This is a genomic window from Embleya sp. AB8, from assembly GCF_049739465.1.
Classification (GTDB): domain Bacteria; phylum Actinomycetota; class Actinomycetes; order Streptomycetales; family Streptomycetaceae; genus Embleya.
The window spans coordinates 57,672-114,112 of the sequence record NZ_JBMHHY010000007.1 but is presented as its reverse complement, the minus strand read 5'-3'; the positions used below and the strand labels follow the sequence as shown (position 1 = coordinate 114,112).

Annotated in this window: 50 protein-coding genes and 2 pseudogenes (2 of these 52 cut by a window edge); 20 read left to right on the top strand and 32 right to left on the bottom strand. The window is 72.4% G+C overall.

Translation table 11 applies throughout. The features are described 5' to 3' along the window. Window positions 1–169, top strand: partial view of a TetR/AcrR family transcriptional regulator gene (locus ABIA38_RS12020; RefSeq protein ID WP_424638531.1) — the final stretch only. It extends 512 nt beyond the left edge of the window; 169 of the gene's 681 nt are visible here — the last part of the coding sequence; its start codon lies beyond the left edge, outside the window; it ends in the stop codon at window positions 167–169. 21 nt (window positions 170–190) lie between these two features. Here ABIA38_RS12020 and ABIA38_RS12015 read toward each other — a convergent pair whose 3' ends face one another. The 4 genes from ABIA38_RS12015 to ABIA38_RS12000 form a co-directional block, all read right to left on the bottom strand. Then, window positions 191–610, bottom strand: coding sequence for a nuclear transport factor 2 family protein (locus ABIA38_RS12015; protein WP_424638530.1), 420 nt, complete (start codon window positions 608–610; stop codon window positions 191–193). A 5-nt stretch (window positions 611–615) separates the two neighbouring features. Beyond that, window positions 616–1,422 (bottom strand): MBL fold metallo-hydrolase, encoded by an 807-nt coding sequence (locus ABIA38_RS12010; protein ID WP_424638529.1) that lies wholly within the window; start codon window positions 1,420–1,422, stop codon window positions 616–618. Window positions 1,423–1,474: 52 nt separating this feature from the next. Further along, a complete protein-coding gene (locus ABIA38_RS12005) occupies window positions 1,475–2,101 on the bottom strand; it encodes a DsbA family protein (RefSeq protein WP_424638528.1) in 627 nt (208 codons plus the stop codon). 128 nt (window positions 2,102–2,229) lie between these two features. Further along, on the bottom strand, window positions 2,230–2,733 hold the full coding sequence (locus ABIA38_RS12000) for a MarR family winged helix-turn-helix transcriptional regulator (protein ID WP_424638527.1): 504 nt from the start codon (window positions 2,731–2,733) through the stop codon (window positions 2,230–2,232). A 136-nt stretch (window positions 2,734–2,869) separates the two neighbouring features. Between ABIA38_RS12000 and ABIA38_RS11995 the strand changes: the two genes are divergently transcribed. The 3 genes from ABIA38_RS11995 (at window position 2,870) to ABIA38_RS11985 (ending at window position 7,270) form a co-directional block, all read left to right on the top strand. Further along, window positions 2,870–3,493, top strand: coding sequence for an RNA polymerase sigma factor (locus ABIA38_RS11995; RefSeq protein WP_424638526.1), 624 nt, complete (start codon window positions 2,870–2,872; stop codon window positions 3,491–3,493). Beyond that, on the top strand, window positions 3,490–4,512 hold the full coding sequence (locus tag ABIA38_RS11990; RefSeq protein ID WP_424638525.1) for a hypothetical protein: 1,023 nt from the start codon (window positions 3,490–3,492) through the stop codon (window positions 4,510–4,512). Before ABIA38_RS11995 ends, ABIA38_RS11990 begins: the two co-directional genes overlap by 4 nt. Before the next feature lie 226 nt (window positions 4,513–4,738). Then, a complete protein-coding gene (locus ABIA38_RS11985; protein ID WP_424638524.1) occupies window positions 4,739–7,270 on the top strand; it encodes an ABC transporter permease in 2,532 nt (843 codons plus the stop codon). Between the two features lie 189 nt (window positions 7,271–7,459). Here the strand turns inward: ABIA38_RS11985 and ABIA38_RS11980 are convergent, their stop codons facing one another. From ABIA38_RS11980 to ABIA38_RS11965, 4 genes are all read right to left on the bottom strand, one after another. Then, window positions 7,460–8,158: a response regulator gene (locus ABIA38_RS11980; protein ID WP_424638523.1), complete on the bottom strand. Its 699-nt coding sequence runs from the start codon at window positions 8,156–8,158 to the stop codon at window positions 7,460–7,462. Continuing rightward, window positions 8,155–9,393: a sensor histidine kinase gene (locus ABIA38_RS11975; protein WP_424638522.1), complete on the bottom strand. Its 1,239-nt coding sequence runs from the start codon at window positions 9,391–9,393 to the stop codon at window positions 8,155–8,157. Before ABIA38_RS11975 ends, ABIA38_RS11980 begins: the two co-directional genes overlap by 4 nt. Window positions 9,394–10,058: 665 nt before the next feature. Then, the gene (locus ABIA38_RS11970) at window positions 10,059–12,773 is read right to left on the bottom strand and encodes a Helicase associated domain protein (RefSeq protein WP_424638521.1); all 2,715 of its coding nucleotides are present in this window, start codon (window positions 12,771–12,773) and stop codon (window positions 10,059–10,061) included. Between the two features lie 290 nt (window positions 12,774–13,063). Then, on the bottom strand, window positions 13,064–14,002 hold the full coding sequence (locus ABIA38_RS11965) for a hypothetical protein (RefSeq protein WP_424638520.1): 939 nt from the start codon (window positions 14,000–14,002) through the stop codon (window positions 13,064–13,066). A 507-nt stretch (window positions 14,003–14,509) separates the two neighbouring features. Between ABIA38_RS11965 and ABIA38_RS11960 the strand changes: the two genes are divergently transcribed. The 4 genes from ABIA38_RS11960 (at window position 14,510) to ABIA38_RS11945 (ending at window position 24,299) form a co-directional block, all read left to right on the top strand. Further along, the gene (locus tag ABIA38_RS11960; protein WP_424638519.1) at window positions 14,510–15,871 is read left to right on the top strand and encodes a hypothetical protein; all 1,362 of its coding nucleotides are present in this window, start codon (window positions 14,510–14,512) and stop codon (window positions 15,869–15,871) included. An 82-nt stretch (window positions 15,872–15,953) separates the two neighbouring features. Continuing rightward, on the top strand, window positions 15,954–17,216 hold the full coding sequence (locus ABIA38_RS11955) for an AAA family ATPase (RefSeq protein WP_424638518.1): 1,263 nt from the start codon (window positions 15,954–15,956) through the stop codon (window positions 17,214–17,216). Beyond that, entirely contained in the window at window positions 17,213–18,505 is a 1,293-nt protein-coding gene (locus ABIA38_RS11950; RefSeq protein ID WP_424638517.1) for a DUF2201 family putative metallopeptidase, read from the top strand. Before ABIA38_RS11955 ends, ABIA38_RS11950 begins: the two co-directional genes overlap by 4 nt. Window positions 18,506–18,743: 238 nt before the next feature. Beyond that, on the top strand, window positions 18,744–24,299 hold the full coding sequence (locus ABIA38_RS11945) for a carboxyl transferase domain-containing protein (protein WP_424638516.1): 5,556 nt from the start codon (window positions 18,744–18,746) through the stop codon (window positions 24,297–24,299). 244 nt (window positions 24,300–24,543) lie between these two features. On the opposite strand, the gene ABIA38_RS11940 is transcribed toward ABIA38_RS11945, so the two are convergent. Together ABIA38_RS11940 and ABIA38_RS11935 are read right to left on the bottom strand one after the other, a co-directional pair. Continuing rightward, on the bottom strand, window positions 24,544–24,954 hold the full coding sequence (locus ABIA38_RS11940) for a VOC family protein (RefSeq protein ID WP_424638515.1): 411 nt from the start codon (window positions 24,952–24,954) through the stop codon (window positions 24,544–24,546). Window positions 24,955–25,032: 78 nt separating this feature from the next. Further along, entirely contained in the window at window positions 25,033–25,428 is a 396-nt protein-coding gene (locus ABIA38_RS11935) for a helix-turn-helix transcriptional regulator (protein WP_424638514.1), read from the bottom strand. 133 nt (window positions 25,429–25,561) lie between these two features. Between ABIA38_RS11935 and ABIA38_RS11930 the strand changes: the two genes are divergently transcribed. From ABIA38_RS11930 to ABIA38_RS11920, 3 genes are all read left to right on the top strand, one after another. Continuing rightward, complete coding sequence (locus ABIA38_RS11930; protein ID WP_424638513.1) at window positions 25,562–26,377, top strand: tetratricopeptide repeat protein; 816 nt, start codon at window positions 25,562–25,564, stop codon at window positions 26,375–26,377. Between the two features lie 270 nt (window positions 26,378–26,647). Beyond that, complete coding sequence (locus ABIA38_RS11925; protein WP_424638512.1) at window positions 26,648–27,535, top strand: ABC transporter ATP-binding protein; 888 nt, start codon at window positions 26,648–26,650, stop codon at window positions 27,533–27,535. Continuing rightward, window positions 27,535–30,078, top strand: coding sequence for an ABC transporter permease (locus ABIA38_RS11920; protein WP_424638511.1), 2,544 nt, complete (start codon window positions 27,535–27,537; stop codon window positions 30,076–30,078). The genes ABIA38_RS11925 and ABIA38_RS11920 overlap by 1 nt, the downstream gene beginning before the upstream one ends. 62 nt (window positions 30,079–30,140) lie before the next feature. Here the strand turns inward: ABIA38_RS11920 and ABIA38_RS11915 are convergent, their stop codons facing one another. After that, a complete protein-coding gene (locus ABIA38_RS11915) occupies window positions 30,141–30,533 on the bottom strand; it encodes a hypothetical protein (protein ID WP_424638510.1) in 393 nt (130 codons plus the stop codon). A gap of 261 nt (window positions 30,534–30,794) precedes the next feature. Between ABIA38_RS11915 and ABIA38_RS11910 the strand changes: the two genes are divergently transcribed. Next, window positions 30,795–31,640 carry an SAM-dependent methyltransferase gene (locus ABIA38_RS11910; RefSeq protein WP_424638509.1) on the top strand — a complete coding sequence of 282 codons (846 nt, stop codon included), beginning with the start codon at window positions 30,795–30,797 and terminating at the stop codon, window positions 31,638–31,640. A 116-nt stretch (window positions 31,641–31,756) separates the two neighbouring features. Here ABIA38_RS11910 and ABIA38_RS11905 read toward each other — a convergent pair whose 3' ends face one another. From ABIA38_RS11905 to ABIA38_RS11895, 3 genes and pseudogenes are all read right to left on the bottom strand, one after another. Continuing rightward, on the bottom strand, window positions 31,757–31,924 hold the full coding sequence (locus ABIA38_RS11905) for a hypothetical protein (RefSeq protein ID WP_424638735.1): 168 nt from the start codon (window positions 31,922–31,924) through the stop codon (window positions 31,757–31,759). Continuing rightward, window positions 31,909–31,986, bottom strand: a pseudogene (locus ABIA38_RS11900) (dihydrofolate reductase family protein); the annotation flags it as partial. The gene ABIA38_RS11905 and the pseudogene ABIA38_RS11900, both read right to left, overlap by 16 nt. A gap of 154 nt (window positions 31,987–32,140) precedes the next feature. After that, window positions 32,141–33,238 (bottom strand): C45 family autoproteolytic acyltransferase/hydolase, encoded by a 1,098-nt coding sequence (locus tag ABIA38_RS11895; RefSeq protein WP_424638508.1) that lies wholly within the window; start codon window positions 33,236–33,238, stop codon window positions 32,141–32,143. 17 nt (window positions 33,239–33,255) lie between these two features. Here ABIA38_RS11895 and ABIA38_RS11890 point away from each other — a divergent pair, with 17 nt between their 5' ends. Beyond that, window positions 33,256–33,663 carry a hypothetical protein gene (locus tag ABIA38_RS11890; protein ID WP_424638507.1) on the top strand — a complete coding sequence of 136 codons (408 nt, stop codon included), beginning with the start codon at window positions 33,256–33,258 and terminating at the stop codon, window positions 33,661–33,663. Between the two features lie 97 nt (window positions 33,664–33,760). Here ABIA38_RS11890 and ABIA38_RS11885 read toward each other — a convergent pair whose 3' ends face one another. The 13 genes and pseudogenes from ABIA38_RS11885 to ABIA38_RS11825 form a co-directional block, all read right to left on the bottom strand. Continuing rightward, window positions 33,761–33,931, bottom strand: a complete 171-nt coding sequence (locus ABIA38_RS11885; protein WP_424638506.1) for a hypothetical protein — start codon at window positions 33,929–33,931, stop codon at window positions 33,761–33,763. A 36-nt stretch (window positions 33,932–33,967) separates the two neighbouring features. Beyond that, window positions 33,968–34,081: pseudogene (locus ABIA38_RS11880) on the bottom strand (lipase family protein); the annotation flags it as partial. Between the two features lie 88 nt (window positions 34,082–34,169). Continuing rightward, window positions 34,170–34,910 carry a hypothetical protein gene (locus ABIA38_RS11875; RefSeq protein ID WP_424638505.1) on the bottom strand — a complete coding sequence of 247 codons (741 nt, stop codon included), beginning with the start codon at window positions 34,908–34,910 and terminating at the stop codon, window positions 34,170–34,172. Between the two features lie 774 nt (window positions 34,911–35,684). After that, window positions 35,685–36,134, bottom strand: coding sequence for a GNAT family N-acetyltransferase (locus ABIA38_RS11870; RefSeq protein ID WP_424638504.1), 450 nt, complete (start codon window positions 36,132–36,134; stop codon window positions 35,685–35,687). Window positions 36,135–36,206: 72 nt separating this feature from the next. Further along, on the bottom strand, window positions 36,207–37,781 hold the full coding sequence (locus ABIA38_RS11865) for an acyl-CoA synthetase (protein ID WP_424638503.1): 1,575 nt from the start codon (window positions 37,779–37,781) through the stop codon (window positions 36,207–36,209). Between the two features lie 49 nt (window positions 37,782–37,830). Continuing rightward, a complete protein-coding gene (gene hcaB / locus ABIA38_RS11860; RefSeq protein WP_424638502.1) occupies window positions 37,831–38,670 on the bottom strand; it encodes a 3-(cis-5,6-dihydroxycyclohexa-1,3-dien-1-yl)propanoate dehydrogenase in 840 nt (279 codons plus the stop codon). 3 nt (window positions 38,671–38,673) lie between these two features. Further along, complete coding sequence (locus ABIA38_RS11855; RefSeq protein ID WP_424638501.1) at window positions 38,674–39,519, bottom strand: alpha/beta fold hydrolase; 846 nt, start codon at window positions 39,517–39,519, stop codon at window positions 38,674–38,676. Window positions 39,520–39,533: 14 nt separating this feature from the next. Further along, entirely contained in the window at window positions 39,534–40,067 is a 534-nt protein-coding gene (locus ABIA38_RS11850; protein WP_424638500.1) for a 3-phenylpropionate/cinnamic acid dioxygenase subunit beta, read from the bottom strand. 74 nt (window positions 40,068–40,141) lie between these two features. Beyond that, a complete protein-coding gene (locus ABIA38_RS11845; protein WP_424638499.1) occupies window positions 40,142–41,344 on the bottom strand; it encodes an NAD(P)/FAD-dependent oxidoreductase in 1,203 nt (400 codons plus the stop codon). Beyond that, on the bottom strand, window positions 41,341–41,691 hold the full coding sequence (locus ABIA38_RS11840) for a bifunctional 3-phenylpropionate/cinnamic acid dioxygenase ferredoxin subunit (protein WP_424638498.1): 351 nt from the start codon (window positions 41,689–41,691) through the stop codon (window positions 41,341–41,343). The genes ABIA38_RS11845 and ABIA38_RS11840 overlap by 4 nt, the downstream gene beginning before the upstream one ends. Next, window positions 41,688–42,977, bottom strand: coding sequence for an aromatic ring-hydroxylating dioxygenase subunit alpha (locus ABIA38_RS11835; RefSeq protein ID WP_424638497.1), 1,290 nt, complete (start codon window positions 42,975–42,977; stop codon window positions 41,688–41,690). The genes ABIA38_RS11840 and ABIA38_RS11835 overlap by 4 nt, the downstream gene beginning before the upstream one ends. After that, a complete protein-coding gene (locus ABIA38_RS11830; protein ID WP_424638496.1) occupies window positions 42,974–43,879 on the bottom strand; it encodes a VOC family protein in 906 nt (301 codons plus the stop codon). The genes ABIA38_RS11835 and ABIA38_RS11830 overlap by 4 nt, the downstream gene beginning before the upstream one ends. Window positions 43,880–43,910: 31 nt before the next feature. Then, a complete protein-coding gene (locus ABIA38_RS11825; RefSeq protein WP_424638495.1) occupies window positions 43,911–44,723 on the bottom strand; it encodes a 2-keto-4-pentenoate hydratase in 813 nt (270 codons plus the stop codon). 146 nt (window positions 44,724–44,869) lie between these two features. On the opposite strand from ABIA38_RS11825, the gene ABIA38_RS11820 reads away from it, so the two are divergent. Both ABIA38_RS11820 and ABIA38_RS11815 read left to right on the top strand, forming a co-directional pair. Next, window positions 44,870–45,841, top strand: a complete 972-nt coding sequence (locus tag ABIA38_RS11820; RefSeq protein WP_424638494.1) for a zinc-binding dehydrogenase — start codon at window positions 44,870–44,872, stop codon at window positions 45,839–45,841. Window positions 45,842–46,055: 214 nt separating this feature from the next. Further along, window positions 46,056–46,859: an IclR family transcriptional regulator gene (locus ABIA38_RS11815; protein WP_424638493.1), complete on the top strand. Its 804-nt coding sequence runs from the start codon at window positions 46,056–46,058 to the stop codon at window positions 46,857–46,859. 117 nt (window positions 46,860–46,976) lie between these two features. On the opposite strand, the gene dmpG is transcribed toward ABIA38_RS11815, so the two are convergent. From dmpG to ABIA38_RS11795, 4 genes are all read right to left on the bottom strand, one after another. Continuing rightward, complete coding sequence (dmpG, locus tag ABIA38_RS11810; protein ID WP_424638492.1) at window positions 46,977–48,056, bottom strand: 4-hydroxy-2-oxovalerate aldolase; 1,080 nt, start codon at window positions 48,054–48,056, stop codon at window positions 46,977–46,979. Further along, window positions 48,053–48,949 (bottom strand): acetaldehyde dehydrogenase (acetylating), encoded by an 897-nt coding sequence (locus ABIA38_RS11805; protein ID WP_424638491.1) that lies wholly within the window; start codon window positions 48,947–48,949, stop codon window positions 48,053–48,055. The genes dmpG and ABIA38_RS11805 overlap by 4 nt, the downstream gene beginning before the upstream one ends. A gap of 88 nt (window positions 48,950–49,037) precedes the next feature. Further along, window positions 49,038–49,598, bottom strand: coding sequence for a helix-turn-helix domain-containing protein (locus tag ABIA38_RS11800; RefSeq protein ID WP_424638490.1), 561 nt, complete (start codon window positions 49,596–49,598; stop codon window positions 49,038–49,040). A 60-nt stretch (window positions 49,599–49,658) separates the two neighbouring features. Next, the gene (locus tag ABIA38_RS11795; protein ID WP_424638489.1) at window positions 49,659–50,597 is read right to left on the bottom strand and encodes a helix-turn-helix domain-containing protein; all 939 of its coding nucleotides are present in this window, start codon (window positions 50,595–50,597) and stop codon (window positions 49,659–49,661) included. 172 nt (window positions 50,598–50,769) lie between these two features. On the opposite strand from ABIA38_RS11795, the gene ABIA38_RS11790 reads away from it, so the two are divergent. Continuing rightward, window positions 50,770–52,182 (top strand): amidase, encoded by a 1,413-nt coding sequence (locus tag ABIA38_RS11790; protein ID WP_424638488.1) that lies wholly within the window; start codon window positions 50,770–50,772, stop codon window positions 52,180–52,182. A gap of 114 nt (window positions 52,183–52,296) precedes the next feature. Here the strand turns inward: ABIA38_RS11790 and ABIA38_RS11785 are convergent, their stop codons facing one another. After that, window positions 52,297–53,241 (bottom strand): carbohydrate-binding protein, encoded by a 945-nt coding sequence (locus ABIA38_RS11785; RefSeq protein ID WP_424638487.1) that lies wholly within the window; start codon window positions 53,239–53,241, stop codon window positions 52,297–52,299. A 445-nt stretch (window positions 53,242–53,686) separates the two neighbouring features. Here ABIA38_RS11785 and ABIA38_RS11780 point away from each other — a divergent pair, with 445 nt between their 5' ends. The 4 genes from ABIA38_RS11780 to ABIA38_RS11765 form a co-directional block, all read left to right on the top strand. Beyond that, window positions 53,687–54,025, top strand: a complete 339-nt coding sequence (locus ABIA38_RS11780) for a helix-turn-helix domain-containing protein (RefSeq protein WP_424638486.1) — start codon at window positions 53,687–53,689, stop codon at window positions 54,023–54,025. Between the two features lie 239 nt (window positions 54,026–54,264). Beyond that, window positions 54,265–55,386: a hypothetical protein gene (locus tag ABIA38_RS11775; protein ID WP_424638485.1), complete on the top strand. Its 1,122-nt coding sequence runs from the start codon at window positions 54,265–54,267 to the stop codon at window positions 55,384–55,386. Between the two features lie 3 nt (window positions 55,387–55,389). Further along, a complete protein-coding gene (locus ABIA38_RS11770; protein WP_424638484.1) occupies window positions 55,390–56,226 on the top strand; it encodes an ACP S-malonyltransferase in 837 nt (278 codons plus the stop codon). Then, window positions 56,223–56,441 carry the beginning of an SDR family NAD(P)-dependent oxidoreductase gene (locus ABIA38_RS11765; protein WP_424638483.1) on the top strand. The gene runs 3,540 nt beyond the window's last position, so the window shows 219 of its 3,759 coding nt (coding positions 1–219); its start codon is at window positions 56,223–56,225; the stop codon falls past the right edge of the window. The genes ABIA38_RS11770 and ABIA38_RS11765 overlap by 4 nt, the downstream gene beginning before the upstream one ends.

Here is a 56,441-nt window from a genome sequence, read left to right as displayed (position 1 = left end):
GCAGTGGCAAGTCACCTTCGGGCCCTATCTGCTGCGGATCTTCGCCACCGGCCGATTTCCCGCGCTGGCCAGGGTCGTACACGACGGCCCCCACCTGGACGCCGACCAGACCTTCCGGACCGGCCTCGATTTCCTCCTCGACGGCATCGAGGCCCGCATCTCGAACTGACGCGCGGCCGACGGGGAGCGGTCAGGGGGTCATCGCGTCCCGGACCCCGGCCGTGTCGACGAACTGCTCGAAGCGCACGATGCGGCCCGCCCGGACGGTGAAGTGGTGGGCCACCCGGACGTCGAGCGGTTTGTCGGTGGCCTTGTTGCGGGCCGTGTAGCGGGCGAGGACGACGACGTTCTCCCCCTCGGTGACGTAGGTGTCGTCGTGGGCGGTCCAGTCGTGCCAGTCCGCGCCCAGCCGTTCCATCACCGCCGAGGTGACGCCGTGCGGGGTGCGGTACGTGCCGGCGAGCGGGAAGCCGGCCATCTCGGTCCACTCGACGTCGTCGGCGAGCGTGGCCCGCAGCGCTTCGAGATCGCCGGCCGCCGAGGCGAGGTATTGCCGGCGCACCACGTCGGCGGGTGCCGTGGAGGCGGTGAGATCGGTCTCGTGGGTCATCCGGATCAGCCCCAGGTCATTTCGCCCATGGCCACCTTCGCGCCCAGCTGTGCGGCGATCAGCATGCCCGAGTCGGGGTAGCGGGCGATCAGCGCGTCGGTGAGCGCGGCGCCGTCGGCCGCCTTGGCCAACTCGGCCTCGAACGCGGTCAGATAGTCGCGGGTGTAGCCGATCGGGCTCGCGTCGGTGGCGGTGTCCGGGAGTCGGTGACCGGGTACGACCAGGGCCGGCGCGAGGGCGGCCATCTCGTCCAACGCCCGGATCCAGGCGGCGCGGGCCTCGGGTGTGGCGGTGTCGGCGACCCACACGTGTTCCTGCTGGAAGGTGAGCACGCCGCCGACCACGGCCCGGTGCTCGGCCTGCCACAGGTAGTGCCGGTCGGGGAGTTCGGCGCCGGCGGCCTTCGGTTCGAAGCGGAAGCCCTCGAAGGTGAGGTCCCCGGTCAGCGGCTTCAGGTCGACCAGTCGGGTCGGCCGGTTCACGCCGACGGCCTCCCACGCGGCGAGCTTGCCCGGGTAGGCGGCCCGGATGTGGTCGATGACGAGCGGGGTGGCGAGGAGCTCGGCGTCGGGGAAGGCGTCCGCGACGACCTCGGCACCCCAGTAGTAGTCCGGGTCGGCGTGGCTGACGAACACCGTGGTGAGCCGCTTGCCGGAGTCGAGGATCTCGGCGACCAGTCGATGGCCGTCGGCGCGGGTGAAGCCGGTGTCGATCAGGAACGCGTCGCGCTCACCGGTGACGAGGGTGGCGGTCTTGTTCTTCGTGCCGACGGGGAAGTCCAGGTCGATGACCTTGAAGTCGAGCGTGCTCATGATGATCGATTCCTCGAGGTGGGTCGGGGGAGGGGGATGGGGGTCGGGTGGGTCAGGAGCCGGCGCCGGCGCCGAAACGCTTGAGCAGCGTGTCGATCGGGTCGGGCTCGGCGTGGCCGACGGCCAGTACCGCGAGGCGTGCGCCGTCCTGGACGAGCAGCGTCGGGTAGGCCGTCACGCCCAGCTCGGCCGCGCGCCGGAAGTCGGCCTCGGCCGCGTGCCGGGCGGCGGGTGCGTCGAACGCGGCGCGGACCGCCGCCGGGTCGAGGCCGGCCGCCGCGGCGATCCGGGCGAACGTATCGGCGGCCGACAGGCTCAGGCCGTCCCGGTAGAACGCGGTCTGCACGTCCATGGCGAGCTGCACCGCCCGCTCCGGCGCCGCCTGGCGCAGTACCGCCACGCCCCGGGCGGCGTCCAGCGAGTCCATCACGAACGACCCGTCGGCGATCAGTCGCTCGTACGCGGCCCCGAAGGTGACCCCGGTCCGCTCGCCGATTTGGGCGTTGGCGCCCTGGATGTAGCCGAACTCGCGCACCGGCACGGCCCGCGGGCCGGTGAACAGGCCACCGGACACCACCTCGACGGGCAGCTCGGGATGGCGAGCGGTGATCTCGGCCAGGGTGGGCGCGAAGCCGTAGGACCAGCCGCAGTAGGCGTCGAAGACGTAGATCAGTTTCACGGGAGGAGCCTTTGTCGAAGGGGCCGCCTGCGGGATCACCCGAGGCGGAGATGTGTCTGTCTCAACAGTATCTGCTCAGTCAGGCATTCCCGTCTCGGCGAAAATCTTCTGCCGCCCCCGCCGGCTCCCTACCGCAGCCGCGGCAGCGCGTCCCGCGCCGAGTGGGACAGGATGCGCAGGCACTCCATGAACTGCTCGCGCGCCTCCTCGGGCAGCGGCGCCAGGAAGTAGCGCCGGATGTTCTCCACGTGCAGCCGACTGGCCCGCACCACGACGTCTCGACCATGCGCGGTGAGCCGGACCAGCTTGCCCCGGCGATCCGCCGGGTCGTCGCCGCGCAGCACCAGGCCCGCCGCCTCCATGCGATCCACCAGTCGGGTCATCCCGCCGGTGGTCAGTACCCGCTCCTGGGCGATCGCCCGCATCGACATGCCCGGACCACCCGCCCGGCCCACGATCAGCAACACCTCGTACATCAGATGGCTGATCCCGAACTCCGCCTCGATCGCCCCGCCGAGCAGATACTCCAGGCGCCCCGCCGCCCCCTGCAATCGCCCGAACGCGAGCACCAGCTCGTCGTTCGCGGCGTCCTGCGCCGACGCGATCCTCGTACCCTCGTCGTCGTCCGTCATCTGCGCCCTTCCTCGTGCGATCCGATCCCCGCAAGATCATCTCCCCTCCCGGCCGGTCGGCTTGCGACCCGAGACGGTCGAGGCGGAACGTACCCGACGGGAACCCGGGCCCCGGCTGTGCACATGTAAAGGCGTGATGATTCCCACCGAGACCGACCGCGAGTTGTGGGACAGGGCCTGTCGGGGCGAACGAGCCGCCTTCGGTGACCTGTTCGATCGACACGCGCGCGCGGTCCACAATTACCTCTTCCGGCGCACCGCGTCGTGGGCGGACGCCGAGGATCTCACCTCGGCCGTGTTCCTGCACGCGTGGCGGATCCGTACCGAGGTCGTGCTCCATCAGGACAGCGCGCTGCCGTGGTTGCTCGGCGTGGCGCGCAACCTGGCCGCGAACAGCGGGCGGGCCGTGCAGCGCTACCAGGCGTTGCGGGCACGATTGCCCGCGCCCGTACCCAGTCCCGATCACGCGGAGGAGGTCGCCGCGCGACTGGACGACGAACGTACGATGGCGCTCCTGCTGCGCGCCGTCGCCGAACTCCCGGAGCGCGACCGCGAAGTGCTCGAACTGTGCGGGTGGAGCGGCCTCGACCACCAGGCCGCCGCAGCCGTATTGGGCGTGGCGGTCGGCACCGTCAAGTCCCGTCTGCATCGGGCCCGGGCTCGGTTGCGCAGGTTGGTGCCGGTGGGCCCGCCCGGCGAAGAGCGCAGCCACGAGGTGCCGGCCGGGCGTCGTTCCCCGATTGCCAAGGAGGCGTCGTGACCACCCCGAACCGCCCGCCCGCCGACCGCGACCTGCGTGAACACGCCACCCGCCGGGCCGAGTTGCTTGCCCTGCTGGACGAGGCCGATGGTCTGGACATCGGCGACGAGCGGCCCGTGCTGCCTCGACGCGGGGTCTTCGCGCGCTACCGGCTCCCGCTGCTCGCCGCCGCTTCGGTGGCCGCGCTGGTGACCGGGATCGCGGTGGCGCTGCCCGACGGCGACGCACGATCGGGGCATACGCCGCCGGCGGGGCCGACGAACCCGCCGCCGCCGGCGACCGGTTCGCCGGCCCCGATGGTGAAGCCGCTCGTCTTGCCCGCGACCATGGTGCCGGTGCCGGCGGGGCGGGACATGCCCGAGGCGCTCGCGCGGGAGTTCGTGTATCGCTGCGTGCTGACCGTGCCCAACTCGGAGGGCCGGGCGCAGACCGCGTTGGCCGCGACGTTTCGGCCGTACTTCGCCGTGCGGACACCCAGGGCGGGCCGACCCGACAGTTACTTCGCGATCGCCGTCGACGATCGGGCTCGCTACGTGAAGTGCGGCGGCGACGCGGGGCCCGACTCGATCCCCTCGCCCGAGTCCGGACCGACGGAGGACACCGCCTGGACCTCCGGTCCGGTCGAGTACCTGGGAGGGGGGTCCGAGTCGTCGCAGGGTCGCTGGACCCTGGAGCACTGGGGCCGTTACACGGGTGCCGTCACGCGGATCACGATGGACTTCGGTCGTGGCGAACGGGACGTGGTGATGGCCGGCGGGTTCTGGTACGGCACGTCGTCGAACAGCAGGGCGGGCGAGTCCGAACCGTCCGACGACGCCCGGATCCGCGGCTACGACACGTCGGGCGCGCTGGTTTGGGACTCCGCCAAGGACAGCCGCCGCAAGGGTCGGAGCGGCTGCCTGCGCACCCCCGACGGCGGCATCATCGGCTATGTCGCGCCGAACCCGAACGGCCCACCGGATACCGCGAGTTGCACACCGGCCGTGCCCTGGACGGCGGGTGAGCCGAGCCGACCCTGAGAGTGGGCGGGCGCTCCTCCTCCCGACGGCGGACGGGAGGCGGGGCGGCTCCGCCGGGAGACCCGGGTGCGGGTGCCTCGACCCCTTCGGGCGACCCGCTCCGGGGCTCGGGGATCTCGGGAGCGAGGCCGATTCGCAGGGCGTGTTCCGCGCCGAGGATGAGTGCACGGCGCCGATCCGGCGTCGGGATTCCCCTCTCCTCCTCGGATTCCCGGAGCGCCCACCCATGTTCCGAACCACCGTGCGCAACCTGTTCGCGCACAAGGCGCGGCTGCTGATGACGATGCTCGCGATCGTGCTCGGCGTCGCGTTCGTCTCCGGCACGCTGATCTTCACCGACACGATCCAAAACGGCCTGGACGGCGCGGTGTCCCAGAGCCACGCGCAGGTGTCGGTATCGCTGCGGACCACGAAGGCGGCGACCGAGAACAACCAGGTACCGCAACTCGATGACGAACTCGCGGCCCGATTGCGGATGTTGCCCGGCGTGCGAGATGTCGCGGGCGCGGTCAGCGGGTACGCCGGCGTGGTCGACCGACACGGCGACCTGATCCGGCCGCATCATCCCGGCGTCGGCGCGAACCAGTTCGCCGGGGACGGCGCCGGTTGCGCCACCGGTACGGACTCGCACTGCGCGTACGTCTCCGGTGGCCCGCCCGGCGTCGGCCAGGTCGCGCTCGACCGGGCGACCGCCGACGACGGGGGCTATCGGGTGGGCGATTCGGTCCGCCTGGTGGTGGGCGGCGAGGTGGTCACCGAGCGGCTGTCCGGCGTGTTCACCTCGCACGACGAGCACAAACTCGTGGGCGGCTCGAGCTTTGCGCTGTTCGACACGGCGAGCGCGCAACACTGGTTCACCCGCCCCGGACGCTTCGACCACCTCGTGGTGCGCGCCGCGCCGGGCGTCGGGGATGAGCAACTGCGCGCCGCCATCGCCGCGTTGGCGCCGCCCGGCACCGAGGCGGTGACTCGCGCGAAACTGGTCGACGAGGACCGGGCGGCGAACGCCAAGCTGGTCGACGGCTTCCGGACCGGCCTGCTGGCGTTCGCCGGAATCGCGCTGTTCGTCGGCGCGTTCGTGATCGCCAACACCTTCACCATGCTGGTCGCCCAGCGCACCCGCGAACTCGCCCTGCTGCGCGCGATCGGCGCCTCCCGACGTCAGGTCACCCGTTCCGTGCTGATCGAATCCGCCCTGGTGGGCCTGTTGTCCGCGCTGGTCGGCTTCGCGGTCGGGCCGGCGATCGCCGCGCTGTTGCGCTCGTTGTTCCTGGCCGACGCGCCGCACAGCGCGCTCGTGGTCGGGCCCAAGGCGGTACTCGCCTCGCTCGGGGTGGGCGTCGTGGTCACCGTGCTCGCCGCCTGGCTACCCGCCCGTCGGGCCGCGAAGGTGCCACCGGTGGCCGCGCTGGGCCTGGCCGCACTGCCGACGCCGGCGGGCCGTACGGTCCGTCGGGCCGCGTTGGGCGCCGCCGTGGTCGTCGTGGGCATCGCCCTGAGCGCATTCGGCGCGGCCCGGGGCAGCGGCGGGCGGGCGGCCGTCGGATTCGGTGCGTTGTTGCTGCTGACCGGTCTGATCGTGGTCACCCCCGCGCTGGCCAAGCCGGTACTCGGCCCGACCGTACGCCCGTTGCGCCGGCTGTTCGGGATCACCGGCCGGCTTGCCGTCGGCAACGCGGTACGCGACCCCAGGCGCACCGCCGCCACCGCGTCCGCGCTGATGATCGGCCTCACCCTGGTCACCACGCTCAGCGTGTTCGGCGCGTCGGTCCAGCGGGCGCTGACCGAACACACCCTCGGCGGCCTGCGCGCCGATCATGCGGTGAGCATGGTCGAACACTCGCAAAAGCTCGGCCCGAAGGTCGCGGAGACGGTGGCCAAGGTGCCCGGTGTGGCGGCGTCCAGCCCGATCCGCGCTACCCGCTTGGCGGTTGGCGACGGCTCGGCGATGGAGGCGAGTGCGGTCGACCCGGCGACGGTCGACCGGTTGATCGACCTCGGCTACATCGCCGGATCCGCGGCCGGGCTGGGCGACGGCATCCTGCTCTCGGAGGACCGGGCCGGTGGGCTGCGGGCAGGTGACCGGGTGGTGGTACGTATGCCCGACGGTGCGCGGGTGACCCTGCCGGTGGGCGGGATCTTCACCAACACCCGCCAGGTGAGCGGCTATCTGATCGCGCTGGCAACCCTTGCGCCGCACGTCGGGGTGGCCCGGGACGACACCGTGCTGATCGCGGCGGCGCCCGGCCAGGAAGCGGCGATCGGTGCGCGGATCAAGGCCGCGCTGGGCGACGATCCGTCGATCGCGGTGCAGACCCGGCGCGACATCGAGCAGATGTACGGCGCGACCATCGACCTGGCGCTCAATCTGGTGTACGGGCTGCTCGCGATGGCGGTGGTGATCGCGGTGCTGGGCATCGTCAACACGCTGGCGATGTCGGTGTTCGAGCGCACCCGGGAGATCGGCATGTTGCGCTCGATCGGGCTGCGCCGGGGGCAGGTGGGCCGGATGGTGGCGCTCGAATCGTTGCTGATCTCGTTGCTTGGCGCGGCGCTCGGCATCGTGCTCGGGACCGGCATCGCGTGGGCGGCCGGGCGCACGATCAGTCCGGATCTGCACGAGTACACGACGATCGTGCCGTGGGCACGACTCGGCTTGTTCCTGGTGATCGCGGGCTGCGCGGGCATCGTGGCCGGCTTCTGGCCGGCGCGGCGGGCGGCGCGAATGAACATCCTGGCGGCGATCCACGCGGAGTGAGGTGCGGTTGGCGGGGTGGGGGTGGGGGGTGAGGGGTGCTGCGGGGGAGGTCGGGGATGGGTGGCCCAGGCGGCTGGTTCGGCTTGGGCTGCGTGGGTCTACCCGCTTCGGCCCGGCCGGGTTCGCCCACCCCATCCGGCTGGCGTATCGGTGCGTCGGCGGTCGAGGTCGGAGTGGCGCCGCGTGTTGTCAAGCTCGGTCGTCCGGCCGGGCCGGGAAGCCGCGCGGGCGGACCAGGCCCGCGTCGTAGGCGGCGATCACTGCCTGGAGGCGGTCGCGCAGGCCGAGTTTGGCGAGGATGCCCTGGACGTGCGACTTGACGGTGGTCTCGCGCAACACCAGGGCCGCGGCGATTTCGGCGTTGGACCGACCCTGCGCGAGACTGAGCAGCACGTCGAGTTCGCGCGCGGTCAGCAGACTGCGCAACGCGCGACCCTCGTCGTCCGGCGGCGCGGCGGCCGGCCCGACCCGCTCCAGCAACCTGCGGGTCACCGCCGGCGCGAGCATCGCGTCCCCCGCCGCGACCACCCGGATGCCGTCGAGCAACCGGTCCGCGGGCGAATCCTTGAGCAGATAGCCCGAGGCCCCGGCCCGCAACGCGCCGACCACGTACTCGTCGAGGTCGAACGTGGTCAGCACCAACACCCGAGGAGCACGCTCGTCGGCACCCGTGCCGACGATCGCCCGGGTCGCGGCGACCCCGTCCAGGCGCGGCATCCGCACGTCCATCAGGACCACATCCGGCCGCAGCCGCCGGGCCGCCTCCACCGCCTCGATGCCGTCGGCCGCCTCGCCCACCACCTCGAGGTCGGGTTCGAGGCCGACGATCGCCCGAAAGCCGGTACGGACCAGGGTCTGGTCGTCGGCGATGAGTACTCGAACCGTCACGATTCCCGCCTCTCCGGGGCGGTTCCGGTCACCGGGAAGGTCGCCACGACCCGGAATCCGCCGTCCGCTCCGGGACCGGCACGCAGCGTCCCGCCGTACACGGCGACCCGTTCCCGCATCCCGATCATCCCACGCGCGCCCGGCCGTTCCGGGCCCCGCGCACCGGCGGACCCGGAATTGCCGCCGTCATCGCGGACATGCACCCGCAACCGCCCGCCCTCGCGGGTGAGTTCGACGCATGCGTGGACCGCGCCCGAGTGCTTGAGCACGTTGGTCAGCGACTCCTGCACGATCCGGTAGACGGCCAGCCCCAACCCATCGGGCAGGTCCCGCAGTTCGTCCCCCGACCAGACCAGGCGCACCGTGACGCCCGCGTCCCGGATCCGGGCGATCAACTCGGGCAACGCGGCCGGGCCCGGTTGCGGGCGCAGCGGGTCCGGCTGCTGCCGCGTGAACTCCGCTGAGGCTCCCGGCCTTTCGAGCGGTTCCTCCGGGCGCAACACGTCCACGAGCCGACGCATCTCGTCGAGCGCCTGGTGGCTGGTGACGTTGATCGCGGTCAGGAAGTCCCCGACGCCGTCCCGCCCGGCGGCCAGGGTACGACTCGCCGCCTCCGACTGGACCGCGATCACGCTGATCGCATGGCCCACCACGTCGTGCAACTCGCGGGCGATCCGCAGGCGTTCCTCGGCCACCGCCCGCCGGGCCCGTTCGCCCTCCTCGCGTTCCAGGCGCGCGGCCCGCTCGACCAGTTCGGCGACATACGCACGTCGGGTGTGGAACGCGTACGCGGACACCCACACCACCGTGATCGCCAATCCGGCGGACAGGCACGGGAGTGGTTGCGCGGGCCGCCCGTACAGTCCGCCACACGCCATCGCGGCCACCGCCGAGCCGGCGGCCACCGCGAGCCCGGCCACCGCGCTGCGCCGATCCGATCGACCGCCGATCGACCAGGTCACCACCAGCACGGCGGTACCACCGGCGGACGGCACCACGCCGGCCGCCGCCACGGCGACCATGAGCAGCGAACTCGCCACCGTCGCGGCGAGCGGCACGAACCGGCGCCAGAGCAGCGGCGCGGCCTGGAGGAGCAGCCCCACACACCCCGCCCAGATCGGCAGGTCGGCGTCGTGCGGCGCGGGATGCCCGGCGACCCACGCCGCGAGTCCGGGGGTCGCCGCCGCGATCGTGATCAGAACATCGCGCCGGGTGGGCCGTGGACAGGCAGTCATGAGGCGGCAGGCTAGGCCGTCCGGCACCGCCACCGCGCCCGGCACAGGAACGAGATCGTCAACCGATCCGCCGAAGCCTCCTCCTCCCGGAGGATGCCAACCGAAGCAACACCACCTCCGAGGGGTCCGGCTCCCACCCGGCTCCGACCCGACTCGCCCGTGACTCCCACCCGACTCGCCCGTGACTCGCCGCGGCGAGCCGAGCGGGCAGCCGGCGCGTCGGCCGGCCCGGTCGGCCGAGTGGTTCGCCTCCGTTCGCGGGAGGTTGCTCGGGCGACGCCGACTTCGGCGGAGCCGGTACGCGGCGACTCGGGGCGAGCGTGTTCCGGGGGCGGCCGGGGCATGGATTCGCTTGGTCGGCGGAGTGGTCGGCTGCCGTTTGGCGGAGCCCGTCCGGGGCGAGGCCGACTCCGAACGGGTCGGGTTCCAGGCGGCTCGGGCAGAGCGCGCTCCGGGGCGCGGCCGGCGCGTGGGTCGGTCCGATCGGCCACGTGGTTCGCCTCAACGCGGGGGAGCCCGCCCCGGGGGCAGGCGACTCCGAGCGGGTCCGGTGCGGCTCTGGGCGAGTGCGTCCCGGGGTGGCCGGTGCCTCGATCCGGTTGCTCGGCGAGCCGGGTCGGCCGAGGTGGCCGAGCCGAGCACACGCCGACCCCCGGCGGGTCGGCTCACCCCCAGCGCATCCCGAGGGCGGTCAGTGCGGCGATTCGTTCGGCGGGCCAAGTGGCCTGTCGTTGTCGCGCGTTCGTGAGGGCCACGCCGAGTTTGATCCGGTGTTCCGTGTCGCCGAGGTGGACCGGCTCGACGTGTTTGCGGGGCACGGTCAGGTGTCCCTCACGGGCGTGAAACGCCGTTGCCGCGGCGAGCGTCAGGGCCCATCGGTCCACCACCCGCCCGGTCGCCGGCCGGTGCGCCGGCTCCTCGGCGGCCACCGGCACGCCCACCGCCACCAGCGCCGCCCGCTGCGCCGGCGTCAGGTCCGCCCCGCCGCGTTGTTGCCGGGCCAGCCAGGCCCCGACGTCCTCCCCGCCGACGGTGTGGCCGGGGACCAACTCGGCGAGGGTGCCGCCGCCTTCGAGGTGCAGGCGGACCACCGCGAGCATCCGCTGCCATTCCAGTGACCAGCGCCGTGCCGGATCCGCGCGCCCGGCGGGATTCCAGTCCGGGTCGATCTCGGCGAGTTGTGCCCACCGTCGGGCCCAGCGCTCCGGGTTCTTGCGAGTGGCCGGTGGGCGACGGCAGTTGGCGAGAAATTGGCCGACCGGATAGTTGTTGACGGCGGCGTTCTTCGGCGCGGCCAGGTGCCCGTGTACCGCGTGATAGGCACGGCTCATCGCGAGCCCGTCCCGGAACGCGGAGTCGTCGGTGTTCCACACCATCCCCAACGCCTCGAGCAGCTTGATCCGGCGTAGCGTGATCGCGCCGATCGCCCAGGCCCGCCGCTGCTCGCCGATCCATTGGCCGACGGGGTGACTCGTACCGCTCTCCGGGTCGTAGTCGATCGCCTCCAGCGGCACCCGCAGGTCGCCGTGTGCCGCGTGCCAGCGACGCGCGGCGAGGTAACCGCGCCGCCAGTCCCGGCGTTCGGGGTCGATCACTCGAAGGTTGACGAACTCGGCGAGCAGCGCCGGGTCGCGTTCGGTCATGAATCGGACCAGGAAACGCTCCTCGGCATCCCCGTCCCCATCCCCGGCGTCCCCGGTCGGCCCGGTTTCGGCCTCCCGGTCCTCGGCCGCCACCCGGATCGGCGCGCCCGAGCCGCCGCTGGGCGCGGGCATCGCGAGCAGGTCCAGGACCCGGCTGTCGTGCGCGGCCAGCGCGTGCAGGACGCGGACCAGGAAGTGGTACGAGTCGGAGACGAGCATGTCGTCCGGTTGTTCCCCGGCGGCCAGGAACACCGGCACGATGATGGTCGCGGTCCGTCCCTCGTGCGGTTCCTGGCGCAACACCCGGCCGATCGCCTGGACGATCTCGATCACGCTGAGCTTGGGGTCCATGAACGCCACGGCGTCGGCGCGCAGATCGACCCCTTCGGCAAGCACCCGGACATTCGAGAGCACTGCTCGCTCCGACCGCACACCTGCCGGGTCCTGCCCGGGCAGGTCGAAGAGCCCGGCCGGCGTGCGGTCGGTGTGCGCGGCGAAGTCGCCCAGCACCCGGCGTCGATGCTCGGCGCCGTGTTCCCCGCACAGCCAATCGGCCCACACCGCCGCCGGATACCGGTCCGGGTTCTGCTCGTGCAGCCGCGCCGCGGCGGCGGGCAGGGTCTCCGCGCAGGCTTCGGCCTCGACGGTGCGCGCGTGGTAGGCGATCACCGTACGCAAACCCTGATCCGCCGCGACATGCAACACTGCGGCCTGTAGCGCGGCCAGCCGCGCGGCGCGATATTCCTCGATCTCGTCCAGGGCCCGCCGACCCGGCCCCCGGTTGAGGTCGCCACCGATCACGGCGGCCAGGTTCTGCACTCGCGGATCGGCCACGTCCACCACCACGATCCGGGGCCGCGCGAGCAGTCCCAGCCGACAACCGGCGGCCAGTTCCAGGCGATGCACCGTGCTGCCGAAGATGCGCTCGTCGTCCATCGACGCCACGGCGCGCGCGGGCAGCGCGGAATGCACCGGCCGGCCACCGAGCACCCGCACCGGCCGGGCAGCGCCTTGCTCGTCCTTTGCCCACTCGTCCGGAGTCGGCGCGTGATCCGAACCCGGCTCCTCCCACACCTCGTCCTCGGCCAGCACGGACGGTTGTTCGGCCTCGCCCGCGCCACTGCCCTCGCCGTATGCACTGTTCCCCGGCGGCTCCCACACGCGCGGCGTCGCGGTGAGGTACAGCCGCCCCAGCGCCGGGAGTTGCTCGTCGTCGTGGACCGCGGCCCAGCGCTTGCCCAGCCATCCGCTGGTGCGATGCCCCTCGTCCACGCAGACCAGCCGCCACGGCGCCAGACGCAGCCCGTACGCACCCCGGTGGGCGGCCAGGACGGTGTCCAACGACTGGTAGGTGGCGTACACGGTGAGGGGCCCGTCCCGGTCGGCCCACAGCGCCAGTCGCGGCGCGCTGGTGGTGGCCCGGACGCCCGCCTCGGCCAGCGCCCGGTCCCCGGCCAGCGAGCACACCGCCAACTGCGCACCCCCCACGCGCCCGGCCCGCTGCCAGGCCCGGACGGTCTGCACGAGCAGATCCAGGGTCGGCACGAGCACCAACACCCGATCCTGCCCGGCCAACGTCGCGGCGACCCCGGCGGCCACCCACGTCTTCCCGGTGCCACACGCCATCACGGCGGTGGCCCGGCGACCGCCGTAGGGCGTCTGCCCGACGGCCCGCGGATCGGGGTTCTCCAACTCGCGGACGATGGCGGCGAGGGCGTCGCGCTGATGGGGCCGCAACGCCGGTGCGCTGTTGCGGGCGGGGCGACGCCGGAGAGGCGGCGAGGGGTTTCGCATCGATCTTCTCTCCGGTCGCGGGGGCTTGCGGGGGCGGCGGCTTCGGGTGCGGGGCGGGGTCTACCGAGAATGGTAGGCGCGAGCCGCGATGGCGAGCGTTGCCGCCGCCGCGGCGGACCCCGGTTGGGCTGCCCGCCCCGTACCTGTCGCGCGGCCGAACGCCGCGATTCCCGCCCGGCCGTCTCGGCGACCGGGCGGGAACCGGCGGATCGACGCGCCGTCGGGTGTCCCGGTCAGCGCTTCCGCTTGAACTCGTACACCGTCGCGTGTGCGGCGCAGTTGCGCGGCGGGATCATCTCGACGCGGAGCACGCCGGTGTTCCGGTCGTAGTCGTTGCCCTCGGTCTCGAAGTCGGCCGATGCGCCGGGGCAGGCGCTGAGTTGGGGCAGGCTGCCGAGGGAGGTCACGTGGCCGGTCACCGTCTTTCCGTTCAGCTCCTTCTTGAGGTCGACCTGGAGGAGCGGCTTGGTGGCCGGGAACAACTTTCCGTCGGAGTCGTCCGACGCGCACAGCAGGCGCTTGGCGTCGAGGAACGTACAGCCCTGGATGTCCTTGATCGGGTGGTCCAGTTCGATGGTCGCGGCCAGCGCGAGGTCACCGCCGGTGCGCGGGGTGGCGGGGTTGAGCAGCGGGGTGGGGAAGACCAGCAGGCGGTTCATCGTGTCCCACTCGCCGGAGACCATCCACCGGCCGTTGGGGGTCACCGCGGCGAAGGAGTTGTTCATCGCCTCGCCCGGGGCCAGGGGGTGTACGTACTCGTAGGCGGCACCGGTGGGCGTGGTCACCCGGAACATCTTCGCCGTCGCGTCGCCGCCGCCCTGGTAGGCGTCGAACAGGTAGCCGCGCGAGGAGTCCGGGTCGCCGATGTGCGACCAACCGCGCTCGCGAACGGGGGCGGGGATCGAGGTGTTGCCCGCGTAGTAGGTGTACGGCTTGGCGCCACGAGGGTGGACCGAGGCCAGGCCCTGGGCCTGCGACTGGGCGTCGATCTCGTACTTCCCGATCGGCTGCCACCCGGAGATCGTGGCCGGGAACGCCGGGTCCGGACGGCGCTCGCTCTCCGCCGCGTGTGCCGTGCCGGCCAGGCCGAGCGTCGCACACAGCGCGACGCCGGTCGCGCCGACCGTCACGCCGCGCAATATCGTTCGCAGACCCTTGACCATCAGCTTCATGACCACCGAACTCCTCTGTCGTGCCGAGGCCGTACCGAGTTTGTCCGGCCGCCAAGACCATGGCGCAACACGATGGCCGACAGACGCCGTCCGCCTGAACGATCATGGATCACTGCCCGACGTTCCGGGGCGGGTCATCCCGGGGATTTGGGATTTTGGGTGCGTCGGTCCGGGCTCCCGGGCTGTTCCTGACGTGCCGTCAGGGCCGCGGCGCGGGCCGCGCCCCACCGGCGGGCACCCGTGATCCCACGTCGGCCGCCGAGCCCGGCCGGCACCGGGACCCGGCGGCCGGCCCGCGTTGCGCCGGCCCGACTCCGGTGCCCGGTCGGGTGGTTGGGTGGTTGCTTCGGCGGGGCCGGGGCCGGCCGCGGGTCGAACCGCACTGCGCCGGCCCGGTGACGGAAATTCCTGGCCGGGTGGGCAGCGGGCCGCTATGCTCACGGCGATGACTACTCTTTCTGCTGGCACGTACAGAATGGGGGTCCCATCCGCGCAAGGTGAGTGCTGATGCTCACTGTGCTTGCGAATGGGGATTCCCGCTTTTCCTTTTGGCCGCGCGTGCGCGAGTTCGCCGTGCCGCCATCCATGATCGAGCTTGCCACCGCCCGCCGTTGTGTCGGGGACTGGGCCGGGGCGTGCGCCGCCGCGCGGGTCGATGTCGACTTCGAGCTGCGGGTCGTGGCGCGCAACCATGGCCACGACATCGCCGCCCGGATTCGGGATGATCTGCGGCATTTGGCTCCCGATCTGCTGCGTTGGCACATGCCGAGGATCGCGCCCGACGGGCTGTTGCGTCCGGGGCTGACCATCGCTTTGGTGCGGTACGACGACGCCCTGTGTCTCGTGGCTCGGACGCCGCCCGCGTGGGCGGATGCCGGGCAGCGGATCAGTCTCGCGCTCTGGGACGATTCCCGCGGCGAGGCCGGCCCGCGGCGTCGGTGGTATCCGCGTCTTCGTCCGCATCGGCGATTTCGCCTCGACCTGCACCGACATCTGTGGGACGTACGCCGGGTCGGTGAGTTGTCGGTCCGGTCCGGGGCCGACCACGAGCCCCGGCCGGGGGAGCACCTCGCGGTCGATCGGTGGGCGGCCGAGGCGGGGATCCTGCTCCGGGCCGAGGGCCGGTCCGCCGGCCGCGTCGGCGTGCGGCTCGATGGGCGGCATCGGCTCGGGTTGGCCGTGGTCGCGGACAACGACGGCCCCGGGCCGCCCACTTGGCGGATCGCGGCCACCTCCGCCGACCGCTCCATCGCCGGCCTGCCGATCCTGCCCGACGCGGCCACCTGGGTCCTCCCCGACCTGGAACTGCTGCGCACCGGCGCGATCCGGGCCGACCGGCTGCACCCATTGGTCGCCCGGGAGTTGGTGCCCGACCACACACCGGCCGGTACGTACCGCGCCGACCGACCCCACCTCGTGGACTGCCGGGGCGCCCGGCACCGGATCGGCGTGGTCGACGGCGTACTCGTGCCGCTGGACCACGACCCGGTCGAGATCCGCCGCGAGGAACTGCTGGCCGAGCTGACCGGCACCCCGCTGCCCTGTCTCCAGGCGATCGACACGGCGCACCGCCGACCCGACTGGCTGACCGGCGTCCGCGAACGCCTCGACCACGGCGACACGGCCGGCGCACTGGCCGTCGTCGAGCGCCTGCTCGGCCCCGACGCGCTGCTGCGCGACGGCCCGCTGCGCGACGAACTGGAAGCCGCCGCACGACGTCGGATCACCTACGGCCTCTTCCGCGCGGGCCTGGTCGGCACCGGACCCGGGTCCAGACCCGTCCCGGACCTCGACCGGATCCGCCCGAATCGACGCCGCCCCACGCCCCGCGACGGCCGCGCCCGTCCGCACCACGCGTCCTACCGCTGACCCGGGACCCGCCGACCCGGGGACTTCATGACCCGGGCGGCCGGCGATCCGCGCCCTCCCACGAGCCCAAAGGTGACCAAATATGCCGACATATGCTCCGCACGCCCTGCCCGAAGCCGTCGACACCCCGCAACTCGACGTGGCCGGCGAGCTGTTGGCCCTGCTGCGCGACGCCGACACCGAACCGCGCCCCGACCTGCAACTGGAGGCGCTGACCCTGGCCGTCGCCGCCGACCTGCCGGTCCTGCTGTGGGGCGAGCCGGGGATCGGCAAGACCGCCGCGCTGACCCGCCTCGCCGAAGCCCTGGACCTGCCGCTGACCACGGTGATCGCCAGCGTGCACGAGCCGTCCGACTTCTCCGGACTGCCCATCGTCGGCGACGATCCGGCCGGGAACGGCGTCCCGATGGCCCCGCCGGACTGGGCGGTGCGCCTGGTCCGGGCGGGCCGAGGGCTGCTGTTCCTGGACGAGTTGTCCACCGCGCCGCCCGCGGTCCAGGCCGCGCTGCTGCGCCTGGTCCTCGAACGCCGGATCGGCGCCCTGCAACTGCCGCCCGGCGTACGGATCGTGGCCGCCGCCAACCCGCGCGCCTCGGCCGCCGACGGCTGGGAGCTGAGCCCGCCGATGGCCAACCGCTTCGTACATCTCCAGTGGGTGCACGACCACGACGTGGTGATCCGCGGCCTGGGCGGGATCTGGCCCCGGGCCACCATGCCCCGCCTGGACCCGGCCCGGTTGCCGGAGGCGGTCGCCGTGGCCCGCCGCGCGGTGTGCGAACTGCTCACCGCGCGCCCCACGCTGGTGCACCGCCTGCCCACCAACGAGGCCGGCCGCGGCGGCCCGTGGCCATCGCCGCGCAGTTGGGAGATGACCCTGGCCCTGGTCGCCTTCGCGACCGCGGCCGGCTCCTCCCGGGAGGTGGTGTCCATGCTGGTCCGGGGCACCGTGGGCGACGGCCCGGGCCTTGAACTGCTGGCCGGTCTGGACCGGATGGACCTGCCCGACCCCGAGGACCTGCTCGCCGACCCGGCCGGCGCCGAACTGCCCGAGCGCGGCGATCTGCGCCAGGCCGTCCTCGACGGCGTCGTGGCCGCCGTCCGCAAACATCCGGACAAGGCACGCTGGGACGCGGCCTGGGCGCTGCTGGTTCGGGCGCTGGAGACCGGCGCGCCGGACCTGGTGGTGGTGCCCGCGAGCACCCTGGCCGCGCTGCGCCGCCAGGACTGGGACGTACCGGCCTCGATCGAACGGCTCGCCGGCGTGGTGTCCCTGTCCCGCCGGGCCGACGACGCGGCGGCCCGGGTCGCGGTCGCCGCGAAGGTCGCCGCGAGGGTGGGCCGATGACCCCGCGACCGGCGCTGAAGGAGGCCGCGCCCGAAGCCGCCCGCGAAGGCGCGCACCGGGCCGCGGGCGGGCTCGACCTCGACAAGCTCTACACCGCCCGCCTGCACGCCGCCCGGGCCCGCCCCTACCTGGCCACCGCCCTGTTCGCACTGCACTGCGTCGAGTCACGGACCGTACCGACGATGGCCGTCGACCGCCACTGGCGCTGCTACGTCTCGCCCGCGTTCGTCGACCACACCCCCGTCGAGGAACTCGCCGGCGTGTGGGTACACGAGGTGTCCCACCTGCTGCGCGACCACCACGGCCGAAGCGATCGAGTCGCTCGCGAACGCGGCCTGACCGGCCCGGGGGAGCGGTTGCGGATGAACATCGCCGCCGACCTGGAAATCAACGACGACATCTACGGCGACGGCCTGGCCCGACCCGAAGGAGCGGTCGCCCCCGCGTCGTTGGGGCTGCCCGAGGGCGAGCTGATGGAGGACTACCTGCGTCAGTTCCGGCTCGGGCCGCTCACCCAGGGCCTGGTCTGGCTGGACTGCGGCAGCGGCGCCGACGGTCTGGACCGGGAATGGGAGCTGGGACCGGACGGCGCGTACGGGCTCAGCGCGCAGGAGCGCGACGCGGTGCGCTTCCGGGTCGCGCAGGGCATCGCCGGGCGGCCGGGGGACGCCCCGCAGGGGTGGCGGCGCTGGGCCGAGGAGGCGTTCCATCCGCCGCAGCCGTGGCGGGAGTTGCTGGGCGCGGCGGTCCGCGCGGCGACCTCGGGCTCCGGCGCGGGCCAGGACTACTCGTACGGCCGGCCGGCCCGGCGCTCGGCCGGCGTGCCCGGCGCGGTGCTGCCCAGTCTGCGCCGCCGGCCGCCTCGGGTCGCGGTGGTGATCGACACGTCCGGCTCGGTCAGCGACACCGAACTGGGCAGCGCACTCCTGGAGGTGGCCGCGATCTCCCGTACCGTGGGCGGTCGACGCGACCTGGTCAGCGTGATCGCGTGCGACGCGGCGGCGCCGACCGTACACCCCCTGTGCCGCGCCGAGGACATCCCGCTGGTGGGCGGCGGCGGCACGGATCTGCGTACCGGCTTCGCCACCGCGCTGCGCACGCGGCCCCGCCCGGACGTGGTCGTGGTGCTCACCGACGGGCAGACGCCGTGGCCCGCCGCGCGGCCCCCGTGCCGGACGGTGGTCGGGCTCTTCCTGCGGCCGCGACCCCACGCGTCCTCGGTCGAGGACGATCCCGACTACGAGCCGGACGTGCCACCCGACTGGGCCCGGGTGGTGGTGATCGAATAGACCGGCGGCGCCCGCCGAGCCGCTCGCGCCCGCCGGGCCGGCTCGCACCGGCGTCTCGTTCGACAGGACACGGTTGTGTGTTTTGTCGCAGACCTTGCGCGAACCTGTCACCCGACCGTGGGCCCCGGGTCGCTTTTTGTGGGGTTCCCACAACACAACGGCCCCGCCATGCGTGGTGGGGCACATGGTGCATCCGCCGGCGATCGAGCAGGCTATAGATAGGTGGAGGCGGCGCTCCGTGATCCGGACGTCGCCTTCTGCGCGTGTGTGTACTTGGGAGGCTCAAGCGGTGTTCAGTCGTGTCGCGATCGTCAACCGTGGAGAGGCCGCGATGCGGCTCATCCACGCCGTCCGGGATCTTTCGGCGGAAACCGGGAGGCGGGTCGAGACGGTCGCCCTCTACACCGACTCCGACCGCGACGCGACCTTCGTCCGCGAAGCGGACATCGCCTACTCCCTCGGCCCGGCCTCGGCGCGCCCCTACCTCGACCACGCGGTCCTGGAGCGGGCCCTGGTGGAGACCGGAGCGGACGCCGCGTGGGTGGGCTGGGGCTTCGTCGCCGAGGACCCGGCGTTCGCCGAACTGTGCGAGCGGATCGGGGTCACCTTCGTCGGCCCCAGCGCCGAGGCGATGCGCAAGCTCGGCGACAAGATCGGCGCGAAGCTGATCGCCGAGGAGGTCGGCGTCCCGGTCGCGCCGTGGAGCCGCGGCGAGGTGGCCACCCTGGAGGACGCGCTGCGGGCCGGCCGCGAGATCGGCTACCCGCTGATGCTCAAGGCCACCGCCGGCGGCGGCGGGCGCGGCATCCGGATGGTCGCCTCCGACGCCGACCTGACCGACGCCTACCTGCGTACCAGCCAGGAGGCGCTGCGCGCGTTCGGCTCCGGGGTGGTCTTCCTGGAGCGCCTGGTCACCGGCGCCCGGCACGTCGAGGTCCAGGTCATCGCCGACGGCCAGGGCACCGCGTGGGCGCTCGGCGTGCGCGACTGCTCGGTACAGCGGCGCAACCAGAAGATCATCGAGGAGTCCGCCTCCCCGATCCTGACCCCCGCGCAGACCGCGGAACTGAAGGCGTCGGCCGAGCGACTGGCGCTGGCCGTCGGCTACCGAGGCGCCGCCACCGTCGAGTTCCTCTACCACCCCGGCGAGCAACTGTTCGCGTTCCTGGAGGTCAACACCCGACTCCAGGTCGAACACCCGATCACCGAACTGACCACCGGCACCGACCTGGTCCGCCTGCAACTGCACGTGGCCGGCGGCGGGAAGCTGGAGGGCGACCAGCCGGCCGAGGCCGGCCACGCCATCGAGGCCCGACTCAACGCCGAGGACCCCGACCGCGACTTCGCCCCCGCGCCCGGCCGGATCGCCCGCCTGGTGCTGCCCACCGGCCCCGGCATCCGGGTCGACACCGGCGTCGGCGAAGGCGACACCATCCCGGCCGACTTCGACTCGATGATCGCCAAGATCATCGCCTACGGCCGCGACCGCGACCAGGCGCTCGGCCGACTGCGCCGGGCGATGGCCGAGACCACGGTGATCATCGAGGGCGGCGCGACCAACAAGAGCTTCGTCCTGGACCTGCTCGACCAGCCCGAGGTGATCGACGCGAGCGCCGACACCGGCTGGATCGACCGGGTCCGCGCCGAGGGCCGCCTGGTCACCCACCGGCACTCGGCGATCGCGCTCGCCGCCGCCGCGATCGAGGCCTACCAGGACGAGGAGGAGGTCAGCCGGCAGCGACTGCTCTCCACCGCGCGCGGCGGGCGTCCGCAGGTGCAGCACGAGAGCGGCCGCCCGCTCGACCTGGAACTGCGCGGCGTCGCCTACCGGGTCAGCGTCGCCCGGGTGGGCCACAAACGTTTCCGGGTCGGCGTCTTCGACGCCGCCGGCGTGCACTCGGCCGACGTCGAGGTCGAACGGTTCGACACGCACAGCGGCCGGATCGTGGTCAACGGACACCGCTTCCGCCTGGTGTCGGCCACCCACGGGCCGATCCACCTGGTCGAGGTCGACGGCGTCACCCACCGGATCAGCCGCGACGAGGGCGGCGTGGTGCGCTCACCCGCACCCGCCCTGGTCGTCGCGACGCCGCTGTCCGTCGGGGACGAGGTGGCCGCCGGCGCGCCGATCCTGGTGCTCGAGAGCATGAAGATGGAGACGGTGCTGCGCGCGCCGTTCCGGGCCCGGGTGCGCGAATGCCCGGTCGCGGTGGGCAGCCAGGTGGAGACCGGCGCACCGCTGATGCGCCTGGAGCCGCTCGCCGACGAGGGCACCGAGGAGGAGACCGCCGGCGCCGCCGAGAGCATCGAGATCGACCTGCCCGTGGAAGCCGCCGACGTATCCGCCGCCGAGCGGGTCGAACGCGGCCTGCGCGACCTGCGCAGCCTGCTGCTCGGCTTCGACGTCGACCCGCAGGACCACAAGCGGGTGCTCTCCGGCTACCTGGCCGCCCGCGCCGAACTCGGCGGCCTGCCGCTGCCGGGCGAGGTGGAACTGCTCACCGTCTTCGCCGACCTGTCCGAGCTGAGCCGCAACAAGCCCGGGGACGACGTCGAGGTCGAACAGGGCAGCCCGGTACACAGCCCGCGCGAATACTTCCACAGCTACCTGCAGAGCCTGGACGTCGAACGCGCCGGTGTCACCGAGGCGTTCCAGACCAAGCTCAAGCGTATGCTCGGCCACTACGGGATCACCGACCTGGACCGCACCCCGGAGCTGGAAGCCGCGGTCTTCCGGATCTTCCTGGCCCAGCAGCGGATGTCCACCGACGTGGCGATCGTCTCCGAACTGCTGCTGCAATGGCTGGCCGGCGCAGCGCCGCTCGAGCCGCTCGCCGAGCATGCCGGGCTCACCCTGGAACACCTGATCGAGGCCACCCAGGTGCGCTTCCCCGCAGTGTCCGACCTGGCCCGCGGCGTGGTCTTCCGCTGGTTCGCCCAGCCGCTGCTGCGCCGCAACCGGGCCAAGGTCTACGCCGCGGTGCGCGCCGATCTGCGGCACCTGGACGAATACCCCGACGCGCCGGACCGCGCGGAGCGGATCCAGGCCATGGTGGCCAGCCCGGAGCCGCTGATCCGGCTGATCGGCCAGCGGATCGGCCGACCCGGCCAACGCTCCGCGCCGCTCCTGGAGGTGCTCACCCGCCGCTACTACGGCAACCGCGGCCTGTCCGAGGTCACCGAAGTCGAGCGCGCCGGCTGCCGGTTCGTCACCGCCGAGCACACCGGCCCGGAGCGCGCGACGCGCGTGGTCACCACGGCGGTGGACGTCGCCGCGCTGTCGGACGCGATCGGCGCGGTCGGCACGTTCGCCGCCGATGTGGCCGAACGCGGCCTGGTCGCCGACCTGTACGTCACCTGGCAGGACCAGCCGGACGTGGACACGATGGCCGAGCGGATCGGCGCACTCCTGGCCGAACACGAACTGCCGGTCGGCGTACGCCGGATCACCGCCACCGTCACCGGCATCAGCGGCGCGGTGATGCACCACCACTTCACCTTCCGGCCCGAAGGCGGCGCCGGCGCCGCCGGGTCCGGCTTCGTCGAGGACCGGCTGATCCGCGGCCTGCACCCGCAGATCGCGCAGCGCCTGCAACTCCAGCGGCTGCGCGAGTTCGACCTCACCCGGCTGCCGTCCGCCGACGAGGAGGTCTACCTGTTCAAGGCGGTGGCCAAGAGCAACCCGGCCGACGAGCGGCTGATCGCGATGGGCCAGGTCCGCGACCTGACCCCGCTGCGCGAGGCGGACGGTCGACTGATCGCGCTGCCCGCGGTCGAGGACGCGGTCACCGCCGGCCTGGACGCGATCCGCAACATCCAGGCGCAACGCCCGCAGAACAAGCGGTTCGACACCAACCGGATCATGATGTACGTCTGGCCGTCGACCGAACTGTCCGCCGACGAACTCAACGCGCTGGTCCAGCGCATCCTGCCGACCACCGCCGGAGCGGGCCTCGAGGAGGTCCAGTTCGTCGCCCGGCGGCGCACCTCCGCCGGCGAACTGGCCGAGGTCGAGGTGCGGATCACCCTCGACCCGGGCAACGGCGCGACCCTGCACGTCGGCGAGCCGTCGACGGAGCCGCTGCAACCGCTGGACGACTACCGCCAGAAGGTGCTGCGTGCGGCCCGCCGCGGCAACACCTACCCGTACGAACTGACCGGCCTGCTCGCCGGACCCGACGGCGGCTTCGTCGAACACGACCTGGACGAGCACGGCGCGCTCGTACCGGTGGATCGACCCAGGGGCAAGAACACCGCGGCGATCGTGGCCGGTGTGGTCCGCACGCCGACCGAACGGCACCCCGAGGGCGTCACCCGCGTCGTGCTGCTCGGCGACCCGACCAAGGCGCTGGGCGCGGTCTCGGAGCCGGAGTGCGCGCGGATCATCGCCGGGCTGGACCTGGCCGAGCGGATGGGGGTCCCGCTGGAGTGGTTCGCGCTGTCCGCCGGCGCCCGGATCTCGATGTCCTCCGGCACCGAGAACATGGACTGGGTGGCCGCCGCGCTCAAGCGGATCGTCACGTTCACCCAGGACGGCGGCGAGATCAACATCGTGGTCGCGGGGATCACCGTCGGCGCCCAGCCGTACTGGAACGCCGAGGCGACGATGTTGATGCACACCAAGGGCATCCTGGTGATGACGCCGGACTCGGCGATGGTGCTCACCGGCAAGCAGTCCCTGGACTTCTCCGGCGGTGTCTCGGCGGAGGACAACTTCGGCATCGGCGGCTACGACCGGGTGATGGGCCCCAACGGCCAGGCGCAGTACTGGGCGCCCAACCTGCCGGCCGCGCGGGACGTGCTGATGGCGCACTACGACCACACGTACGTGGTGCCGGGTGAGTCGGCGCCGCGTCGGGCGGACACCGAGGACCCGTTCGACCGCGACGTCTCGGACTTCCCGCACTCGGTCGCCGACAGCGACTTCGCCACCGTCGGCGAGATCTTCTCCGCGACGCACAACCCGGACCGCAAGAAGCCGTTCGACATCCGGACCGTGATGCGGGCACTGTCCGACCAGGACCACCCGGTGCTGGAGCGGTGGGCGGGGATGGCCGACGCGGACACCTCGGTGGTGCAGGACGTACACATCGGCGGCCGGCCGGTGTGCCTGATCGGGATCGAATCGCGGTCGGTGCCCCGGCGCGGCTTCCCGCCCACGGACGGCCCGGACACCTACACCGCCGGCACGCTGTTCCCGCGCTCGTCGAAGAAGACCGCGCGCGCGATCAACGCGGCGTCCGGCAACCGGCCGCTGGTGGTGCTGGCGAACCTGTCCGGCTTCGACGGCTCGCCCGAATCGATGCGCAAGCTGCAACTCGAATACGGCGCGGAGATCGGCCGGGCGATCGTCAACTTCACCGGCCCGATCGTGTTCTGCGTGATCTCGCGCTACCACGGCGGCGCGTTCGTGGTCTTCTCCAAGGCGCTCAACCCGCAGATGACGGTATTGGCCCTGGACGGCTCGTTCGCGTCGGTGCTCGGCGGCGCGCCGGCGGCGGCCGTGGTCTTCTCCGGCGAGGTCAACAACCGCACCGCGACCGACCCGCGCGTGACCGACCTCCAGGCCCGGGTCTCGGGGTCCGAAGGCGCGGAACGGGCGGCGCTGAACGCCCGCCTGGCCGAGGTCCGGTCGGCGGTCCGGGTGGAGAAACTGGGCGAGGTGGCGGCCGAGTTCGACCGCACCCACAGCATCCGCCGCGCGGTCGAGGTGGGCTCGGTGGACGCGATCATCAGCGCGGCGGAACTGCGCCCGAGGATCATCGAGGCCATCGAACAGGGCCTGCACCACTGACCCTCGGCGGACCACCGACACCCCCGCACCGCGCGTCGCCGCGCACGGTGCGGGGGTGTCGCGGTTGCGGGCCGCGGTCGTCGGCATCGCCTGGCCCGCCCGCCGAGCGGCCCGGCTCGATGTGCTGACGGCGCTGCGCACGGACTAGGCGTCGCCCGGCCGGGTAGCCGCAATCGAGACACCGCAGGGCCCCGACCGCGCCGTTCACGCGGTCGGGGCCCTGCGGTTCGGTACGGCTCTCCGGTCAGGCCTTGGCGGCCTGCGAGATGCGGACCATGTTGCCCGACGGGTCCCGGAACGCGCAGTCGCGCGGACCCCACGGCTGTTCGATGGGCTCCTGGAGCACCTCGGCGCCGGAGGCCCGGACCCGCTCGAAGGTCGTGTCCAGATCGTCGGTGCTGAAGACGATCATCGGCAGGACACCCTTGGTCAGCAGCTCCTGGAGGGCGTCCCCGTCGGCCTGGGGCCGGCCCGCGTGCGGCTCGGAGAGGACGATCTCGAGTCCCGGCTGGGCCGCGCTGCCCAGGGTGACCCAGCGGAACCCGTCCGAGGCGACGTCGTTGCGCACCTCCAGGCCGAGCGCGTCGCGATAGAACCCGAGCGACTCGTCCGGGTCGTTGACGGTGACGTGGCAATACTGCAGTGAAATGCTCATGCGGCCAACGCTAGGTGGAGCCCACGCGGTCCGCTTCTTCAATCCTGATCGATGATCCTGATCGATCCCGATCGGCGGCTACCTGGTCGGTCGGGTCCGCACCATGGCCACACACCCGGGCATCGCGGACACGGCGTGATGGCCCAGGGCCCGGTACGCGCTCGGCGTCATGCCCACCAACTCGGTGAACCGCGAGCTGAACGACCCGAGCGAGGTACACCCGACCGCCATGCACGCGTCCGTCACACTCATGCCCCCACGCAACAGGGCCATCGCCCGTTCGACGCGCCGCGTCATCAGGTAGCTGTACGGCGTCTCCCCGTAGGTCGCCCGAAACTCCCGGGAGAAATGCCCCGGCGACATCAGCGCGCGGCGGGCCATCGTCGGCACGTCCAGTGGCCGTGCGTATTCCCGATCGACCAGATCCCGCGCCCGACGAAGGTGGGCAAGGTTGGCAAGGCGCTGCTGATCCATGCAAAAAGGGTATCGCCGGGCTCCGACAGTGCGCTGCGGTGCTCGGGCCCGGCCGCCCGTACCCGTCCTCGGGCGGGCCCGGCCGACAGCCTCGGCGATCGAGACGGTCTTGCGACAGGCGGGGAGTGGGGCCATGCAGCACCCGGAGTGCGGCGACGAGCGATTGGCCGCCGAGGGGGAGGTGGCGGTGGCCCGGCCGGCCCTGCACGACGGCGATCTCCCGCACGCGGCGCGGCATTCGGCCGATGCCATGCTGGGCAATCCGCAACTGCCGGAGCTGCACGAGGCGTTGGCCGAGTTGTCGGCGAAGGCGGGCGGACCGGCGGCGGCACGTCGGCTCTTCCCGCTCGAGGGTGAGGTCTACCTGGGCGCCCTGGTCTGCCGGGCCCACGTGGAGGCGGCGGCCGGTGACCGGGACGCCGCCGTCGCACTGATCGCCACCGCGACCCGGTTCGAGCCCACCATGCCGTGGGCCGAGGCGGCCAGGTTGACCGGACCGGAGGTGGTGGAGCGACTCGGCCCGGACGGGATGGCCTACGCGGTGTCCCGGCTCGCCGGCTTCCTGCCCGACCCGCTGCCCGAGGAGGAGCAGCCCCCGTTCCGGCCGTTCGAGCAGTTGGTACGGGCCGTGACCGCCCGTCATCCGGACCACGCGCTGCTCTCGGCGATGGCCTCCGGGCTGATCCGGCGCTTCGGCGACACCGGCGAGGCGGTCCGGCTCGCCGAACACGCGCACCGGATCGACCCCGGCTACCTGCCCTCGGCGATGCTGGGCAACGCGCTGCGCGCCGACGGCCGGCCGGACGCGGGCCGGGCCGTGTGGGAGGCCCAACTGGCCCGCGAATTCGACGGGTTCCTCGCGGTGGACGTGGCCGAGTTGTACGCCGCGACCGATCGCCCGGCCGAACGAGCCCGGCCGACCTCGACCCTCGTGCTCCCGGCGCAGTGACCGCCCGCCGGGCTCTGCCGGCCCCGGACCCGCCCCCAGTACCCCAGTACGGCCCCCGCCCGGAATTCTCGTCCCGCCGTACGACGGTCCGCCCCGAACGCCCTGCGAGAGTTGAGGAAGTGGGAGTGGGGGCAATCGGCCGGGCCGATCGGTGCCCCGACTCCACGTCGACCCCGCCGCACCGGCGCGGTCGCACCTACCGGCCACCAGCGGATCGCAAGGCCTCGTGGCTGTCGATTTTCGCGCAGGTCGGATCCATTGGGAGGCACCATGTTCGGGCGAGGCAAACGCGGCAAACGACGGGCGAGCGCGGTGAACGCGGCACCCGTCGCGACCCCGCGCCCGAGCGAATGGGACCGGTCGTCCGGACCCGGCCGATTCCCCCACCAAGCGGCCCCCGAAGCCCCCACCCCCGCCGTCCGACTCGACGGCGTCACCAAGGCATACGGCCGCGGCCCGGAAGCCGTACACGCCCTGGCCGGCATCGACCTCGACATCCCCAAGGGCACCTTCACCGCCGTGATGGGCCCCTCCGGATCCGGCAAGAGCACCTTCCTGCACTGCGCCGCCGGCCTCGACAAGCCGGACGCAGGCCGCGTACTGCTCGGCGACGACGACCTCACCACGATGAACGAGAACCAACTCACCCGGCTGCGCCGGACCCGACTCGGCTTCGTCTTCCAGGCGTTCAACCTGCTTCCCTCGCTGACCGTGGAGAAGAACGTACTGCTCCCGCTGCGCCTGGCCGGCGAAGCCGCCGACCTGCGCCGCGCCGCCGAGGTACTGTCCCTGGTCGGCCTGCACGAGCACGCCCGCCGCCGCCCCGCGCAACTCTCCGGCGGCCAGCAGCAGCGCGTCGCGATCGCCCGGGCCCTGGTCACCCGACCCGACGTGCTCTTCGCCGACGAACCCACCGGCGCGCTCGACACCACCACGGCCGCCGACGTACTCGCGCTGCTGCGCCGGGCCGTCGACGACACCGGCGCCACCGTCGTGATGGTCACCCACGACCCGGTCGCCGCCTCCTACGCCGACCGCGTCGTCTTCCTCGCCGCCGGCCGGCTCGCCGGTCACCTGCACGCGCCCACCCCCGAGGCGGTCGCGGCCCGCATGGTCGCCCTGTCCCAGCCGGCGCACGCGCGGGGGCGGGCCGCCTGATGCCGCGCACCAACGGACTCGCCCGCACCTCCGTGCGGTTTCGACCCGCGTCCTTCGCCGGTTCGTTCGTCGCCCTGCTGTTCGCCGCGATGCTCGTGACGATGTGCGGAATCTTCCTGGAGACCGGCCTGCGCGCGCACGTGCCGGCCGGCCGCTACACCGACACCCCGATCGTGGTCGCGGGCCAGAACAGCGTGCACAAGAGCTTCGGCGGCGGCGACGACAAGAAGGAATCCACGGTCGCCCTGCCCGAGCGCGCCCGGATCGACGCCGGCCTGGCCCCGCGCATCGCCGCGGTCCCGGGCGTCGCCGCCGTCCTGCCCGACCTCACCTTCCCCGCGCAGACCCCCACCGCCGTATTCGACGCCCACCCGTGGTCCGCCGCCCGCCTGGCCGGCACCCCGCCGGGCGGCACGGCGCCGCGCGCGGGCGAGGTCGTGCTGACCACCGAGGCCGCCGCCCGGGCCGGCAGCGGCGCCGGCGTCGGCGGCACACTGCGGCTGACCACACCCTCCGGCGAGACCGCGCTGCGGATCGCCGCCGTGCTCCCGGGCCAGGGGGCCCGGCTCTACGTCGCCGACACCGAGGCGCCGCGCCTGGCCGGAAACCCCGGTCGGGTCACCGCGTTCGGCGTACTCCTCGCCGACGGCGCTGCCACCGGCAAGGTCGCCGGCGACCTGCGCGAGGCGCTCAGGGACGCCGACGTCAAGGTCCGCACCGGCGACGGGCGCGGCGAGGTCGCCCAGCCGCGCCTGGGCGACACCACGGAGATGCTGATCGGCGTCGGCACCTCCTTCGGCGGCGTGGTCGCAATGGTCGCGATCTTCGTCGTCGCCGGCGCCACCTCGCTGTCCGTGGCCCAGCGCCGCCGCGACTTCGCGCTCCTGCGCGCGGTCGGCGCCACGCCGTGGCAGATCCGCCGCACGATCGCCACGGAGACCGCGTTCGTCGCGCTGCTCGCCGGCCTGGCCGGTCTGCTGCCGGGTGTCCTGCTCGCCCGCTGGTGGTTCGACCGGATGAGCGAGCGGGGCATGGTCGAACCGGGAGTGACCCTCTCCGTCGGCCCGATCCCGATGCTCGTCGCGGTCGGCGCGGGTGTCGTGTCCGCCGTCCTCGCCGGACTCCTGGCCGCGCGGGCCAGTGCCCGGACCAGGCCCACCGAGGCACTGGGGGAGGCCGGCCTCGAGCGGGCCCGGGTCGGTTGGTTCCGACTCGTCCTCGGCCTCGTCGCGCTCGCCGGCGGCGGTGTGCTCTCCGGCCTCGCGATGAAGGTCGGCGGCGATCAGGCGGTCGCCGCGGCCAGCGGCGTGATCATGTTGTTCATGCTCGGCGTCGGCCTGCTCGGCCCGCTCCTGGCCCACCTGTTCGTGCACGTCACGGGCGTCGTCCTGCGCCTGTTCGGCGCTCCCGGTCATCTCGCCTTCGACAACGCCCGCACCAACTCGCGGCGGCTCGCCTCGGCGATCACCCCGATCACCCTCACCGTCGCCTTCGCGAGCACGCTGATGTTCATGTTCGCCGCCCAGGACCACTACAGCGAGCAGCAGTCCACGGCCGCGCTGACCGCCGACCGGGTGGTCACCGGACCCGGCTTCCCGGCCCGCGCCGCCGGCGACCTCGCCCGCGTCCCCGGGGTCGACGCGGTCACCTCGATCCTGACCACCAGCGTGGTCATGTCCACGTCGGACCGACTGGAAAGGTTCACCACCCAGGCCGTCGGCGGCACCGACACCGACCTCGCCCGAGTCCTCGACCTCGGCGTGCGCAAGGGCGGCATCGACGCGCTGCGCCCCGGCGCGGTACAGCCGCCGGGCGGCGCGGTCGCGATGGACAGGATCACCGCCGACACCGTCAAGGCCCGCGTCGGCAAGCCCGTCGACCTGCGCCTGGGCGACGGCACCCGGATCAAGCCGATCCTCGTGGCCACCTACGACCGGGGCCTCGGTACCGCCGCCGTCACCCTGCCGCGCGCCGCCGTGGAACACCACGTCGACGCCGCATTGGACGGCCGCCTGCTCGTCCGCTTCGCCGCCGGCGCCGACCCCGCCGCCGTGGACGCCGCGCTCGCCACGACGACCCGGCAGCACCCCGACACGCGCGTCACCGACCGCGCCGGCTACGCCGCCGGACGCGACCGGGATCGGGAAACCAACAAGTGGACGAACCAGGTGATGCTGACCATCCTCGCCGGCTTCGCCACGATCGCCGCGGTCAACACGATGATCGTGTCCACCCTCGCCCGCCGCCGTGAACTCGGCCTGATGCGGATGATCGGCAGCACCCGGGCCCAGGTCCGCGCCGTCCTGCGCGGCGAGGCCGCCCTGGTCGGCGTCATCGGCCTGGCCCTGGGCCTGACCATCGCGATGATCACTTTGGTCCCCTTCGGCAAGGGCGCCTTCGGCGAGAGCACCCCGTACATCCCGATCCCACTGCTCCTGGCAATCAGCGCCGCCGCGCTGCTCCTGGCCCCGCTCGCGGTGGCCCCGGTGACTCGCCGCCTGCTCCGCGTCGAACCGATCGACGCGGTCGGCGCCAAGGAGTGAAGAAGTCAAGGAGTCAAGAAGTGAAGGAGCGGGGGAGCGGGGAGCGGGGCAACGAACAGTGCTCAGGGGCGGCCCGACGACGTACTACCGGCCCGATAGGCGTGCCCCGTGCGGGCGTTGCGCTCCCACAGGTCGACGACGACGTACCTGATGCCGCCGGGCACGCTCGACGCGTCCAGGGTGAAACCGAAGCCGTGCCGGGTCACGCCGCAGTAGTAGTTCCCCGGTCCGGGTCGGGTTGCTCCCGCGATCACCCGGTCGTCCTGGTCGTAGGCCGTGAAGATGACGGCCTGGCACACATCGCCGGCGGCGCCGGCCAACGCGCCGCTGACTTGTACGGACCGGGTGTCCCAGATGAAATCACCGCCGGCCGAGGTACAGCCGAGGCCGTGCGCGCCCACCTCCCAGTGCGTTTTCGGATACGCGAGCGCCGCCTGTGTCGGGGGCTGCATCATGCCTACTCCTCGATGTGGTCGCGAGCGGGAACGTGCGGTGCGAACAGTGCCCGAGGCTAGTGACGGCAGGCGCGCGGGACGTCAGGCCGCGGGAGGAGACCACGTGGGACTCCGGCAGTAGCCGAACGGCCCTCGTAAACTTCCGCGGTAGATACCCGACCCACGCCGGCGACCGCCGTCGACCCGTGCGTAGCATGCTCAACACGGCTTGCCGGCAAGGCAGTTGCTGTTGTCCCACGACACGGACGAAAGAGGCGAAGCATGTCGGACGCGGAGTGGATGGCGCGCGAACCGCAAGACGATCATCGGCCCGCGGTCGATTTACGCCTGGACGTCCCGCACTCGGCTCGGGTCTACGACTACCTCATCGGCGGCAAGACCAACTTCGAGCCGGACCGGGTGGCCGCCGAGGCGTCGGTACAGGCCTGGCCGGCGTTGCCGATCTCGATGCGCACCACCCGCACGTTCATGCAGCGCGCGGTGCGCCGGCTCACCGCCGAGTACGGGGTCCGCCAATTCCTCGACATCGGCACCGGCATCCCCACCTCGCCGAACGTGCACGAGATCGCCCAGGCGATCGCCCCCGAGGCCCGGGTCGCCTACGTCGACAACGATCCGATCGTGCTGACCCACGCCCGGGCCCTGATGTCGAGCACCGAGGAGGGCCGGACCTGCTACATCGACGCCGACCTGCGCGACGTCGACTCGATCATCGAGGCGCCGCAACTGCGTGAGGTGCTGGACCTGACGAAGCCGGTGGCCCTGTCCCTGGTCGCGATCGTGCACTTCGTCCGGGACGCGGACGACCCCCAGGGCATCGTCCGGCGGCTGATGGACCGACTGGCCCCGGGCAGCCACCTGGTGCTGACCGTCTTCACCGGCGACACCGACCCGGTGGGCGTGGACGGGGTCAGCCGCGAGTACAACGCCCGCGGCATCCCCCTCCAGGTCCGCGACCGGGCCGAGGCGGTCGCCTTCTTCGACGGCTATGAACTCCTCGACCCCGGCGTGACGTTGGTCCACCACTGGCGCCCCGACCCGGACGCCCCCGAGATCCGCGACCGGGACATCGCGATGTACGCCGGGGTCGCCGTCAAACGGTCCTGACCCGCCCGCGCGCCCCCGCCCACCCGGGCCCCGAGGTCGTCCGCGATCGGGACGGCGCGCGGTGCCCGGTGGGGACTGCCGTCTTGGTCGGGACGGAATCGGGGCAAGCGCCCGGGCTACTTCCCGGCCTGGACCAGGTGGACCTTGGCGTCCTCGTAGCCGGCCGGGCCACCGGCCTCGGCGGGAGCGTAGACCAGGTGCAGGACACCCTTGGCCAGCGCCGTGGCCGAGGCCAGGCGCAGCGGGACGGTGGTCTCGCCCTCGTCAAATAGGGGAAGTGCCACTGGTCGGGCGCCTCCACGACCCCGTCGAGCGACACGAACACGCTTGCGCTGATCTTCCTCATGACGTTCCTCCGTCAATCCACCCGTTGTTGTCTTCGGGTGGACCGCCCCGGTGGCGAAAACTCATCGGTGCTGCGCGATCCTCCGCACGAACCGGCGGACCGGGCGAGCGATCGACGGACCGGCGACCGGACCGACCCGGCCGCCGGGATCGCGTCACGGCGCCGTGAGCGTGCGCCAGGGACGGGTGTTCGTGTCGGCCGGAGTGCCGTCGAGTACCCGGGCCGTGCGGGTTGCCGGGTCCAGGGTGACGGTGGCCAGGCTTGCCCAGTGCTCGCCCGGTGGCTTGGTGGGATCCGGGACGCACGTCACCGGCGGCTCGCCCGGTCCGGTCACCAGGAGCCGGACCAGGTCCGCCGGCGTGGTGGGGGACGGTTCGACGTGGGCCAGCCGGGCGCGGACGAAGTCGTACCGCTCCCCGGAATCGGGCTGGTACAGCCACGTCTTCTCGTCGGCCGCGGGCAACGGCGTCAGGAAGTGATTGGTACGCAGCAAGTACCCACCTTCCGGCCGCATTTCGAACACACCGACCGGGCTCAGGTCGAGCAGCACCGCAGCCGACTCGTCGAACAGCGCGAACGACCCGGACGATGCGACGGGCGCGCTGCGGATGATCTCGACCGCCTCGGCGATGCTGCCCGCCTCGCCCAGCACGGTCGCCGCGAGCACATGCATCGGGATGCCGCCGACGCCGTCGCGGACGTGGCCGAGGATGTTGAAGTGCAGTGCGAGTCCCGCGCCGTTCACGCCGATCTTGGCGAGGATGCCGTGCTCGGTGATGCCCACGAAGGTGTGCTCGGCGCCGCGTGACTGCACGGTGTGCCACAGGTCGCGCAGTTCGACGTGCCAGTCCCACGTCTGGACGCCGAACACGCGCGGGGCGAGCCCGTCCGGGCCGGGGGCGTGGTGGACGATCGTGGTGCATTCGCCGGGCGGTACGGCCACGCTGCGGGCCAGGATCTCGGTTCGCGCGTTGAGTGCGCCGATTCGCCACGGTTCGACGCCGCTGCCCTCGGCGATGCCCTCGATCTCGGCGCGGGCTCCGGGCCGGAATCGCCCGATCGTGTCGAGGGCACGTTCGGCGTCCTCGCGGATCCGCGCGGGGGCGATGCCGCCGAGCGCGAAGAGCCGGTCGTACGCCTCGATCGCGGCGGGGATTTCGTCCCGCAGCTGCCCGCCCCGGTCGACACCGCGGGCGTGCGGTTCGTCGGCGAGGGTGTGTATGTGCCGGCGGGGGGTCGGGGTCGCGGTCACGAGTGTCCCTTCGGAGGGTGCGGGTACAGCAGGATCTCGCCGCCGACGACGGTGGCCAGGACGGCGTTGTCGGGCTGGGCCTCGGGCGCGAGGTCGAGCGGGTTCGTCGCGAACACTGTGAGGTCGGCCGGGAAACCCGGTGCGACCCGGCCGCTTCAACCCGGCCTGCGCGACGCGGTGCCGGCCAGGAGGCGGTAACCCGCACCGCCCTCACCCTATTCATCGAACAGGGCGTCCACGCGGGCGAGTTCACCACGAACGATGCCCTGGGCGTGGCCCTGCACATCCTGGTCACCATCGACGGCCTGGGCGCCTACGCCAACGCCGAACCAACCCTGGACCACCCGAAACCGGACCACCTGGCAGCCGGCACGGCCGAACGCGAGCCGGCCCTTCCTTCGGGCACTTTGCACATTCGCCGGTGACCCGCCGACGGGCGCGGCGCGACGCCCACGACCCGAACGCCGCGCCCACACCCGGTCGTCGCCGACGCGCGATCGGCCGGGTTGCGCTCCGCGCCGATCAACCGAGGTTCTGCTCCAACGCCTTGAGGTACTGCTTCACGCCATGGTCGCGAATGCCATCCGTGCCGGGCGCCAGGGGGTCGGCCGTCGCGCCCTTCGCGCGGTCGACGAGGCCGGCGGCCGGTGACATCGAGTCGCGGAGCTTGCCGGAGGCGTCGATGTAGTGCATGGTCCGCACGTGGTGGTACGCGGGTTCCGGAGGCAACCGCGGCACGACGTCGTTGTTGTTGACGAAACGGTGCTGCCGGTCCACGAACGCCTTGTCGTGCGCGGCGGCGTGCGTCAGGTTGCAGGTACGGGGTTGGCCGTAGGTGTAGATGCCGTCGGCGAGCAGCCGAGGGTCCTCGAAGTACAGCTGAGCACCGGGTGCCGGTCCCGGCCTCGGCCCCGGCCCCGGCCGCGGTCGGTCAGGGGCGGGGGTGGCGGCGGGGACTTCGGTTGGTTCGTCGGGGTGGTCGGGTGAGGGTGATCTGCCGGACGAGTTGGTGCAGGCACGCGGTCATGGCGACGGCCGGCAGGGCCGCCGCGACGATGCCGTGGAGATTCTTGGGCGCGTCGGTGACGGCGAGCGCCATGGACAGTCCGGCGAAGGTGACGGCCACGATCCAGGAGTGCACGGCCCTGCGGTGGTGGAGGCTGGAGCGCAGGATCGACAGGCAGGCCACGATCCACGGGCCGTGGACCAGGACGGGCCACCAGCGGGCGGGGCCCGTCGTGGTGGGCGCGGCATGGCTCAGCGGTTCCAGGCTGACGGCCGCGCCGAGGAAGCTGATCGCGATGACCAGAACGATGGTGGCCACGACCATGGTGTGGCTGAGCCGATCCAATGCCGGTGCGCCGGTGACCGGTTGCCGGGCCGGTTTGGTGGACGTCGGGATGCGGCGGTGGCCGGCGGGAGGGCCGCTCTCGCGTGCGGGAAGTCCGCCGGTGGTCGCCGTGGGGGCCTGCGGAGCGGATTGCTCCAGGAGCCGGGCCAACTCGGCCTCGAAGCGCAGCTCCTCGGCCGCGTCGGACACGGAGGGAGCTTCGGGCGGAAAGCCCGCCTCGAACGTCGGCCATTCCTCGGGGCCGAGGGGCGGGGGCGCGCCGCCGTGCGGAGTCGGGACGGTGGGCGAGCGGGAGAGGTCGTATCCGAAGCCGTCGTACATGAGCCTCACTCGTTGCGGTGTGCGTGAGCGGCCTGGGCGGGAGTCGCCCAGGAAGCGCGGGGCGTCACGGTTGCCGGGTGTCCACGATGTCGTCGAGGCGGCGCGCGAACGCGGCCGCGATCAAGGTCATCGACACGGCGAAATTTTCCATGTCGGCGGAGCAGTGGCGAAGTCGCACACATTCGCCCGCCCGCTCGAGATGGGCGTGTGGTGACCGTTTGAGGAATGTGGTCCCACGCGGGACGAGTACCCAATCCCCCAGCCGAAAGGATCGCTTGGCGATCGTGGAGGGAAACGCGAAGGCGGCAGGTCCGTGAAGGGTCACATTCGGGGAAACGACGAACCCCCGTGGCGCGGATATGGGCCGTAGGGATGAATGATCTGCGATATTCCTAACCCTTTCGGCCGTGGCGCGCGCTTTTCCGCATACGGCCATACGAGGCATCGCCCTTTGGGCGGCTGCGTTTCGCGTTGTGGTCGGGGTGGCGTGAGTCCGCTCGGCGAGCGGTCCGCTCCCGGAGGAGGTGCGCCGATATTTTCCACCGCCACAGAACGCGCGCCGAAGCACGCACCCGGGGCCTGCATACGCGGGTGCGCTGTCGAGTACGACGAACTGAACAGGAATATTTGATAGTCGCGCTTATGTGCCGCAACCGTCGACAGGCGTGGTGGTGCTCACCGACCACGGGCACTCTACTGAGAATGGTCCGCCAGTTACACAACGCGCGTTATGTTTCATTCATTCGGCGTATTCCGCCCGGCCGGCGCCGGTGGTCAGTGGGGCATGTCGGCCAAGGATGTGGGCAGTTCGGCGAGTTGCGGTGGCTCGGCGGTGAGCAACACCACCGTGCCCTCCGGGAGATCGGCCTCGGCGACCTGCCGCAGGCCGCCGGCCACGTACACCGCCCGCGCCGCCGCGTCGTTCTCGGCCGGGGCCGCGACGACCCGGCGGCAACGTGGATCGGCGGCGAACAGGGCGGGCACGAGCGCGCGCAGCAGGGCGACGACCGTTGCGCGCGGTGCCGCGGGGTGCACACGCACGGCGAGGTCGTGCTCGCCGTACGGGTAGCAGTTCCGCAGCCGGTCGCCGGCCACGCGGCGCAACTCCAGGCGGGTCAGCGGTTCGCCGCCGTGCCAGGCGGTGTAGGTGCCCGGCGCGGCGCCCGCGACGCGGCGCAGCGTCCAGCCGTCGAGGGTGGGCACCGGAAGAGCGGGAGCGACCATGGCGAGAGTCCTGTCGATGCGGCCGGCCGAAACGGTGCCGAAAACGGGGGCCGGGAAGGGGAACGGGAAGGCTCAGGAGGCGGCGATGGCCTCCTCGGCCCAATGGCGCAGGTGGTCCTTGGTGAGCTTGCCACTGGCGTTGCGCGGCAGTTCGTTCGTGCGCAGGACGCGGGTGGGCAGTTTGTAGCGGGCCAGCCGCTCGCCGGCGAATTCGCGCAGCTGCTCCACCGTGGGGGTGGTGTCGGGCGCGCAGGTGAGGACGGCGAGGACGGTCTCACCCCATTTCGGGTCCGGGATGCCGACGACGGCGACCTCCAGCACGCCCGGGTATTCCACCAGGACCCGCTCGACCTCGGCGGGGTAGACGTTCTCGCCGCCGCTGATGATCATCTCCTTGAGTCGGTCGACGATGTAGTAGAAGCCGTCCCGGTCCCGGTACGCGATGTCCCCGGTGTGGAACCAGCCCGCCTCGTCGATGGATTCGCGGGTCGCCGCCGGGTTGTTCCAGTAGCCCGGCGTCACGTTCGGGCCGCGTACGCAGATCTCGCCGCGCGTGTCGGGCTCCGACACCTTCGTCCCGGTACCCGGGTCGACCAGACGGATCTCGGTGTAGGGCATCGGGGCGCCCGCCGATCCGGTCTTCGCCAGCGTCAGCCCGGGCGGGAGGTAGGTGGCGAAGGGCGCCGTCTCGGTCAACCCCCAGGCCTGTTGGAGCAGTACACCGCGCTTGGCGTAGTCCCGGATGAGCTGCGGTGGTACGGGCGCGGCGGCCACGATCGTCGAGCGCAGCGCGCCGAGATCGGCCTCGGCGAAGCCGGGCACCCGGGCCAGCGCGGCGAACATCGCGGGCACCGCGAAGAACGTGCTCACCCGGTATCGCACCAGGTCGTCCAGGCACTGCGCGGGGTCGAAGCCGCGCCGCACGATCACCGTGCCGCCGCGCAGCAGGGTACGCAGGGTGAGGGCGTTGAGGCCGCCGATGTGGAAGAGCGGGGCCACCGCGAGGGTGACGTCGTCGGGGCGCGTGTCCACGACACTGTCGACGTTGACCGCGTTCCACCACAGGTTGCCGTGGGTGAGCATGACGCCCTTGGGCCGTCCGGTGGTGCCGGAGGTGTACATCAGGGCGGCGAGGTCGTCGTCGTGCAGTGCGACCGGCTCCAGGGCGGGACGACCCGGAGCCAGGAGTTCGGACAGCGGGATCCAGCCGGGGTCCGCGTCGGCGGCCGGCGGGCAGGTGGGATCGGTGTCGATCAGGAATCGGCGGCGGGCGGGCAGTTCGGCGGCCACCGACTCGACCAGTTCGCGGTGGCACTCCTCGACGACCAGGGAGTGCGCGCCGCAGTCGGTCAGCAGGTGGCGGACCTCGTCGGCGGCGAGGCGGAAGTTGACCGGAACGAAGACCGCGCCGAGGTGGGCGGCGGCGAGCAGGGTCTCCAGGAACGCGGGGCTGTTGAACCCGAGGTAGGCGATCCGGTCGCCGCGGCGCAGCCCGTGCTCGGCCAGCCCGGCGGCCAACTCGCGGACCGTACGGCTCAGTTCGCTCGCTGCGAGGTCGCGGCCCGAGTAGACGAGGGCGGTGGCGTCGGGCATGTAGCGGGCTCTGCGGTGCACGGCGGCGGCCGGGCTGATGTCGACGGCGACCATCGCGTCGGCTCCTTCGATCAGGGCGATTCGGGTGGCGGTGGCGGTGGGTTCAGAGGTCCGCGCCGCCCGCGGGGGTGCGGAATCCGCGGACGGCGATGCCTCCGTCCACGGGGATCACGGCGCCGGTGATGTTGCCGCTGTTGCCGCGGGAGGCGAGGAGTACGTACGGCCCGGTGAAGTCCGCCGGCTCGACGCTGGAGTCGGACAGCGGGATCGGCGGTGGTTGCCGCGGGCCGGACGCCTCGTTTCGCGCGAAGGACGCGGCCAGGGTGCGGTCCTGCAGGCCCAGCGCCTCGGGGCCGCGCAGTTGGGTGCGCATGCCGCCGGTGGCCACGCCGTTGACCCGGACCTTGGGGGCCAGCTCGTAGGCGAACTGGCGGAGCAGGCCCAGGCACGCGTGTTTGCTGGCGGTGTAGAGGGGGCCGCCGCCGTTGGTGTGGAAGGAGGCGTTGGACAGGGTCATCACGATGCTCCCGCGGGTGGCGATCAGCTCGCGCCAGGCCGCCTCGACCGCCAGGACGTAGCCCTTGACGTTGATCGAGAATATCTCGTCGAAGGCGTCGGACAACGCCGCCCCGTCGAGTTGGGTGACGCTGCGGTGGTAGTCCCAGATTCCGGCGTTGGGGACGAGGACGTCGAGTTTGCCGAATCGTTCGGTGGTCAGTTTCACCGCCCGATGCAGGTCTTCGGGGGAGCGGACGTCGCCGGTGACGGGCAGTACGCGGTCGCCTCGGTCGCCGGCGGCGACCACGACCTCGTGCAACTGCTCGGCGTCGCGGCCCAGGACGGCCACGCTCGCGCCCTCGGCGAGGTAGCGCAGGGCCACGGCGCGGCCGATGCCGGACCCGCCGCCGGTGATCAGGGCGACCTCGCCCTCCAGCCAGCCCATCGGTCAGCCCTGCCCGAGGAAGTCGGCGACCAGGCGCTCGAATTCGGCCTGCCGCTCCAGCTGGACCCAGTGCCCGCAGCCGCCGAAGACGTGCAGTTGCACGTCGCGGATCTGCTTCAGCATCAGCTGGGCGCCGTCGAGGGTGATCGTGCGGTCCTCGCGCCCCCACAGCAGCAGGGTCGGGGATTGCATCTCGTGGACGCGTTGCCACAGCGGGTCCATGCCGTGGCGCTTGGCGAAGGCGGCGTTGTAGCGGTGATAGAAGGCGATGTGCGACTCGTCGAGGGACGCCTGGTAGCGCGCCTGGACGGTGTCCGCCCACCGCTTGGGCTCGGCGGTCATCACGCCGATGAAGTCCCGCATCTTCTTCAGGGTCGGGCCCTCGCCGTGGTAGTAGCGGAACATCGCCTTCTGGCCTTCGGTCGGCGTCGGGCCGAAGGGCAGCCAGCCGCCGCCGGGTGCCATCAGGACCAGCTTGTCGACCCGCTCGGGCGCGGCCAGGGCGGTGGCGATCGCGGCGGCCCCGCCGAGGCTGTTGCCGAGCAGGTGGAAGCGGTCGACGCCGAGCGCGTCGAGGGTCTGGAGCAGGGCGTCGACGGTGATCTCGGTGATGCTGCGCGCGTCCAGGTCCGCCTCGGTGGGGCGGTAACTGCCGCCGAAGCCGGGCTGGTCGGGCAGGATCACCCGATGGTGCGCGGCCAGGGCGGGCAGGTTGTGCGCGTAGTTGGCGAGGGCGGAGGCACCGGGGCCGCCGCCGTGCAACATCACCAGGGCCGGGCCGGCGCCGGCCTCGGCGACCGCGATCGGGCCGAGCGTGGTCCGCACGGTGTGCTCCATGGGCTCGATCATCTGGGAACTCCGGTTCACAGGAAGGTACTGATGTTCTTGGCGAGCAGGACGTTCTGGTCGAGCAGGATCGTGCGGCGGGCGATGAGCAGGCCGCCGTCGTCCGCGTTCCGGCGCAGGATGTCGGTGCGGGCACCCGCGTAGATGTCCACCTCGCGCTCCAGGCGGTTGCGGTAGCACAGGAAGGCCGACTCGGCGACGTACCGGCCGGCGTGCTCCGGGTCCTGGTGGACCGAGACGTTGGTGACCAGGTGCCGGGTTCGGGACGGCGGGTCCTCGGCCCAGGCCATGCCGGAGTCGAAACGGCGGATCCGCCACGCGAGGCTGGCTTTCGTCTCGTCGAAGATCGCCACCTCGCCGGGCGCGCCGTCCGCCAGGCTCTGCTGGCGGCGCAGCCGGTTGGTGCGTACGGGGGCCCAGTAGTGCAGGTCGTCGGCCAGCAGTTCGAGCCAGTCGGCGTAGCGGTGCTGGTCGAGCAGCCGGGCCTCGCGCGTGTAGAGGCGCTGCACCTCGAAGTGGAGCCGGATGTCGTCGTCGATGGCAGGGCTCATGCGGTCATTCCAACGTGGGTCGGCGGGGCGGGGGAGGGGGTGTGCCGACGGGCGGCACACCAGGCGGGCAGGGGTCAGCGCGGCACCAGCTTGCGCAAGTCCGTGGATGCGTCGGAGAGTTGCCCGGGATCGACCGGGACGTCCCGGTCGATCAGCCGCTGGGCGGCCTTGATGTCGCGGGGTCGGTCGATCGACGCCGCCGCGACGAGCCGGTCCCCGCGCAGACCGAAGGTGGTGAAGGCGGCGTCGGCCGGGGAACCGCGCAACACCGTACGGTCGGCGTCGCCCATCGTGCCCACGGCCTCGAGCCGGGAGCCGTGCCGGTCGGACCAGAACCAGGGCGCGCCGACCTGCGGTGCGGGCCGGCCGAGCAGCCCGGCCGCCGCGGCTTCGCCGTCGTGCCGGGCGGCCTGCCAGTGCTCGTGCCGTACGCGGTGACCGTCGTGCCGGGCGACGTCCCCCACGGCGAACACGTGCGGGTGCGACGTGCGCCGGCTCGGGTCGACGACGATGCCGTTGTCCACCCGCAGACCGGCGGCCTCGGCGAGTGCCGTGGCCGGGCGGATGCCGATGCCGACGACCACGACCTCGGCTCGGACCGGCTCCGTACGCCCGGTGACGTGGACACCAGCGGGCCCGATCCGCTCCACCCCGCCCGTGACCACCTCGATGCCCCGCTCGGTGTGCCGTGCGTGCAGAACCCGGGCGATCTCGACCCCGACGACCGCCGCCAGGGGCACCGCCACCGGGTCGATCAGGGTGACCCGGCAGCCGAGCACGGCAGCCGCCGCCGCGGTCTCCGCGCCGATCAGGCCGGCGCCGACGACGGCCACCCGGGCCCCGGGCCGCAGCCGTTGCCGCAGCCGTTCGGTGTCCGCCCAGGTACGCAGCACGTGTACGGCGGGATCGGCGCCGCCCGGCACGGGCAGCGGCCGGGGGGTGCCGCCGGTGGCGAGCACGATCCGGTCGGCGGTGACCGGGGCGCCCCCGACCACTTCGACGGTGCCGGTCTCCGGGCGGAGCGAGGTCACCACCGTGCCGGGCCGCAACTCGACGGCCTGGTCCCGGTACCACCGTTCCGGGCGCAGCAGGATGTCGTCGTGCCCGGCCTTGCCGAGCAGGACGTCCTTGCTCAGCGGCGGCCGGTCGTACGGCAGTTCCTCCTCGGCGGAGAACACCATCAGGTCGCCGTCGTACCCCCCGGCGCGCAGCGCGTCGCACGTGGAGACGGCGGCGAGGCCCGCTCCGATCACGACGATCCGGCGCGGCGCGCTCATTCGGCGGCCCCGGTGCCCGGGTACAGCCAGATCTCGTCGTCGTGCACCTCGACGCGGTGGGTGCGCATGGCCACGGTGGCGGGCATGCACTGCACCGCACCGGTCCGGAGGCAGAAGCGGGCGCTGTGCAGCGGGCATTCGACCTCGCCGGCCTCGATCCAGCCGTCCGCCAGCGAGGCCCGGCCGTGGGTGCAGGTGTCATCGAGGGCGTGGTAGGCGCCGTCGTCGTGGAAGACGGCGATGGCGTCGCCGTGGCCGGTCTGCTCGGCGGGCACCCGCAGTGCCTCGCCGTCCTCGATGTCGCCGACGGCGGCGACCCGGATTCCTGTGTGGGTGATGCCGCTCATCGGGAGTCCTTCTCGTGCCATGCGGGGGTGTTCATCAGGTCGCGCCAGCGGGTGTAGAAGCCGCGGGCGGCACCGTCGCTGTACAGGCGCCCGGTGGTGCCCGGGTGGATGCCGTCCTCGGACTCCAGGCCCAGGCCCATCTGATAGTTGAGGGTCATCGAGCCCGCCACGAATCCGTGCGCGGTGGCCTGGACCTCGCTCCAGTTCTCGCCGTCGTCCTGCTCGAAGATGCCGGTGGGACCGAAGGTGCGCAGGTTGTACAGGCGTTGGGCGTTCTTGACCTCGTCGGGCATGGAGCGGTCGACGAGCGTCCAGGCCCAGACCTCCATCCGGTTCGGCCCCTTGGGGTGCCAGACCCGGATGCTGCCGTTGACCGGCAGGTAGGAGAAGTTGGGGAAGACCGTCGCGTGGCCCGTGGTCATCGGACCCTCCACCCGTGCGTCGCCCAGGCGTTCGCGCAGCGCGGCGTAGTCGTAGTGGGCGTGCACCAACCGGTCGTCGAAGCGGCTCTTGGGGTGGGTGGGGAAGCCGTGGCCGTGGCCGAGCGGGTCGGTGTACTGGCGTCCCGGGGTCTGCACGATCTCGGCCGTGGGCCCCTTGCCGGTCGGTGACATGACCATCAGGGCCGAGGCGTGCGAGATGTTGACGTGGTACCAGTCGGAGGCGAACTGCTCGGCCGCCAGCTTCCAGTTGCCCTCGAGCACCCACTTGTGCACGCCGCCGACCACCTCGGTGCCCGCCGGGTCGCGGTCGAGCATCGCGTCCAGGTACCACGTCATGCCGCCCAGCGCCTCGACCAGCGGTGGGGCGTCGGGGTTCCAGGTGGCGAAGACCAGACCCTGGTAGGTGTCCAACTGCGCGACCTCGGTCAGGCCCCACTGCTCCCGGTCGAAGTGGGCCGGGTAGTCCTCGTCGTTGGGTACGTTGATCAGCTTGCCGGAGGTGTCGTACGACCAGCCGTGGTAGCTGCACGTGAACGCCTTGGCGGCGCCCGCGTCGGCGCGGCAGACCCGCATGCCCCGGTGCCGGCAGGCGTTGAGGAAGGCCCGCAGTTTGCGGTCGCGGCCCATCGCGACGACGACCGGGTCCTCGCCCAGGTACGTGGTGAAGAAGTCGCCGGGCTTGGCGAACTGGCTCTCGTGGGCCAGGAAGAGCCAGCTGGGCGCGAAGACTCGGCGCAGTTCCTGCCGGTAGAGGGCGGGGTCGGCGAAGATCGTCCGGTCGATCAGGCCGCGGTCGAGGTCGAAGCAGCCGCTGACGTCGACCGGTGGTTCGCGCAGCGTCATGACGTGCTCCCTTCCGGCCGGACCGGACGACGGTGGCCCCACAGGCTGGTGCCGGCGGCGCGGGTCGCGGTCCAGGGGTCGGCGACGGTGATCGCGCCGTGGCCGTATTCGACCTCGAAGCCGGACGGGGTACGGGCGTAGAAGGACAACATCCGGTCGTTGGCGTGCCGGCCCAGGGTCAGCGCGATCGGCGCGCCGCCGGCCAGGCACCGGTCGTACGCGTACCCGACGGTGTCGTAGTCGTCGACCTCCAGCATGAAGTGGAACAGCTCGCCGGGATCGATGTCCTGGCCCGGTTTGCGCTGCGGGTCCAGGACCAGTCCGGCGAACGCGAGGCTGTGGTGGCGCGAGTTGGTGTGCAGGAAGGCCACCCGCTTGCGGCCGAGGTCACAGAAGTCGCTGGGCCGAAAGCCGAGGAGTTCGGTGTAGAAGCGGTAGGTCGCGTCGAAGTCGTCGGCGTTGAAGACGACATGGCCCAGGCCCTGGTCGCCGGTGACGAAGCGGGCGCCGGTGGGGGACACGAACGCGGTGATCGCGGTGCGGGCGCCGTGGAAGATCTCCACACGCACCCCGTTGGGGTCCTCGACGTGGATCAGACCCAACACGTCGCGCTCGCGCAGCAGCTGCTCGTCGGCGTGCGTCACGGCCACCCCGGCGGCGGCCAACTCGGCGGCGGCGGACGCCAGTTCGGTGGGTCCGGGCAGCTCCCAGCCGACGTAGGCGAACTCCTCGGTGTCGGCCTCGTGCAGCGCGATCCGCCAGGCGCGGTCGTCGGCGCGCAGGCGCAGGCCGCCGGCGTCGTCGGTGGTCGCGGCCAGGCCGAGGACATGCTCGGCGAAGGTACGCCATTCGGCGATCCGCGCCGTGCGCAGGCCGAAGTAGCCCAGTGCGCTCAGTTGCATGGGTGACTCCCCATCATCGAACGGTGGCGATTCATCGAACCGTGGCGGTCAGTGCGGGCAGCCGCCCGGACCGGACGGACAAGGTGGTGCCCGGGGTGAGCGGCAGACTGGCGTGCACCGCCCCGGCCAACACCAGTTCGCCCGCCTCGATCCCGGCCCCGAACGGGTGCAGGGTGCGGGCCAGCCAGGCGACCGCCGCCAGCGGGTCGCCCAGCACCTCGGCGCCCCGGCCCTCGGCGGCCGACACTCCGTCGACGGACAACTCGACGGCCTCGTCGGCAAGGCTCGCCAGCAGCTCGGTCGTGGCCTCGACGGCGGGACCGACCACGACCCGGGCGGAGGAGGCGTTGTCGGCGACCGTGTCGGCCAGTTGGATCCGCCAGTCGGCGATGCGGCTGTCGATCACCTCGACGGCGAGCAGCACGCGGGCAACCGCCCCGGCCGCGTCCGCCACGCTCACGTCCGGGCCCGCGAGGCGCCGGCCGAGGACGAACGCGATCTCGGCCTCGGCGCGCGGCGCGATCAGGCCCCGCGTCGCGACGGTCCCGCCGTCCGGGATCAGCATCGACTCGAAGAGCACCCCGAAGTCGGGTTCGTCCACCCCCAGTTGCCGCTGCATCGGCAGCGACGTGAGCCCGACCTTGCGGCCCGCGAGGCGCTCCCCGGCGGCCAGGCGCAGCCGGGTGTTGGCGTCCTGGACGGCGTAGGCCGAAGCGAGGTCCAGGCCCGGGCGCAGTTCGGTGAGCGGCGCGATCGGCGTGCCGTCGGCCTCGGCCCGCCGGAGCAGTCCGGCGAGTTCGTCCAGTGCATTCGTGTCGTCGTCTTCCCGCTTGGCTTCCCGCATGGGCCAAGGAGAGCCCGTGGGCGCGGCGATCGCCCAGCCCGCGTGCCGGGATGCGGCACGACGGTTGGAGCGGGTCCGGCGGCGCGGGGATCGTCGCCCTGGTGCCGGGCGCGGCACCAGTGACCGTACGAGTGAGGAGTGACCGCATGCTTGCAGCCGTGGCCGTGCGCCAGGACCCGGACGATCCGCTGAGCGGGTTGGAACTGCGTGAAGTGCCGGGGCCGGTCGCCCCGGCGGACTGGGCGGTGGTGCGCGTGGTCGCGGCGGCGCTCAACCACCACGACCTGTGGACCCTGCGCGGCGTGGGACACCCGGCGGACCGGCTGCCGATGGTGCTCGGGTGTGATGCGGCCGGGATCGACGAGGACGGGAACGAGGTGGTCATCCACCCGGTGATCGGCGACCCGGCGGCGGGCGGCGGCGACGAGACCCTCGATCCGGGGCGGGCGTTGTTGTCCGAGCGGCACGACGGGGCGTTCGCCGAACTGGTGTGTGTCCCGCGCCGCAATCTGGTGCCCAAGCCCGCCTCGTTGTCCTTCGAGGAGGTGGCCTGTCTGCCGGTCGCCTGGCTGACCGCGTACCGGATGTTGTTCACGCAGGCCCGGATCCGGCCCGGCGACCGGGTGTTGGTGCAGGGCGCCGGCGGCGGGGTGGCCACGGCGGCGATCGCGCTGGCGCGCGGCGCCGGCGCCACCGTGTATGCGACCAGCCGGTCCGCGGCCAAACGCGCGGCGGCCCTGGAGCTGGGCGCGCACGTGGTGGTGCCGCCGGGGGCGCGGCTGCCGGAGCGGGTGGACGCGGTGGTGGAGACGGTCGGCGAGGCCACCTGGGCACACTCGCTGAAGTCGCTGCGTCCCGGGGGCACGATCGTGGTGGCCGGGGCCACCAGCGGGCCCGACCCGGCCGCGGACCTGAACCGGGTCTTCTACCTCCAGCAGCGGGTGCTCGGCTCCACCGGAGGCACCCGCGACGAGTTCGTCCGGCTGCTGCGTTTCCTGGACAGTTCCGGGATCCGCCCGCGGATCGACCGGGTGTTGCCGCTGGCCCGGATCCACGAGGGTTTTCGGGCGATGCTCGACGGCGAGCTGACCGGCAAGGTCGTGGTGCGCCCCGGCTGACCGACCCGCTCGACCGGCGACGGTCCGGATCCGGCGCCGCCGGGTCCGGACCGTCGTGCGTGTGGGGTGTTCACGGCGGTAGGCCAGTCATGGGGGCGGGCCGGTTACCGGGAGGGTCGTTTACCGGGAGGGGTCGTTTACAGAGGCGAAGGCGTCATCTAAAGTGGACGTGCGTCTACTGAAAGCGCCCCTTGATCGACCCCGGGAGCCCACCATGGCCACGTCCCACGACTTCGCCCCGGCCCTTTCGCCCACCGAGCCCGGGCAGCAGACGGCGGTCGACAAGGCGCTCGTCCTGCTGAAATCGCTCGCCGAGCACGACCACGAGATCGGCGTCAGCGAGCTGGCCCGGCGCACCGGACTGACCAAGTCCACGGCCTTCCGGCTGCTCGGCATCCTGCAACGCAACGACATCGTCGAACGGGTCGGCAGCGACTATCGGTTGGGCGCGCAACTCTTCGACATCGGCACCCGGGTCTACGGGCCGACCTCGCTGATGCTCCGCGAGCGCCTGCTGCCGTACCTGGCGGACCTGTACGAAATGACGCACGAGACGGTGCACCTGGCCGTACTGCACGACACCGAGATCGTCTACGTCAACAAGATCCACGGCCACCGCGCGGCCCGTTCCCCCTCCCGGATCGGTGCGCGCCTGCCCGCCTACTGCACGGGCGTGGGCAAGGCCCTGCTCGCCTTCGACCACGACGCCGCCGAGGCGGCCATCGCGCAGGGCCTGCCCACCCGCACCGAGTACACCGTCACCGACGGCGCCCGCCTCCGGGACGAACTGCGCCGCATCCGGCGCGACGGCATCGCCTACGACCGCCAGGAGGTCGGCCTCGGCCTCGCCTGCGTCGCCGTACCGATCATGGGCAGCACCGGGCGACCGGTGGCCGCGCTCTCCGTCGCCGGCGCGAGCCCCCGATTCGACGCCGCCCGCTTCGCCCCGGCCCTGCGCCGGGTGGCCTACGAGGCATCACGGGCGATGAGTGCGGCGCAGAGCCGACAGTCGGCCTGACGCGGGTAGTCGGGACGCGGATATTCAAGCCCCCGCCGAGCAGCACGACGCCCGGCCAGGGCCCGGCGGGCATCCGCCGAGGCCCGCCGGGCCCTGGCCGGGCGTGGCATGCGGCCCTCAGGCCGACTTCGTCGCCGCGGCGAGTCGCAGCGCCACGTCGACGATCATGTCCTCCTGACCGCCGACCACCCGACGCCGGCCCAGCTCCAGGATGATGTCGGCCTCGGACACCCCGAACCGCTCGGCGGCCCGCCGTGCGTGCAGCAGGAACGAGCTGTAGACCCCGGCGAAGCCCAGCATCAGGCTGCCCCGGTCCACCGCCGGCAGCAGGCCCGCCGCGACGGTTCGGGCCACCACGTCCTCCGCCACGTCCGTCAGCGCCGACACATCGATGCCGGTCGCCGCGCCCGCCCGGTCCAGGACCGCCACCAAAACCTCCGTCGCGGCGTTCCCGGCACCCGCACCCAGCCCGCGCAACGACCCGTCCAGGATGCTCGCACCCGCCTCGGCGGCGGCCAGCGCGTTGGCCACCCCACAACCGAGGTTGTTGTGGGCGTGCATGCCCAGCGGCACCTCGTCGCCGAGTTCGGCGCGCAATGCCTGCACCCGATGGGCGACCTGGTGCGGCAGCAGCGCACCGGCCGAGTCCACCACATACAGCGTGTCCGCGCCCGCGTCCCGCATGATGCGCGCCTGGGCGGCCAGTCCCTCGGGGGAGATCATGTGCGAGAGCATCAGGAAGCCCACCGTCTCCAGGCCCAGCCGCTTGGCGGCCTGCAGGTGCTGGATCGCGATGTCCGCCTCGGTGCAGTGGGTGGCCACGCGTACCACGTCGATCCCCGCGTCGACCGCCTCCTTGAGCTGGTCCACGGTGCCGATGCCGGGCAGCAGGAGCGCCGCGAGGCGGGCCTGGGACAACTCGGCGCGCGCCACCCGGATCAGCTCGATCTCTTCCGTGTGGCTGAAGCCGTAGTTGAAGGACGAGCCGCCGAGTCCGTCGCCGTGGGTGACCTCCACCACCTGGACCCGGGCCGCCTCCAAGCCCCTGGTCACCGCCCGCACCTGGGCCGCGGTGAACCGGTGGGCCACCGAGTGCGAGCCGTCGCGCAGGGTCGTGTCGCACACCTGGATCCGCCGGCCGTCGAGCGGACCGCCGGCGCCGTCGCCGACGACGGGGGAGGAGAAGGTGTCGTTCATCGGTTCGCTCCCGTCAGTGCCGGGGCCAGCTTCTCCGCGGTGGCGACGGCTGCGGCCGTGATGATGTCGAGGTTCCCGGCGTACTCGGGCAGATAGTCGCCGGCGCCGCGCACCTCCAGGAAGACGCTCACCTTGGTGGTGCCGCCGGGACCCTGGCCGGGCTCGACCAGCGGGCCGGCGGTGATCCGGTAGCCGGGCACGTATCCGGCGACCACCGCGGCCATGTCCCGCACCGAGCGCACCAGTTCGGCCTCGTCGACGGCCGGGTCCACGGCGCAGAACACCGTGTTGCGCATGATCACGGGCGGGTCGGCCGGGTTGAGGACGATGATCGCCTTGCCGCGGCGCGCCCCGCCGACCCGCTCCAGGGCGGACGCCGTCGTTTCGGTGAACTCGTCGATGTTGGCGCGGGTTCCGGGACCGGCGGCCCGGCTGGAGATGGTCGCCACGATCTCCGCGTACGCCACCGGGGCGACCCGGCTGATCGCGGCCACGATCGGTACGGTGGCCTGGCCGCCGCAGGTGACCATGTTCAGGTTGGGCTCGGCCCGCACCAGGTCCAGATTGACCGCCGGTACGACGAACGGGCCCACGGCGGCGGGCGTCAGGTCGAGCGCGGTCAGCCCGGCCGCCCGGTAGCGGTCCGCGTTGGCCGCGTGCGCGGCGGCCGAGGTCGCCTCCAGGACGAGGTCGAACTCCCCGGCACGCTCGAGCAGTACGTCCACTCCGCCGCTCGTGGCCTCGATGCCCGCCTTGCGGGCCCGGGCCAGCCCCGGCGAGTCGGGATCGATCCCCACCAGGAGTTTGGCCTCCAGCTCCGGGGACCGCTGGATCTTGGCGATCAGGTCGGAGCCGATGTTCCCCGAACCCACCACCGCACAACGCAGCACCACGTGGCACCGCCTTTCATCTCGGCTGATGCCACGGTCTCCGCTCGACCGTGCCCGCCCAACCATCCGTGCCGGTCTGCGGCACGGGCCGTCAGCGGGCCCCCATCCCCCCGGTACCGGGTTGCACCCTCGGCACGCTCACCACCAGGTGCAGCAGACTCTCCCCGTCGAGCGACTCGTAGGTGTGCGGGGAGTCACCCGGATAACGCGCGAAGTCGCCCTCGGCCAACTCCACCGGGCTGTCGACCGGTCCGACCCGCACCCGCCCGCTGATCACATACACGTGCTCCAGGGTCCCCGGCGGATGCGGCTCCGACGGCGCGCCGGGCCTACCGGTGATCCTGACCAGATAGTTCTCGATCACACCGGATCCGTACACGTGGTCCAGGGTTCGCGACTCGTAGCCCGTGTGCCGCTTCCACACGACCTCGTCGCCGCGCTGCACGGTCATCACCTGCTCGCGTTCGGAGACGAGCCGGGTCACCGGCACCCCGAGCGCCGTCGCGATGGAGAACAACGTCTCCACGGTCGGATTGCCCGCCCCCTGCTCCAACTTGGACAGGGTCTGCTTGGCCAGGCCGGCCTGTCGGGCCAACTCGGCCAGGGACAGGCCCCGCTGGTCCCTGAGGATGCGTACGTTCCGTGCGACCACGGCGTTTCCCGACGACACGATGGATCACTCTAGGGGTAGTGCCCCAGGCGGGCGAGGAGGTCAGGGCGTCGGCAGGGCCCGGGCGCGGAAGTCGCCCGGGGACGTCCCGTACTCGGCCCGAAACGCCTTGCCGAAGTGGCTGGCCTCGCGAAATCCCCAGCGCGCGGCCACCGCGTACGCGGGCAGGTGGGCCAGGCCCGGGTCGGCGAGGTCGCGGCGGATGTGGTCCAGGCGCCGGCGCCGGACGTGGTCGCCGACCGTGTCGCCCTGTTGCCGGAACAGCGCGTGCAGGTGGCGGACCGAGATGTGGTGGGCGGCGGCGATCGTGGCGGGCGGCAACTCCTCGGCGAGATGGTGGTCGATGTAGCCGAGCACCCGGTCGAGCACCGGCACCCGGTTGCCGACGGTCTGCGGCCGGGCCGCCTCGCGCATCAGGGTGCGGAGCATGTGGGCCACGCTCTCGCCCAGGTCGTGCCGGGACAGCGGCCCCAGGCGGTGGGCCAGGTCGGCCACCTCGACCAGGGTGGCGGTGAGGATCCGACCGCCCGGCGATTGGCGCAGGTCCCGGTTGGCGACGGCGTTCTCGGCCGCGCCCGCCGGGTGCGCCGTGCCGCAGTCCATCCGCAACACGAACCAGCGGTAGGGGCCGCTGATCTCCAGCAGGAACGGCCGCGCGGCGGTGTAGAGGAGGAGCTCGCCCGGAGCCGGCGACGTTCGCCGGCCGTCCTGCTCCAAGGTGGCGTCGCCGGACAGCAGCAGGCCCACCATGAGTCCGGCGGATTGCACCTGCGGCGACAGCCGGGAGCGCACCCGCACCTCGTGCTCGCCGTGGATGTCGCAGGTGCTCAACGCACCCAGGCCGAGCGGGCGCAGGTCCGCCTCGAAGGGCCGGTCCGCCGAGTGGACCAGCACCGTGTCGAACGCCCGGGCGCGGTCGGGGGCGTCGGTGTCGAGGTAGCCGAACAGCAGGCTGCCGTCGTCTCGTGACTCGATGGGCATGTCCGGTTCCTCCGGCTTCTCCTCCGGGGGCTCGCGCTGTGGGACCACAACCGTGCGCTGTCGTACCAGCGCGCGGGGCGGTGTTGGCGGATGCTCACACTCGACCCGGAGCCCCTGGAAGCGACGAGGCTAACAGGCCGATCCGTCACCGCCCCAGCCCCTTGGAGCCAACATGGACCCGTTCGATTCGGCCACCGACCTCGCCGCAGCCGTGCGCACGAAGGAACTGAGCCCGGTCGAGATCGTCGACACCTACCTGAAGCGGATCGACGCGTACGACTCCTCGCTCAACGCCTTCGTATGGCGTGACGACGAGGCCGTGCGCGCCGCGGCCCGAGCGGCCGAGCAGGCCGTCGTCGACGGCGCCGACCTGCCGCCCTTCCACGGGGTGCCCATCCCCATCAAGGACATGACGCAGGTCGAGGGACAGCCCGCCACCTTCGGGGCGCACGGCGTCTCGGACACCCCCCGGCAGCTGACCGAGCCCGTGGTGTCCCGGTTCGTCGACGCCGGGTTCCTGCTGTTCGGCCGGACCAACACCGCCGAGATGGCGCTGTTGTCCAGCACCGACAACAGCCGATACGGCGACACGCGCAACCCTTGGCAACTCGGCCACTCCGCCGGCGGATCGAGCGGCGGCGCGGCGGCGGCCGTCGCGGCCGGCCTCGCACCGGTCGCGCACGCCAACGACGGCGGCGGCTCGATCCGGATGCCCTCCTCGTCCTGCGGCGTGCTCGGCCTCAAGCCCAGCCGGGGCCGGGTCCCGCAGTATGTGCCGGTGTGGGACCACGCCACCGTCGAGGGCGCCATCACGCGCAGCACGCGCGATGCCGCCGCCCTCCTCGACGTCATGTCGGTCCACGACCCGCTGGCCATGTACTGCGCGCCGGCCCCGGAGCGCCCGTACGTCGAGGAAGTCGGCCGGGACACCGGCCGCTTGCGGATCGGCCTGCTGACGGACGCGCCGACCGGCATGCCGGTGGACCCGGAGTGTGTGGCGGCGGCCGAACACACCGGCCGGCTCCTCGAGTCCCTGGGCCACACGGTGTTCCCGGCCGCCGCCCGGTTCTTCAGCCCGGAAGCACTGACGGGGTACGCCCGGACCATCCTCGACGCTTCCATGTGGGCGGCTCCCTACGACGACCCGACCCTCGCCGAACCGCACCTGCGGTACCGGATGGAACGGGCCAGAACACGCCACTCGGGGGAGTACGCCACGGCGGCCATGCTGCTCGCGCAGGAGAGCCGGGAGGCCCGCGCCCAATGGGGCCGGGACTTCGACGTGTTGCTCACGCCCACCATGGCGTGTCAACCGCCGCCGATCGGCCACTGCCTGACCGAGAACAACACGAACCCCGGTGGACCGAGGGTGACGGAGACCCGGATGATCTCCTTCACGGCGGTCTGCAACATCACCGGTCTGCCCGCGGTGACCCTGCCCACCTACACCTCCTCAAGCGGACTGCCGATCGGCAGCCAACTGATCGCCGGCCCCTGGGACGAGGCCGTGCTCATCCGCCTCGCCGCCGCCCTGGAGCAACTCGACGACTGGACCCGCCGGCACCCCGCCGACTTCCGCGCCTGACCCGCCCCCCTGCCCGGCGTCCGGCCGGCCGCCGGGCACCGGCCGCGCGGGGATCGTGGTGCAGCGCCGGACGGGGGATCGAGTCCACCGTCCGGCGCGCGGCCGGCGGGACGATCAGGGATGCACCGTCCAGTGGTGGTTCTGCGCGGCCTGGGTGAAGGTCAGCGACGGGCACAGGTAGTCGTCGCCGCGCGGGTCGGTGCTGGTCCAGGGCGAGTCGGCGGGGCTCGCGAGCTGCCACGCGCCGCCCCGGCGGAGCTTGATGTCGCGGCTGTCGAAGGTGGTGTTGCGCGCCTCGGAACAGAAGTAGCCCGCGCCGGTGCCGGCGTCGACCGTGGCGTAGATCTCGAAGATGTCCCAGCCGTAGTCGAGCGCGCTCTGGTCGGTGCCCGCCGACTGGAACAACAACTCCCACGCCTGCGTGCGGTAGTTGTACAGGTAGGACGACCACGCGTTGCCCGAGGTCGCGTCCTGGGTCAACTGCACGCTGTAGGACGTGATTCCGTCGGTGGTGGTGGTGTACTTGGCCAGGAAGTCGGCGTCCACCTTCAGGGTCTTGGCGGGGCCGCTGGTGCCGCACCAGTCCCACGCCCAAATCTCCGCGCCCTGGCTCCAGTAGGCGGTGACCACCTCCATGCACGAGTTCTTCGCCTTGGTGGTCGGGGCGTAGGTGAAGTTCTCCGAGTCGGTGACCTTGTACGACGGATCCACGCTGTGCGTGGCCGTGATGCCGTCATGGGTGCCCGCCTGCGGGAAGACGCCCCAGAAGTTGTGCGTCGGCGCCAGGCTCGCGCCCGCGCCGGCCGTCGCGACCTCCTTCGGGGTGCGCGCGGAGTCGCCGGAGAGCGCCGAGCGCAGCTTGGCGCGCTGCTCGACGAAGGCGCGAACGGCCTTGTCCCGCCCGGGAGTCGGCGCGGCGGACGGGTGCTGCGCAACGACCCCTCGATGCGGCGCGGTGGGCGAGGGGACGGCGCCGGACCGCTTTGATCCGGTCGCGCCGGCGGGTCCGGCGGGACCCAGCGCGAGAAACGCGACGAGCGTGGTGACCAGGGCGATCACCAGGCCGAGGGGAAACGGGCGAGGGCGAGAGCGGGGACGGGCGCGGCGTAACATGCGTCTCCTCGGGGGGCGGAAGTGGCGTGGAACCGGAGGACGGACGCCGCCGCGGAGTCCGAACCAACCACCGTCGAGCGGGACGTTCTCGTACAGCTCCGGTCGGACGGCACCAAAGTAGCCGTCGTCCCGATCCCGGGGTAATCACATCTGCCGATAACATCACACATGCCGGACACCACACGGCAGTTCGCCCGCCGAGGATCCCGCCTCCCGCCGACGCGACTCGCCGGCCGCCGGCACGGCGACGCGCACCCGACGCCCGACCAGGGATCGGGACGGCCTTGACGTGCTTGCACGGCCCGGGCCACGCTCGTGCGGGGAACACGATTACCTTGATTCTTGAATGATTTCATCGCCGAAGTTGCCGCAGGCTAGCGGAAGGTGATCCATGAGCCTGGTACATGGTGAACTGGACAGCGGAATTCGCTGTGTGAGCACCGCCGGGACGCTTCGTGGGCGGGATCTCGCCCCCACGCTGGCATTGCTGGACCGATTATCGGCGAGGGAGCGGGAGGTCCTGCTCCTCATCGCCTCTGCCTACAGCGACGCGGAAATCGCCACGAGGCTTTCGATCAGCCATCGCACCGTGCGCGCCCACGTCAGCGCCATCTTCGAGAAGCTCGCGATCGGCAGCCGGGTCGAGGCCGCGATCGTCGGCACGACGGCCTGCCGGACCGCGCGACCAGGGCTCCTGTGCGGAGGGCCACACCATGACTGTCATAAGTGACGATGGTGCTCGGTCGTCACAACCGTGACACTGGTCCCAGTGAACGACGAACGTCGCACGAGTCACACCGTACGACCGACCCGGACGGGCCGCGCCGCAGGTCGCCCGGCTCGCCCTGATCGGCAGCCGTTCGGTCCGCGCCGGAATCGGCCCGCGGATTTCGCACCCGCCCGCCACTCGGATTCGAACGAGCGAATATCCCGGAACACGCCATGAATTCCTGACGACCCAGGTGATCCGTGCGCACACTACTTCTCTTCGACGGTTTGGGCAGCTCGTGCGGCGATCTGATCACACTGCTGCGGGAACAGTACGCGCGGCCGGAAAACCGCGCCTTTTTCGCCGTCGTATGCGACGCGGTGGAATCCACCCTCGAACACGTCGGAGCCGACGTGCAGCGGGAGTTCCTGCCCACCGGACTGCCGCTGCGCACCTGGCTGCGGGCACCGGACCCACCCACGGTGTCGCCGGTCGACTCCATCACCGCGGGCGTGTGTACGCACGCCCTGCAACTGTGCCACCTGCAACCGGCGCGACCCTCCGGGCGAGAGCACGCCGTGGCCGCGCTCGGCCTCAGCCTCGGTCTCCAGGCCGCGATCGTCGCCGGCATGGGCATCCGCCGACCCGACGCCTTCCTGGAGTTGTGCGACCGATCCCTCCGGCTCGTCGTCCTGGCCCTGGTCAGAGGCCATCAGCTCACCGCGGCGGACACCATCGATCCCGAAGCGCAGCGCAGATACACGCACCGGCACCCGAGCACCCGACCCCCCACCCCCATGGCAGCGGTGACCGGCGTCGACCGCGACGCGCTGACCGACGCGGTCGCCGGGCACAACGCGAGCGGCGACCGCCGCGTGCACGGACGCGGCGTCGAGGTCGCCCTCGTCGCCTCGCCACGCACCCGGATCCTCAGCGGCCGGACCGAGGACCTGCTCGACTTCCACCTCGCGCACGAGCGGTTCCTCACCGAGGCAGCCGCCGGCTGGACCTTCCTGCGCAGCACGCTGCCCTTCCACAACACCCGACTGGCCCCCGTCCTGCACCGGGACGCCGACGACCTCAAATTCGTCGGCACGACCCCCACCGGCGAGCGGCTGCGCATCCCCGTCCACGCCACCGACACACCACGCAACCTCCAGGAATCGACCGACCTGAACGGCGAGTTCCTGAACCTCATGATGGTGCGACCCGTCGACTGGCCGGCCACCGTCGCACACGTCATGGACGCGTGTAGACCCGACCGCGTCGTCGACTTCGGCCCCGGACCGGCCGCCCGCGTGTTCACCCGCGAGTGCCTGCCCGCCGGCGGCCCCCGACCGCGATTCCAATCCGGCCGGCCGGCCCGGACACAGGGAGGGTGACCGATGCGATGCCTGCTGTTCCCCGGGCAAGGCGTCCAGCGCCGAGGCATGGGCGCGGGACTGTTCGACGAATACCGGGAGATCACCGACACGGCCGGCGAGATCCTCGGCTACTCCATCGAGGACCTCTGCCTGCGCGACGAGCAACGGCAGTTGCGGACCACCCGGCACGCCCAGCCGGCCATCTTCTTCGTCAACGCCCTGCTCGGCATGCGGCAGTTGCGGGAGGAGCCCGACGCGTACGCCTACCTCGCCGGGCACAGCCTCGGCGAGTACGACGCGCTCGTCCTCGGCGGCTACCTCGACCTGCACGAGGCGTTGTTGCTCGTCAAGCGGCGCGCCGAACTGATGGCGCGCGCCGGCGGCGGCGGCATGGTCGCGATCATCGGCGCCCCCGGCGCCCTGGTCCAGCGGGCCCTGCACGAGACCGGACTGTCCAAGGTGTACATCGCCAACCGCAACGCCGACGTGCAGACCACCATCGCCGGCGACAGCGCCGAACTCCAGGTCGCGGCACGGGCCATGGCCACCCTGCCGGGCGCGCGCGTGGTGCGGCTCAACGTCAGCGGGCCGTTCCACACCCCCCTGATGGAATCGATCGGGACCGAACTCGCGGAGATCCTGCGCGGCTGCGCCTTCACGCCGGGACACCTCCCGGTGATGTCGAGCGTCACCGGAGAACTCTTCGACCCCGAGCACGCGGTCGAACTGCTCGCCGGGCAGGTCTCGGCGCCCGTGGAGTGGATCCGCACGGTACGCGCCCTGCGCGCGGCGGGGGTCACCCACTTCGACGAGGTCAACGGCCGGACCATGGTGTCCCTCACCGAAGGAATCCATTGAACCCCGATATCGCGGACCCGACCGACGGCGCGGCGCGCAGCGCCGCGGACATCGCCATCATCGGCATCGGCATCGACATTCCCGGCGCGCGGGACATCGCCGCCTACTGGCGGATCATCGAGTCCGGCACCAGCCTGACCCGGCCCTTCCCCGCCGATCGAGGGCGCAAGCTGGAGGAGTACATCCACTACCTGCGGGCGACCACCGTCGAACCG

Excerpts from the sequence above, each read along its gene's own strand:
- ABIA38_RS11845 (WP_424638499.1), bottom strand. The coding sequence starts at position 41,344 with ATGAGCGCGCCGCGCCGGATCGTCGTGATCGGAGCGGGCCTCGCCGCC.
- ABIA38_RS11925 (WP_424638512.1), top strand. The coding sequence starts at position 26,648 with ATGTTCGGGCGAGGCAAACGCGGCAAACGACGGGCGAGCGCGGTGAAC.
- ABIA38_RS11870 (WP_424638504.1), bottom strand. The coding sequence starts at position 36,134 with ATGGTCGCTCCCGCTCTTCCGGTGCCCACCCTCGACGGCTGGACGCTG.
- ABIA38_RS11930 (WP_424638513.1), top strand. The coding sequence starts at position 25,562 with ATGCAGCACCCGGAGTGCGGCGACGAGCGATTGGCCGCCGAGGGGGAG.
- dmpG (WP_424638492.1), bottom strand. The coding sequence starts at position 48,056 with ATGAACGACACCTTCTCCTCCCCCGTCGTCGGCGACGGCGCCGGCGGT.
- ABIA38_RS11770 (WP_424638484.1), top strand. The coding sequence starts at position 55,390 with ATGCGATGCCTGCTGTTCCCCGGGCAAGGCGTCCAGCGCCGAGGCATG.
- ABIA38_RS11815 (WP_424638493.1), top strand. The coding sequence starts at position 46,056 with ATGGCCACGTCCCACGACTTCGCCCCGGCCCTTTCGCCCACCGAGCCC.
- ABIA38_RS11835 (WP_424638497.1), bottom strand. The coding sequence starts at position 42,977 with ATGACGCTGCGCGAACCACCGGTCGACGTCAGCGGCTGCTTCGACCTC.
- ABIA38_RS11915 (WP_424638510.1), bottom strand. The coding sequence starts at position 30,533 with ATGATGCAGCCCCCGACACAGGCGGCGCTCGCGTATCCGAAAACGCAC.
- ABIA38_RS11995 (WP_424638526.1), top strand. The coding sequence starts at position 2,870 with ATGATTCCCACCGAGACCGACCGCGAGTTGTGGGACAGGGCCTGTCGG.
- ABIA38_RS11910 (WP_424638509.1), top strand. The coding sequence starts at position 30,795 with ATGTCGGACGCGGAGTGGATGGCGCGCGAACCGCAAGACGATCATCGG.
- ABIA38_RS11940 (WP_424638515.1), bottom strand. The coding sequence starts at position 24,954 with ATGAGCATTTCACTGCAGTATTGCCACGTCACCGTCAACGACCCGGAC.
- ABIA38_RS11960 (WP_424638519.1), top strand. The coding sequence starts at position 14,510 with ATGCTCACTGTGCTTGCGAATGGGGATTCCCGCTTTTCCTTTTGGCCG.
- ABIA38_RS11865 (WP_424638503.1), bottom strand. The coding sequence starts at position 37,781 with ATGGTCGCCGTCGACATCAGCCCGGCCGCCGCCGTGCACCGCAGAGCC.
- ABIA38_RS11855 (WP_424638501.1), bottom strand. The coding sequence starts at position 39,519 with ATGATCGAGCCCATGGAGCACACCGTGCGGACCACGCTCGGCCCGATC.
- ABIA38_RS11935 (WP_424638514.1), bottom strand. The coding sequence starts at position 25,428 with ATGGATCAGCAGCGCCTTGCCAACCTTGCCCACCTTCGTCGGGCGCGG.
- ABIA38_RS11795 (WP_424638489.1), bottom strand. The coding sequence starts at position 50,597 with ATGCCCATCGAGTCACGAGACGACGGCAGCCTGCTGTTCGGCTACCTC.
- ABIA38_RS11830 (WP_424638496.1), bottom strand. The coding sequence starts at position 43,879 with ATGCAACTGAGCGCACTGGGCTACTTCGGCCTGCGCACGGCGCGGATC.
- ABIA38_RS12015 (WP_424638530.1), bottom strand. The coding sequence starts at position 610 with ATGACCCACGAGACCGATCTCACCGCCTCCACGGCACCCGCCGACGTG.
- hcaB (WP_424638502.1), bottom strand. The coding sequence starts at position 38,670 with ATGGGCTGGCTGGAGGGCGAGGTCGCCCTGATCACCGGCGGCGGGTCC.
- ABIA38_RS11840 (WP_424638498.1), bottom strand. The coding sequence starts at position 41,691 with ATGAGCGGCATCACCCACACAGGAATCCGGGTCGCCGCCGTCGGCGAC.
- ABIA38_RS11820 (WP_424638494.1), top strand. The coding sequence starts at position 44,870 with ATGCTTGCAGCCGTGGCCGTGCGCCAGGACCCGGACGATCCGCTGAGC.
- ABIA38_RS11780 (WP_424638486.1), top strand. The coding sequence starts at position 53,687 with ATGAGCCTGGTACATGGTGAACTGGACAGCGGAATTCGCTGTGTGAGC.
- ABIA38_RS12000 (WP_424638527.1), bottom strand. The coding sequence starts at position 2,733 with ATGACGGACGACGACGAGGGTACGAGGATCGCGTCGGCGCAGGACGCC.
- ABIA38_RS12010 (WP_424638529.1), bottom strand. The coding sequence starts at position 1,422 with ATGAGCACGCTCGACTTCAAGGTCATCGACCTGGACTTCCCCGTCGGC.
- ABIA38_RS11790 (WP_424638488.1), top strand. The coding sequence starts at position 50,770 with ATGGACCCGTTCGATTCGGCCACCGACCTCGCCGCAGCCGTGCGCACG.
- ABIA38_RS11985 (WP_424638524.1), top strand. The coding sequence starts at position 4,739 with ATGTTCCGAACCACCGTGCGCAACCTGTTCGCGCACAAGGCGCGGCTG.
- ABIA38_RS11975 (WP_424638522.1), bottom strand. The coding sequence starts at position 9,393 with ATGACTGCCTGTCCACGGCCCACCCGGCGCGATGTTCTGATCACGATC.
- ABIA38_RS11950 (WP_424638517.1), top strand. The coding sequence starts at position 17,213 with ATGACCCCGCGACCGGCGCTGAAGGAGGCCGCGCCCGAAGCCGCCCGC.
- ABIA38_RS11825 (WP_424638495.1), bottom strand. The coding sequence starts at position 44,723 with ATGCGGGAAGCCAAGCGGGAAGACGACGACACGAATGCACTGGACGAA.
- ABIA38_RS11875 (WP_424638505.1), bottom strand. The coding sequence starts at position 34,910 with ATGTACGACGGCTTCGGATACGACCTCTCCCGCTCGCCCACCGTCCCG.
- ABIA38_RS11885 (WP_424638506.1), bottom strand. The coding sequence starts at position 33,931 with ATGCACTACATCGACGCCTCCGGCAAGCTCCGCGACTCGATGTCACCG.
- ABIA38_RS11955 (WP_424638518.1), top strand. The coding sequence starts at position 15,954 with ATGCCGACATATGCTCCGCACGCCCTGCCCGAAGCCGTCGACACCCCG.
- ABIA38_RS11920 (WP_424638511.1), top strand. The coding sequence starts at position 27,535 with ATGCCGCGCACCAACGGACTCGCCCGCACCTCCGTGCGGTTTCGACCC.
- ABIA38_RS11850 (WP_424638500.1), bottom strand. The coding sequence starts at position 40,067 with ATGAGCCCTGCCATCGACGACGACATCCGGCTCCACTTCGAGGTGCAG.
- ABIA38_RS11965 (WP_424638520.1), bottom strand. The coding sequence starts at position 14,002 with ATGAAGCTGATGGTCAAGGGTCTGCGAACGATATTGCGCGGCGTGACG.